Origin of the sequence: Tessaracoccus lacteus (assembly GCF_029917005.1) — a bacterium.
Classification (GTDB): domain Bacteria; phylum Actinomycetota; class Actinomycetes; order Propionibacteriales; family Propionibacteriaceae; genus Arachnia; species Arachnia lactea.
In genome coordinates, this window is the sequence record NZ_CP123967.1 from 2,283,962 (window position 1) to 2,338,974 (window position 55,013).

A 55,013-nucleotide genomic window follows, 5' to 3' on the forward strand; every position below is an offset into this window, starting at 1 on the left:
ACGGGCTCACAGGCGCCGCAGTCGACACACTCCTCCGGGTGGATGTAGAGCATGCGGTTGCCTTCGTAGATGCAGTCCACGGGGCATTCCTCGACGCAGGCGCGGTCCTTCACGTCGACGCAGGGCAGGCCGATGATGTACGTCACTTTATTTGACTCCTTGGAGAGGCGCTGACGCCTGACAGCTTAGCGCCTGTTCGTTGCTAAATTCGCGGTCGCCCTACTCGCAGACGATCTGGTCGCCCGCACTGTAGGTCCATGTGAAGGGCTCGCGGCGAACGACCTTCCCGTCCATGTAGAACAGCCGCGAGTAGTTGACGGTGAATCCCTGGATGGCCGCCTGGGGGCTGCAGTTGGCCGCCGTGACGGTGCGTTTGGTACCCGAGTAGAAGTTCGACTTCTTCAGCTCGGAGGACTCGACCTTGTCCCAGGTCCGCTTGGACCAGATCCTGAACGTGATGGAGCCTCGGCTGCTGCCGCTGGACTTGTTGATGTAGCCCTGGATGATCGAGGGGTACTCCGTGTCGTTCTGGAAGCGCATGTCGAGGCTGCCGTAGTAGACGGTGGCCTCCCGGCCGGCCGGGTAGCGGTCGAAGTACAGGGAGTGCGGCTTGTGCTCGATGTCCTTGTAGCCCGCGAAGAAGGCGGCGTTGAAGAGCGTCGTCGCCGACTGGGAGATGCCGCCGCCGGACTCCTTCACCAGGCGGCCGCCGTTGATGACGTAGCCGTCGACGTAGCCGTTGGCCGGGGTGCGCTCCCCGAGGGTGTCGTTGAGCGAGAAGATGTCGCCGGGCATCAGCACGGTGCCGTTGACGCTGCTGGCGGCCCGGCCGAGGTTGGTGTTGCGGTAGTCGGCGTGCGGGTAGTACGTCGTAAACTCGCCGATGACCTCGAAATCCTTGACGTCCGCCTGGGCCTCCTTGGTCGTATAGTCTGGCTCCTCCTTGGTGGCCGTGACCTCGGCGGTGCGCGCGTCGCCCGTGGCGGTCGCCGTCTTCTCGACCGCCTCCATGAAGGAGTCCTGGTCGAGGGACTGGCCCGTCTTCGCCTTTACGACGACGACCTCGCCGCCGGAGAACTTGAAGCTCGCGTCCTTGGCGGACGTCAGCTTCAGGGAGCGCTGCGCCTCCCTGGTGTCCTTGAACAGCTTGGCCCCGTCGAGGGAACCGACCAGCTTGCCGTCCTTGACCGCGAAGGAGGCGACTGCGGCGAGCGAGCCGGGTGCGATCTCCATGGAGTCGTCGCCGAGCGTCAGGGTGACGGGCCCGCTGACGAGCGGGTGGGCGAAGTTGTCGACGGCCTCGGCCACCATGGCGTCTGTGACCGCCGGTGCGGTGGCGGTGACGGGGGCCTGGACCGTGTTCCGGCCGGCCTCCCATGCCTGACTCGTGGCGTCGACGGCGGCGTCGACATCGAGCACGGTCGCGTCGACCGCCCCGGTCGTGACGACCTTGCCCTCCTTGAACGAGATGCTCGCGTCGGTGCCCTTGACCTCGAACTCGTCGGCCGTGGCTGCGACGGCCGCGCTCAGCTTGTCTTCGTCGACAGTGCGGACCAGGTCGATCTCGTGGCCGCCGGTGAAGGTCGTGACGATCTCGAGGGGGTTCCAGCTGAACCCTCCCCCGGCCTCGCGTACCGTGGCGTCGTAGTCGACGCCGAGCCCGGCGTCAGCGGGGTCCAGGGTGGCGGAGTGGGAGCCGTCGACGAGTGAGACGGGCTTGGCGACACTGTCGCTCAGCTCGGATTCGAGGGTCTGCCTCGCCTGCTCCGGCGACATGCCGCCGATGGCGACGCCCGACACGGATGCCCTGGCCGGAAGCTGGTTGCCCGCGACGAAGTAGGACGCGACGTATGCGCCGCCCACCACGGCGACGAGCCCGATGCCGATCCCGATGCCGACCTTTGCAGACTTCTTCACAAGACTCTCCTCAGCGACCTCGGCGGTCGCACCAGTCCAACATCGTACGGAACGCGACTGTGTGACTCAAAGAGCCGTCTGCGGATCACTTCAGGCGGAAGGCCCACGGGGTGCTGAGCACGCCGGGCGCGACGATTCCCACACGGCCGAGCAGGGTCGTGACCATCGACTCGATGCCGCCGAGGTTCGCCCCGGAGCCCGTGTGCTCGCTGGATCTGGCGGGTCGGAGCAGTTGTGCGAGGCCGTTCTCCCCTAGATGCGTCACGCGAGCCTTCGACTCGTCGATGCCGGCGAGTGCGCAGGCCCGCTCGATGGCGCGCCGCCGACCGCCGATATGGTCCACCAGGCCCCGGGTGCGGGCGTCCTCGCCGGTCCAGACCCGGCCGCGCGCAAGCTTCTCCAGGTCGTCGTAGTCCATGCCCCGGTCCCGTGCCGCGAAGGTCGTGAAGTCCAGGTAGACGCGGTCGAGCCAGCGGTCGAGCCGCTCCCAGTCGGCGTCGCTGAACGGGGTCGCAGGAGAGAAGGTGCCGGCGGCCTCGCTGAACGGCAGGGTCTCGCGGACCAGTCCGAGCCTCTCGTAGAGGCCCTGCGTGACGACCTTGCCGCCAAGGACGCCGATGGAACCGGTCAGGGTGGCGGCCTGTGCGACGATCTCGTTGCTCGCCATCGAGACGTAGTAGCCGCCGGAGGCCGCCATGGTGCCCATGTGCGCGACGACCGGCTTGCCCGCCTGCCTCAGCCTCAGAACCGAGCGACGGATGAAGTCGGAGGCCACGGCAGACCCCCCGGGCGAGTCGACGGCGAACACGACGGCGCGGACCTCGTCGTCGCGCAGGGCGTGGCGCAGCTGCTCGTCGACCACGTCCGCGCCGGCGGACTGGCCACCGGTCAACGAGCGGGTTCCGCGGCCGGTGACGATGGCACCGCGCAGCGTGACGACGGCGACCTTCGGCTGCGAACGGCGCAGCTTCGCGAGCCTGGCTGCGGGCGTCGTGTGCCGGTGCGCGAACACCAGGGCCTCGGGTGCGGCGCCCCATTCCTCGAGCGCGGCGGCGTAGGCCTCGTCGCGGTAGCCGATGCGGTCGATGAGTCCGAGCTCGAGCGCCCGCTCCGGGTCGACCGGCGACGCATCCATCGCCGAGCGGACGATCGTCTCGTCGACCGAGCGGCGGCGGGCGATCGCCGCCACGAGCCCGTCGGTGATGGACTCGCCGATCCGCTGCATCATCTCCCGGTGCGGTCCGGTGACGGTCTCCGCGGAGTAGGTGTTGGCCGCCGTCTTGTACTCGTGGCGCTGGCCGAACTGGGGGGTCAGGCCTGCCTTCTCGAAGAGTCCGCGCAGCAGTGTGATCTCAAGCTGGAGTCCTTCGATGCTTAGCATCCCCGTTGGCTGGACCCAGACGCGGTGCGCTGCGGCGGCGACGGCGTACGCGACGAGGCCGCCGCTGAGTTCGCCGAACGACTCGGCCCAGGCCATGGTCGGCCGATGCCTGCCGAAGGTCTCGATGAGCTCGGCGACCTCCTCGGCGTGCGCCAGGTCGAGGCCCGGCACGGCGTGCACGATGAGGCCGCGCACGTGCTCGTCGGTCGCGGCGTCGGCGAGGTGGTCGCGCAGGCCCTGCAGGGTGGGGCTGTTGATCAGCTGGATCGCTTCGAGCGGATTGTCCGGCCGGGCGGTCAGCACCCCGCGCGCCAGGTCCAGCTCGAGGACCACCTGCCTGTCACGTCCGAGGACATCGAAGACTGCCATGCGTCCCAGCTTACGGAAGGGCGGAAACGCGACGCGGGCCCTCCCAGAGGGGAAGGGCCCGCATCTGGCAGCGGCTGATCAGCCGAGCAGCGAGGTGGCGGTGGCGGCCACGTTGTCGGCGGTGATGCCGAACTCCTCGAAGCACTTCGCACCCGACGCGGAGGCGCCGAAGTGCTCAATGCTCACCGAGGCGCCGGCCGGGCCGACGTACTTGGCCCAGCCCATGGCGATGCCGGCCTCGACGCTGACGCGCGCGGTGACGGCAGCGGGGAGCACGGACTCCTTGTACTCGGTGCTCTGCTCGTCGAACCACTCCTGGCAGGGCATGGACACGACGCGGGTCGGCACGCCGGCGGCCTGCAGCTTCTCCTGCGCGGCCAGCGCGACGGGGACCTCGGAGCCGGTGGCGATGAGGATGACCTTGAGGTCACCCTCTTCCTCGCTCAGGACGTACGCGCCCTTCGCGACGCCCTCCGCGGAGGCGTAGCGCTCACCGCGGGCGACGATCGGGAGGTCCTGACGCGACAGGATGAGGCCGGCGGGGCGGTCGTTGCGGCGCAGGATCTCGCCCCACGCGACCGAGGTCTCGTTGGCGTCGGCGGGACGCACGATGTCGAGGCCGGGGATGGCGCGCAACGCGGCCAGGTGCTCGATCGGCTGGTGCGTCGGGCCGTCCTCGCCGACGCCGACGGAGTCGTGCGACCAGACGAAGATCGACGGGACCTTCATGAGCGCGGCGAGCCGGACGGCGGGGCGCATGTAGTCCGCGAAGACGAGGAACGTGCCGCCGTAGGGGCGGGTCAGGCCGGACACGGCGATGCCGTTGAGGATGCCGCCCATGGCGTGCTCGCGGATGCCGAAGTGCAGCGTGCGGCCGTACTCGTTGCCCGACCATTCCTTGGTGGTGCGGTGTGCGGGCAGGAAGGACGGCTCGCCCTTCATGGTGGTGTTGTTCGAGCCTGCCAGGTCGGCGGAGCCGCCCCAGAGCTCGGGCAGCTGGTCTGCCAGCGCGGAGAGGACCTCGCCGGAGGCGGCGCGGGTGGACTTCTTGCCCTCCTCGAACACCGGCAGGCTCAGCGTCTCGGGCAGCTTCCCGGCCTGGACGCGCTGCAGCAACGCGACCTTCTCGGGGTTGGCCTTGGTCCAGGCCTCGAACTTCTCGTCCCACGCGGTGCGGGCGGCCTTGCCGCGGGCCGCGACGTTGGCGCGGGCAGCGTCGACGGCGTCCTGGTCGACGGCGAAGGGCTTCTGCTCGAAGCCGAGCACCTCCTTGAGGGCGGCGATCTCGTCGGAGCCGATCTTGGAGCCGTGCACAGCGTGGTTGCCCTGCTTGTTCGGCAGCGGCCAGCCGATGACGGTGGTCAGCTTGATGAAGCTGGGCTTGTCGGTGACGGCCTTGGCGGCCTCGATGGCGTTGTAGAGCGCCTCGACGTCCTCGCGGTACTCGGTGCCGCCGTTCGTCCAGTCGACGTGCTGCACGTGCCACCCGTAGGCGGCGTAGCGGGCCTCGACGTCCTCGGTGAACGAGATGTCGGTCTCGCCCTCGATCGTGATGCGGTTGTCGTCGTAGATCAGGACGAGGTTGCCGAGTTCCTGCGTCGCGGCGAGTGACGAGGCCTCGGAGGAGACGCCCTCCTGCAGGCAGCCGTCGCCGGCGATCGTGTAGACGTAGTGGTCGAACAGGGACTCGCCGGCCGGCGCGTCGGGCTCGAACAGGCCGCGCTCACGGCGGGCGGCCATGGCCATGCCGACGGCGTTGCTGATGCCGGCGCCCAGCGGGCCGGTGGTGGTCTCGACGAAGGCGGTGTGCCCGTACTCGGGGTGGCCGGGCGTCTTCGCGCCCCAGGTGCGCAGCGACTCGAGGTCGCCGAGCTCGAGGCCCAGGCCGCCGAGGTACAGCTGGGTGTACTGGGTCAGGGACGCGTGGCCCGCAGACAGCACGAACCGGTCGCGACCGATCCACTTGTCGTCAGTCGGGTCGGTGTTCATGACCTTCTGGTACAGCAGGTACGCCACGGGCGCCAGGGAGATCGGGGTGCCGGGGTGGCCGTTGCCGACCTTCTCCACGGCGTCGGCCGCCAGGATGCGCGCCGTGTCAACGGCTCGGGCGTCCTTGTCCGTCCACTCAAAAGTCACAGTTGGTCCTTACCTAGGGGTGCTTCTCTGCGCAACAAATCCTATCGTGCGGGCTCTCGGTGGACCCAACGGCATCTGCTCAGTCCTGGGGGAACGGCCACGAAACCGTGTCGAGATCGACCGCGTCGATTGTCGGGGTCGGATCCTCCACCTGCCCTGCCTCGGCCGGCTCGGAGGGAAGGCCGGGGTCGACCGGGCGGATGGTCTCGCCGAGCGCCTCGCGGACGAGCTTCTGGATCCCCTCGGCGGAGGATCCATCGAACATGCGGGTCTCCGGCATGGCTCAGGCCTCCTTCGTGACGGGGGGCTCCGCCGACCACGGGAAGACGATCCACTCGTCGGTGGCGCACCACACGTAGTCGGGCTGGATCAACGTGCGGGACTTGGAGTAGAGGACCGCGGAGCGGACCTCCCCGCCGAAGCCGCGCAGCAGCTTGATGACCAGGCCGAGGGTGCGGCCGGAGTCGGCGACATCGTCGACCACGAGGATCTTCTTGCCGACGATGGAGTCGGTGTCGAGCATCGGGGCGAGCAGCACCGGGTCGGGCAGGGTCTGGTTGACGTCCGTGTAGAACTCGACGTTGATCGCGTCGCACAGCTTGACGCCCAGCGCGTAGGTCAGCGCTCCGGCCAGGGGCAGGCCGCCGCGGGCGACGCCGATGATCACCTCCGGTTCGAAGCCCGAGTAGGCGATGTCCTGCGCGAGTTCGCGCGACGCGGACCCGAACCCGTCCCAGGTCAGGATCTCTTTTGTCATCAGTTCATTGGAGTCCGCGTGGTAAGCCATGGACGTATGGTAGTCGGGCGGATTTTCCGGCCGGCGGGAGGTCCACGTCAGGCGAGGGGTCGCCCCCACCGTCGAGGATCAGGGTCATGAACACCACCGTGCGCCACTGACCGAACTTGAGCCCGACCTCCGGGAGTCTGCCGGTCTCCTCGAAGCCGAGCCTGCGGTGGAACTCGATGGAGGCTTCGTTGGTTGCGTCGATGACGCCGACCATGACGTGCACGTTGCGGCCCAGCGCGTGGTCGATCAGCGCATTCATCAGCATCCGGCCGCCGCCGACCGCACGCCGCCCCTCGGCGATGTAGACGCTGTGCTCGACCGTGTGGACGTAGCCGGCGAGGCTCCTGAAGGGTCCATAGGCTGCGTACCCGACGACCTCACCGTCGTCCTCGAGCACCAGCACCGGCTGCTCGGCGACCACATGCGCCTCGAGCCATGCACGGCGGTCCTCGACCGAGACGGGATCCAGTGCGTACGAGGCGGTCGTGCCGACGCCGGCCGTGTTGTAGATCTCCGTGATGGTGTCGATGTCGCGCGCGGACGCGGGCCTGATGGTGAGCATGTCCGCGATCCTAAGTGAGTCACCGGCGGCCCCGGTACGGTTGTCCCATGCCCGCGACCGTCTCAGCCGATGTCCATCGACTCAGCGGCCGGTGGGGCCGTCTCGACATGCACGCACTCGGCGCGACGGTGACGTCGTGGGCACCGGGGGGAGTCGAGCAGATCTTCACCTGTGAGGACGCCGAACCCTCGCCCGGCCGGATGTGGCACGGCGGCATCCCCATCTGCGCCCCATGGTTCGGCAGCGGCATGGGGCTCGACTGGGAGGTGCCGTTCCGCCACGGTCTCGTCTCGCGCGTCGCATGGCAGGTGGTGCACAGCACGTCCGGCGACGACGGCGCCACGATCGTGCTGCGCACGGACGCGAGATCGACGCGCCACCTCGCCGGATCGGACAGATTCCCCGCGGACCTCGGCTACGAGCTGCGGGCGGAGGCGGACGCGCGCGAGCTGGCGCTGAGCCTGACGATCACGAGCCCGACCCAGCCAACCCGGATCGAGGCCATGTTCCACCCGTACCTTGCCGTCGACGTGCCGACCGCCCGCCTCGCCGGGCTCGGCGGCATCGAGTACCGCGACTTCAGCGACGGGACGGAGGGTGTCGAGGTGGCGAGCCTGCGCGTGGACGGGGCGCTGGACCGCGTCTACGCCGCGGCCGCCCCGGCCACGGTCACCGACGCGTCGGGCAGCCTCGAGGTCGTCCCGGAGGGGGCGGCCACTGCCGTGGTGTGGAACCCGGGCATCGTCGACGGCCGCTTCGCCGCGGGCGAGGGGCAGCGCTTCCTGTGCATGGAGTTCGGCAACGCCGCCGCCGGCGCCGTCGACCTGCCGGCCGGCGGATCCCACCGCCTGGGGATCCGCCTGACCCGCGCCTGACCTCAGCGGCCGAGGGCATCCGCCTCGGCGCCGATGGTCGTGTCGTCACCGTGGCCCGTGTGCACGACCGTGGCGTCGGGCAGCCCGAACAGCCGTGCCCTGATCGACTCCTCGATGGTGTCGCGGCTGCTGAAGGAGCGCCCGGTGGCGCCGGGCCCGCCGTTGAAGAGCGTGTCGCCGGTGAAGACGCAGCCGAGTTCCGGCGCGTAGAGGCACACGGCTCCGGGCGCGTGGCCGGGCGTGTGGATCACCTGCAGCGTCACTGACCCGACCGTGAACTCCTGCCCGTCGAACAGGTCGTGGTCCCAGTGCCGGTCCGGGTGCGTCAGGCTCCACACAGGCTCGTCGGCTGGGTGCAGCCAGATGGGGGCGCCGGTGGCATCGGCCAGCTCGGGGGCCACGCGGACGTGGTCATCGTGCGCGTGCGTGCAGACGATGGCCTGGACGCGTCGACCGTCGACGGCCTTCAAGATGGCGTCGACGTCGTGAGGGGCGTCGATGACGATGACCTCGTCCTCGTCGCCGACCAGCCACAGGTTGTTGTCGACGTCGAAGGTCTGGCCGTCGAGGGAGAAGGTGCCGCTGGTGACGGCGTGCGTGATGCTCACAGGACCACCACCGAGCGCAGGACCTCGCCGCGGTGCATCTTCTCGAAGGCCTCCTCGATGTCGCCGATGCCGATCTCCTCGGAGACGAACGCATCCAGGTCGAGCCTGCCCTGCCGGTACAGGTCCACGAGCATCGGGAAGTCCCTCGACGGGAGACAGTCGCCGTACCAGGAGGACTTGAGCGAGCCACCGCGGCCGAACACGTCGAGCAGCGGGATGTCGGGGACCGTCATGTCGGGGCGCGGGACGCCGACCAGGACGACCGTTCCGGCAAGGTCGCGGGCGTAGAACGCCTGCTTCCAGGTCTGGGGAACGCCCACGGCGTCGATCACGACGTCGGCCCCGAACCCTCCGGTGAGTTCCCGGATTGCCTCGACCGGGTCCTGGCCGGCGGAGTTGACGGCATGCGTCGCGCCAAGGGAGGTTGCGCGCGCCAGCTTGGTGTCGTCGATGTCGACGGCGATGATCGTGCCCGCACCGGCGAGCGCGGAGCCGGCGATGGCTGCGCAGCCGACGCCGCCGCAGCCGATGACCGCAACCGACTTCCCGCGGGTGACGCCTCCGGTGTTGATGGCCGCGCCGATGCCGGCCATGATGCCGCAGCCCAGCAGCCCGACCGCCGCCGGGCGCGCGTCCGGGTCGACCTTGGTGCACTGCCCCGCCGCGACGAGAGTCTTCTCGGCGAAGGCGCCGATGCCCAGCGCGGGGGTCAGCTCCGTACCGTCGGCGAGCGTCATCTTCTGCGTCGCGTTGAAGGTGGCGAAGCAGTACTGCGGCTCGCCGCGACGGCACGCGCGGCAGTCGCCGCAGACGGCGCGCCAGTTCAGGATGACGAAGTCGCCGGGCGCGACGGAGGTCACGCCCGCGCCGACGGACTCGACGATGCCGGCGGCCTCGTGGCCGAGCAGGAACGGGAAGTCGTCGTTGATCCCGCCCTCACGGTAATGGAGGTCCGTGTGGCACACGCCACAGGCCTGGATCCGCACGACCGCCTCGCCGGGGCCGGGGTCGGGGATGACGATGGTTTCGAGGGTGACCGGGGCGCCCTTGGCGCGGGCGACTACGCCTTTGACCTGCTGCATGGGCCGCAGCCTAGCTAGCTTCGGCTCAACTGCGGCGCGATCTGCCCGGTGAACAGCGGGGCCAGATCCGCATCGCGCGCGGTCGTCGCCACCCATCGGACCTCCTCGATCTCGGCGGCCGGCATCGGCGTCGCGACCGGATCGGGCCACTGGAACACCCGGGCGAGGACCAGGTGCCCGGACTCGTTGGCGGCCCGGGCCAGGTGCTCGCCGAGGTCTATGAGACGGGCAGCGTCGAGCTCAAGGCCCAGTTCCTCGCGCACCTCGCGGACAGCGCAGTCCTCGGCACTCTCCCCCGGCTCGGGCTTGCCACCGGGGTTCATCCACATCGTGGTGCCGTGCTTGCGGACCAGGAGAACCCTGCCAGCCTTGTCGCGTAGGACGACGGCGGACACAACGATCACGGGTTCCATGACCCAGCAGGCTAGCGGCCCCGGCGCCTGGATCCACCCACGCCACCGCACGGGCCACGTAGAGTGGCCGCAACCGAGGGAAGGGTGATGTCATGACCAGGGCTCTCATCGTGGTGGACGTGCAGGTGGACTTCTGCGAGGGCGGCGCGCTCGGCGTCGACGGCGGTAACGCCGTCGCCGAGCAGGTGGCCGCGTTCCTGGCGCTGCAGCCGGGCTATGCGCAGGTCGTCGCGACCCGCGACCACCACATCGATCCCGGCCCCCACTTCTCGGACACGCCCGACTTCATCGACAGCTGGCCGCCGCACTGCGTCGTCGGCACGCCCGGACAGGAGCTCCACCCCGACCTGCGCGGTGTGGCGTTCGGCGCGATCTTCGACAAGGGCAGCCACGAGGCGGCCTACTCGGGCTTCGAGGGATCCGTCGGCGGCGGCGCCGACGGCGACCGCCTCGCGCCCTGGCTCCGCGACCACGGCATCACCGAGGTCGACGTCGTCGGGATCGCCACGGACTTCTGCGTGAGAGCCACGGCCCTCGACGCCGCCCGCGAGGGCTTCGCGACCCGCGTCCTCGGCGGCCTCACCGCCGCGGTCCACCCCGGCGGCGTCCCCGCCGTCGTCGAGGAACTGGCCGCCGCCGACGTGGAGTGGGTCTCCCCGGAGCGCTGACCGTCCCCCGGACGCCACCCTCACCGACCGACGCCACCCTTACCGACGGACGCCACCCTCACCGACCGACGCCACCCTCACCGACCGACGCCACCCTTACCGACGGACGCCACCCTTACCGACGGACGCCACCCTTCTTCGCACATGCCACCGCCATGGCGGTGGCATGTGTCGAGACGGGTAGCGTCTGCGCATAAGGGTGGCGTCTGCGCTCTTCGCTCGGCCGGTCAGAAGCTGCAGGTCACCGCGTCGGAGAAGGCGCCGTCCCGAGCCGCCTGCCGATCCTGCTCGTCGACGGCATCGGCCGGCGCGACCGCGATCTCGATGGTGGAACTCTGCTCGAGCGACTCCGCGTCGGAGCACGCCGCGAGAACCGTCCATCGCGACGAGCCGAACTGATCCTGGGTGTACGTGGGCTCGAGCCCGAACTCCACCGATACGCCCTGGATGAGGAGAGCCGCGCTGTCCGGCAGCACGCCTTCCACCTCAGAAAAGCTGCCGCCGACGATCGACGCCGGCGCGTGGGCGGGCGCCTGCGTGCAGGCGACGACGCCAGGCATCAGCGCCAACGCCACGACTCCAAGCCCAGCCCGCACGAGTGCGCCACGCGGGGAATCCGCCGGCGTCACCCGACGGTCCCCAGGAACAGGTCCAGCCACGGAAGCGCGCTGCCCGCCACGAGCACCACTCCACACAGCGCTGCGGCGATGCGCCGGAGGGAGGGCCAGTGCCCGGAGGTGAGGGCCGCTGCGCACAGGAAGATGCCCAGCGCCGCGAGGGTGAGCCAGAACCAGCCTGATGCCGTCAGGAACAGGGCGACGGCAGCCAGCACCCCTCCCGCCGCGATTGCGGCGACAACTCGATCCTTCGACACCTGCGTCATGCCTCCACAATGCCCGCTTCGGAAGCGGAGTGCGAGGGCCGTCGACGGCGACCGGTACGAAAGCTCCACCGCGGCGCTGGCGAGCGTCATGAGTGTCGAGGCACCGAGGCACCCTTCGCAAGCTCAGGGCCCTTCGACAAGCTCAGGGAACCGGCGGGCTCAGGGAACCGGCGGGCTCAGGGAACCGGCGGGCTCAGCGAACCGGCGGGCTCAGCGAACCGGCGGGCTCAGCGAACCGGCGGGCTCAGCGAACCGGCGGGCTCAGAGAACCGGCGGGTCCTTGCGCATCGCCTGGATCGAGCGCGCGACGGTGAAGCCGAGCGACGTGTAGAGCCGGTCGGCGCCGGTGGGGCTCTCGGAGTCGACGCTCAGCTCGACGACGGTGAACCTCCCGTCGCGGCGCGCCAGGTCGAGCGTCCGGGACAGCGCGACCCGGGCGAGTCCCCTCCCGCGGGCCTCGCGGACCGTCCCGACCAGCGCGATGTACAGCTCGTGGGGTGAGTACTGCTGCGCCAGCGCGTGCGCGAGCACCGACCCGTCCTCGCCCTTGACCAGCGTCGAGAACTCCGGCCGTGCAGGGCGGCCGCGGAAGAGGTCGCGCCAGCGGTCGACGTCGTGGGGCGCGAAGCCGTAGTGGTCGGCGAACGCAGCGTTGTGGGCCAGTCGCACCGCCTCCTCGTCGTCGAGGGTCGGCGAGACGACCACGATGCCCGAGCTCCCCTGCCCGGCCGTCGCCGAGCCACGGCCCGACTGCTCGGACGAGCTCCTGACGGTCGACCCGGTGGCGACGGCCGGGACCGGCCCAAGCGCCGCTGCTCCGGGGAGGTCCGGCCCGGGCAGCGGGCGTTCCATGTCGGTGAACCATCGCACGACCCGGTATCCCGAGCGCGTCAGGAGCCGCGACGCCGACGAACCCTCCAGCCCGCCGGAGGCACGCAGGTGGAACGGCAGCCCGGGATTGCGGTGGGCGCTCAGTTCGGCCGCCCTGGCCTCCATCCGGCCGAGCAGGTCGCGGCCGATGCCCCTGCCCCGGAACTCCGGATGCACTCCCCCGTCGAGCTGGCAGCGCACGGAGCCGTCCTCCTGCGGACCCGACCCGACTCTCAGCTGGCCGTAGGCGACGAGCGCGGCGTCGTCCCACACCGCCCAGCTGTCGAGGACGGGATCGAAGCCCGTCTCCGTGAGCTCCTCGGCCAGGTCCTCGGCCTCGTAGTACTCGTTCGTGCCGTCGGCCTCCGCGAGGGCGTTGGTCAGCACCGCCCAGGCGGGCACGGAGGACTCATCGAGCCAGGTCCAGGTGAGCACCCGGTCGACTCTGCCAGACTCGAGGGTCAGCCGTGGAGATAGCTCACGAGGTGGTCGGTCTCGGACTGCAGCTGGTCGATCCGGTGCTTGACGATGTCGCCGATCGACACGATGGCGGCGAGTCGCCCGTCGACGATGACGGGCACGTGCCGGGTTCGGAGCTCGGTCATCGACTCGGCGACCTGGACGAGGTCGTCGTTGAGCCCACAGGTGTGCACCGGGGCGTCGAGGAGTTGCCCGATCGGCAGCTCAAGGGCCGCGGCGCCGTGCGCGCCGAGGGCCCGCACCACGTCCCGCTCCCCGACGACGCCGACCACGTGCGCCTCAGCGTCGGTGATGACGACCGCGCCGATGCGGTGCTCGTTGAGCAGTTCAATCAGGTGGGCGACGGTGTCGTCCGCGCCTGCGGTGACCACCGAGGCGCCCTTGGCTTGGATGATGTCGTTGATCCGCATGAGGGGAGGGTAACCCCGCCGCAGGGCACGTGATCGGTCACATCAGCAGCGTGTCGAGCAGGCTCCCCTGCTGGTCGCGCAGCCACTCCTCGCGGCGGTGGATGGCGTCGCCGACGCCGTCGTCCCACATCCGCTGCCAGCCTCCGCCCAGGCGTTCGGCGCGGTCCTTCATCGAGAACCAGGAGCGCTCCGCGATTGACAGCGAGACCCGCGGGACCCACTCCCGCGCGGCGCGGTCGAGGCCGTAGGCGTCGACCAGTTCCCTACCCCGTTCCGCGACGTCGACGTCCGCGAAGACCGGGTCGCGGTCGGCCGGGTGCTGCCAGCCTGCCCACCACAGCAGCAGGTTTGCCACGGTCACGGCGCGCGAGGTGGGCCGGGCGAGGTCGAAGTCGATAAAGGCGTGGGCGACGCCGTCGCGGAAGACCGTGTTCTCGGGCGTGACGTCGCAGTGGCTGACGAAGGTGTCCGGCGGGCCGACCGGCGCGGGCGAGCCGACGGGGCGGGCGCCCGGCGCGGCGGCCTCGGGGACACCGAACGGCTGCATGGCGTCGTCGAGCCGGCGCAGCAGGCGGGCGACGCTGATCCCGCGCTCGCGGTCGGCGACCCAGCCGGGCCACGGCCGGCCGGCCACCTCGCCGTCGACGAAGTCGAGAATCTCGCGACTCTTGGCGTCGAGGCCGAGGAACCGGGGAGCGCCGTCGAAGCCGACGTGCTCGAGGTGCTTCAGGACCGTGTGGATGAACGGGCTGCGCGATGTGACGGGCCGCCGGACGGTGTCACCCACACGGACGACCCCGTCGGTGACGTCACCCCCGAGCAGCGGGATCTCGTCGGGCTCGCCGGTCAGATGCACGGGTCGAAGCTGTCGTCGTTCAGGCTCTGGTCCATGTCGAAGGCGGGCAGCGAGCTGGCGGGCACGTTGACGACCTTGGCGGGCACGCCCGCGACGGTGGTGTGGTCGGGAACGTCGCGCAGCACGACCGACCCGGCCCCGATCTTGGCGCCGGTGCCGACCCTGATGTTGCCGAGTACCTTCGCGCCGGCGCCGATCAGCACGCCGCGGCCGATCTTCGGGTGGCGGTCGCCGCCCTCCTTGCCGGACCCGCCGAGGGTGACCTCGTGCAGCATCGAGAAGTCGTCCTCGACGACGGCCGTCTCGCCGATGACCACCGAGGTGGCGTGGTCGAACATGATGCCCTTGCCGATGCGGGCGGCGGGGTGGATGTCGACGGCGAACACCTCGGAGATGCGCGACTGCAGGTACCAGGCCAGCGGCTTGCGGCCGAGGTTCCAGTAGGCGTGCGCGACGCGGTACGCCTGGATGGACTGGAAGCCCTTGAAGTAGAGCAGCGGGTTGGAGTAGCCGGGGCAGGCCGGATCGCGGCTGACGACGGCCTGCAGGTCGGCGCGGATCGAGCGCTGCACGCACTCGTCCTCCTCGAGGACCTGCTGGAAGATGTCGCGCAGGCCCAGCGCGGGCAGCGTCGAGTTGTCGAGCTTGCTGGCCAGCAGGTAGCTCAGCGACTCCTCGATGTCCGCCTTGCTCAGCACGGTGGCGTGCAGGAAGCCCGCGAGGAGGGGCTCGTTGGCCGCCGCCCGGGCGCACTCCTCCTTGATGGCGTCCCAGATCTGGTCGTCGGGGACGATCTTCGACGGGTCCATGACTCTCCTCTGCGGTGGTGCGGGCCCCAGGCTACCGATGCGGGGCACGCCGGACGCGGGTCTTCTCTACTGGCGATCCGCGGACCCGCGGCCGCCGGCCGCGTCGTGCGCGCGGAGCACCCGCTGAGCGCGGGTCCGCGGCATGTCCGTCCACGACGGGGTCGAGGCGATCCACGCCGGGTCGGTGAGCATGCGGGCCAGGGCCAGCCCCGCGGCCAGCGCGACGATCACGCCCATGGCGACCGACGCGTTCGCCAGCGCGTTCAGCGGGTCGTTGTTGATCATGTAGACCAGCGCCCGGTAGCTGCTCGCGCCGGGGACCATGATCAGCACGGCCGGCACCGACAGGATGATCCGCGGCGCGAGGAGGAGCTGGCTGACCGACGCCGCAAGCAGCCCGATGACGGCGCTCGCCAGCGCTGCGCCGATGAGCTGGTTGAGTCCGTACTCGAGCGCGACGAGCCGTCCGACGTTGGCGAGCATGCCGATGACCGCGGTGACCAGCGCCACGCGCGGCGGGGTCTGGAACGTCCACGCGAAGCCCAGCACGCCCGCGAAACTCGTGACCGCCCACAGCAGCACCAGCAGCCAGGGCGCCAGGTCGGGTCGGCTGATCTCCCCGGGCGTCAGCCGGAAGGCCCACGCCACCAGCCAGGCCCCCATCGACGCGGAGAACAGGATCAGCCCGGCGAAGAGCAGCCGCGCGACGCCCGACGTGAAGTCGAACCGCGTGAGGTCCAGCGCCGCGGTCATGAGAGGGAAGCCGGGCACCAGGAAGAGGATCGCCGAGGTGAAGGCCGCCTCGTGCATGGCCAGCCCCTCCCAGGGCAGCAGGTGCTCGATCGCCAGCGCGATCAGCAGGTACACGGAACAGGCGACGGTGGCGGACACCGCGACGATCGCGAGCAGGTTGATCCGCACCCGGTGGTGCAGGGCCAGCTGCACGCCCTTGCCGATGGCGGCAGCGAGCCCTGCTGCCAGGCACTCCTGCCAGCGGCCGTTGTTCAGGAACGCGAAGGCCGCGCACGCCAACGCGGCTCCCAGCACGACGACCCACCAGCGGTACCGGTTGCCCGTCGCCTCGACCCTGTCGAGCTCACGGTGCAGGTCGGCGGCGCTCCACCCGGGCCTCGCACGCAACGACACGTTCAGGAGCCGGGAGATCCGGTCCGCGTTCACCGACGGCGCGGGGACCTCGACCACCTGCGTCCGGAAGACCCCGCGGGCTCTGGTCGTGACGACGATCTCGTTCAGGCTCACCTGCGCCTCGAGCTGCTCGACGCCCAGCGCCGACGCGACCCTGCCCATGGCCGCCTTGACGCGGAAGGACCCGGTGCCGGAGCTCAGCATCAGCGAGCCCATCCGACACACGGCGTCGGACACCTCCGCCAGATGCTCGTCCCTACCTGCCACGGCCATCAGCCAACCTCCTGGCAGCTAACCCTAGTGAGGGCTAGTTTCAGGTCACGACCGACCGACCGGAAGCAGGATCATGGCCACCACGACGACGACAGCGAACCTGATGGCGGGGGCCCTCGCGCTCATGGGGACGCTCCACTTCGCTCGCCCGGCCCCGTTCGATGGCCTCGTCCCCGACGAGTTGCCCGGGTCGGCCAGGACGTGGACGTACGCGTCGGGCGTCGCCGAGCTGGCCGTCGCGGCCGGGCTGGCCGTGCCCGCGACGCGCAGGGCCGCAGGCTGGGCGGCCGCAGGGCTGTTCGTCGCCGTGTTCCCCGGCAACCTCAACATGGTGCGGCTGTGGTGGGACCGGCCCCTGGGCTACCGGCTCATCGCGATCGCCCGGCTGCCCCTGCAGTGGCCGATGATCCGCTCGGCGCTGCGCGTCGCCCGCGCCGCGGAGGTTCCCTGAGCCTCTCGAAGGGCCCTGAGCCTGTCGAAGGGCGTTACGGGCGGTTCCCTGAGCTTGTCGAAGGGCTCACGAACCGGGTCAGTCGTGCCCGGCGTGCTCCCCACCGCGGAAGGCTGTGGTCTCCAGCTGGAAGGTCGTGTGCTCCACCTCGAAGTGCGTCTCGACACAGTCGCGGACCGCGTCGAGAATCTCCAAGGCGTGACCGTTCTGGAAGCACTTCTCACCCACGACCAGGTGCGCGGTCAGCACCGGCAGCCCTGTCGCGACCGTAGAGGCGTGCAGGTCGTGGACCTCGCGGACGTGCTCGACGTCGAGCAGGTGGCTGCGGACCTCGTCGAGGTCGAGTCTATCGGGGGTGAACTCCATCAGCACCCGGGCGGTGCCCCGCATGATGACGACGGCGCGCGGCACGATGAGTGCGGCGATGAACAGCGCGGCCAGCGCGTCGGCCTGCTGGAAGCCTGTGGTCGAGATGACGATCGCCGCGACAATCACGCCGAGCGAGCCGAGCGCGTCGTTGACCACCTCCAGGAACGCGGCCTTCATGTTGAAGTTCGCGGAGCGGCCCGAGTACAGGATCAGCATCGAGGCGACGTTCGCCATCAGGCCGACGATGCCGAAGATCAGCAGTTCGGTCGCCGGGACCTCGGGGGGCTCGAACAGGCGCCGGACACCCTCGATGGCGGCGAAGAGGCCGACCCCTAGGAGCAGCATCGCCTGCCCGAGCGCAGCGATGATCTCGACGCGGCGGAAGCCCCAGGTGCGTCGGGGGTCTGCGGGGCGCAGCATCAGCGTCGCCGCGGTCAGCGCGACGACGAGGCCGCCGACGTCGGTCGCGGCGTGCACCGTGTCGGTCAGCAGCGCCAGCGAGCCGGTGATGGCGGCGCCGACGACCTGGGCAAGCAGCACCACCGAGGTGAGGCAGACGACGACGAGCAGGCGGCGACGGTGCGACGGCGCCGCCAGATCCGCGGTCCCCGGGCCATGGCTGTGTCCGGCGTGGTCGTGGGCCATGGTCACTGCCTTCCCATCAGCTGCGTGCAGAGCCGCACACGCGACCCGGTCGCCTCGAGCAGGTGCCCCGAAGCCTGCAGCAGGCCCGCCAGGTCGTCGGCATCAGCCAGCGCGTACCAGGACGCCCTCCCCTCCGCACGCACCACGACAAGGCCGCACTCGCGCAGGCAGCGCAGGTGGGCGCTCACCGTCGACTGCGCGAAGCCGAGATGGTCGACGAGGTCACGCACGCGGTGCTCGCCCCCGGCCAGGTGCTGGAGGATCGCGAGCCGGTTGGCATCGGAGAGCGCGTGGAAGAGCCTGGCGAACGTGGCGGTCGAGTCGGGATCAATCACGACCTCCGCAGGTTGCATCGTCATGATGCGATCCTATCGCTGCACGGCGATGCCGACCACCTGGCCGCAGCCATCGTGGCAGGTCGGGGATAGAATCACCCGTGATGACTGAGACGACCGCGCCCCCCGGAACCCTCTCCAGGCTGCATGCCTGGGTGACCCGCGAGACATCGGGCGGCATCCTGCTGCTCGTCGCCGCTGCGGTCGCCCTCATCTGGGCGAACTCCCCGTGGCGGGAGACCTACCACGCGCTCGCCGCCTTCGAGTTCGGCCCGGAGGCGCTGCACCTGCGCCTCAACTCCGCCGAGTGGGCCGCCGACGGCCTGCTCGCCATCTTCTTCTTCGTGGTGGGCGTGGAGCTCAAACACGAGATCGTGGCCGGCAGCCTCAGCAAGCCTAAGGAGGCGGCCGTCCCGGTGCTCGCCGCGGTGGGCGGCATGATCATGCCCGCCGTGATCTTCGTTGCGGTCACCGCGTCGCTCGACCCCTCGGCTCTGCACGGCTGGGCGATCCCGACCGCCACAGACATCGCCTTCGCGCTGGCCGTCCTGGCCATCTTCGGCAAGGGCCTGCCGCGCGCGCTCCGGGTGTTCCTCCTGACGCTCGCCGTCGTCGACGACCTGCTCGCGATCATCGTCATCGCCGTGTTCTACACCGAGGGGCTGCACCTCGGACTGCTGGCGCTGTCGCTGCTGTGCGTTGCCGCGTTCGCGTTCGCGGCGCGCATGAAGCGCACCCACTGGTGGCTGCTCACCCCGCTCGTCATCGTGGCCTGGGCCCTGATGCACGCCTCCGGGGTGCACGCGACCATCGCCGCCGTGCTGTGCGGCCTCACCGTCGCGGCCCGCCCCATCCACGGCGAGGCCGACTCGCGCACACACCGCTTCGAAGCGCTGGTGAAGCCCTGGTCCGCGGGCCTGGCGCTGCCCGTCTTCGCGTTCTTCTCCGCCGGCGTCACGATCATCGACGGCGAGGGTCCCGCCGCCGTGATCGGCCAGCCCGTGGTGCTCGCGATCGTCGGCGGCCTGGTTGTCGGCAAGATCGTCGGCGTCCTCGGCACCACCGCGCTGGTCACCCGGCTGACGCCGCTGCGACTGCCCGACGCCATCGGCCTGCGGGACCTGATCCCCGTCGGCATGCTTTGCGGCATCGGATTCACCGTCGCGCTGCTCATCGCCGAACTGTCCTTCCCCGACTCCGAGCACACGGCCGGCGCGAAGCTGGCCGTGCTGATGGGCTCCTCCATCGCCGCCGTCCTCGGGGCCCTGATGCTGCGCCGCGACGCACGCCTCGCCCGCAACTCCGACATGAACGAGGACGGCATCCCCGACACCAACATTTCGCCGATCTGATCCGGGGCCGTGGGCGCGTCGACGGGGAGCCTGCCCGTCATGGCAAGCTGGTGCACCTGTCGACGTCCCCAGGAGTGAGCCCATGTCCGAGCACGCATTCCAGCTGCTGGCCATTGTCGTGTACTTCGCGGCGATGCTCGGCATCGGCTACTACGCCTTCCGACGCACGTCCACCATCGACGGCTACATGCTGGCCGAGCGGAACCTCCGACCTGGGGTGGCCGCACTGTCGGCGAACGCGTCGGACATGTCCGGCTGGCTGCTCATGGGCCTGCCCGGAGCGATCTACCTGTCGGGACTGGTCGAGGCGTGGATCGCGATCGGGCTCACGCTCGGCGCCTGGGTGAACTGGAAGGTCGTCGCGCCACGGCTGCGGGCCTACACCGAGATCGCCGAGAACGCCATCACCATCCCGAGCTTCTTCGGCAAGCGGCTGCCCGGCGAGACGCGCCCCGTCCGGATCGCGGCCGCCGCGGTGATCCTCGTCTTCTTCACCTTCTACGTCTCCAGCGGCATGGTGGCCGCTGGCAAGTTCTTCGCCAGCACCTTCGGCTGGCACTACCTCGCGGGCATGGCGCTCGTCGCGACCATCACGGTGCTGTACACGTTCATCGGCGGCTTCCTGGGCGCGACGCTGACCGACGTCGCGCAGGGCGTCCTGATGCTGACAGCCCTGATCGTGGTGCCGGTCGTCGCGATCGTGTCGATCGGCGGCTGGGACGCGGCGACGGCACAGATCACGGCGCAGAACGCCGACGCGTTCAACCTGTTCGCCGGCATCGACGACAAGGGCGCCTTCCTGTGGACCGTGGGGATCATCTCCACCGCCGCCTGGGGGCTCGGTTACTTCGGGCAGCCGCACATCATCGTCCGGTTCATGGCGCTGCGCACGGCGCGCGAGGCGAAGACCGCCCGCCGCATCAGCCTCGGCTGGATGATCCTGACCTGCGGTGGCGCGATCCTGACCGCCCTCATCGGCGTCGGCTACTTCGCCGGGGACCCCGCCAAGAAGCTGGAGGATCGCGAGACGGTGTTCCTCCTGCTCAGCCAGATCTTCTTCCACCCCTTCGTCGCCGGTCTGGTGCTCGCCGCGGTGCTGGCGGCCATCATGTCGACGATGTCGAGCCAGCTCGTGGTGTGCTCGTCGGCGCTGGTGGAGGACCTCTACAACCTGGCCGGGAGGCGCAGCAACCCGCGCGTGGAGTTGCTGCTCGGCCGGGTCGGCGTTCTGATCATCGCGGTGGTGGCTGCGCTGCTCGCGCTCGACCAGGACTCCGCGATACTCGAACTGGTGTCCTTCGCGTGGGCCGGGTTCGGCGCTGCCTTCGGCCCCGTCGTGCTGATGTGCCTCTACTGGCGTCGGTACACGGCCGCCGGCGCGCTGGCGGGCATGGTCACCGGCGGCGTGGTTGTACTCATCTGGGGGAACATCCCGGCGCTGCACTCTGCGATGTACGAGATCGTGCCCGGCTTCCTGCTGAACCTGCTCATCGGATACGTCGTCTCCCGCCTGACCTGGAAGGGCGACGAGCCGAAGGTCGACGAGGAGTTCGACGCGATGTCGAGGATCCTCGCCGCGGACTGAACCGGCCTCAGGACGGGCCGTGGGTCCAGCGGCCGTCGACCATGGTCGCGGCGACCGGCATGGCCCGCAGTGCCGCGGCGTCGGCGCCGACGGGATCCCCGTCGAGGATCGCGAGGTCGGCCGGGGAACCAGGCGCGGTCGCGCCGTCGACGCTTGCCGCGACCGCCTCGTCGAGTGTGATCCGCTGTTCCGGGTGCCAGGGCGCGCGCTCGTCACGCGTGCGGAACACAGCTGCGCTGATGGCCTGCCAGGGGTCGAGCGGCGCGACGGGTGCGTCGGACCCGAACGCGAGCGTGGCGCCGGCGTCGAGCAGTGTGCGCAGCGGGAATGCGCGGCCGGTGCGGGCGGGCCAGAGCGCCTCCGCAGCGTCGCGGTCGTCCATCGCGTGCTCAGGCTGGACGCTGGCGACGATGCCGAGGTCCGCGAACCGGGGGGCGTCGGCATGCCGGAGTAGCTGCGCGTGCTCGATGGAGCCACCGGCCCGGCTGATCGCGAAAGCGTCGAGCGCCAGTCGGTTGGCCTCGTCGCCGATGGCGTGCACCGCGACGTGCAGCCCGTGGCCGCGGGCGGTGGCGAGGAGGTCGGTGAGCTGAAGGGGGTTGACGTTGAGGACGCCCCGGTCGGCCGTGCCGGGGTACGGGTCGACGCAGCAGGCCGTGCGGGTCGTCAGGGAACCGTCGGAGATGATCTTCAGCGATCCGACGCGCAGCAGCCCGGCGATCTCCCGCCCCGTGGTGAGGCCCTCGTCCAGGGCGCGGGCGAGGTCCTGTGGGTAGATGCCGAAGTCGACGCGGGCCGCCAGCGGTCTGGTCGCGACGCGTCGGGTCCAGCTCTCGAGGTTCCAGGCCATCTCGAAGTCGACGATCCGGGTGATCCCGCGCGCGGCTGCCCGCCGCAGCGCCTCGTCGACCCAGGCGTCCGAGGTCTCGACAGGAACGGTGTCGAGGGCCCTCAGGACCGCGAACGCCTCATCCTCTGTGAGCGGGGAGTCGACGTCGGCCGGGTCGTAACCGAAACGGTGCAGCGCCGCGGAGTTCAGCCACACGCTGTGCAGGTCGGCTGAGGCCAGCACGACGGGGCGGGCGCCGGTCGCCGCGTCGAGGCCGGCGACTGTCGGGCGATCGGTCCAGAGCGGGGCCCTGAAGCCGAACCCGACGAACAGCTCGTCCGTGTTGCCGGACAGCGCGGCCGCGACCCTGGCCGTCGCGTCCGAGGCAGACGCCGAGGCGCTCAGATCGAGGCGCCGGGACAGCGTCGCCCACTGCGTGACGTGCACGTGGTGGTCGACGAGGCCAGGCATGACGCGACGCCCGTCGAAATCGCGAACCTCCTCGGCTGCCCCGGGCGTGAGGTTCCCGACGTCGACAATCACCCCGTCGCGGACGCGCACGTCGACGGGGCTGTCGGCGCGAAGGGGCCGCAGGCGACGCAGCAGCAGAGAGGTCATCGCACCATTGTGGGACCATGGCGCCCTCCCCGGACGTAGGCTTCCGGCATGCGACGCCACCTCCTCTGCCTGATCCCACTCGCCGCGCTCGCGGTCGCGGGCTGCTCCGGCTCACCCGAGCCCTCCACGCCGTCCCCGACGCCCACCGCGTCCGCGACGTCCTCCTCCCCCGCGGCGACCCCCGAGGAGAGCACCCCGATGCCCGCCTCGCCCTCACCGGACGACCCTGACAAGGTTCTCGACCTGAACGGCGACTGGAAGCAGACCAACGCCGAGTCCCCCGATGCCTGGCAGGCCGCAACGATCGCGGACGGCATGATCACCATCCTGTGGGTCAGCGACGGCGGCGACACCACCACGCTCTACTGGGCCGGCAGCTTCGACGCGCCCACCGAGAAGGGCGGCACCTACTCCTGGACGTCGAAGAACGACCACGGCCAGACCGACGGCGCGGCGCAGGGCTCCAAGGAAGACACCAAGAAGTTCTCCTACGCCGACGGCGTGCTCAGCTACTCCGTCACCGTCGACGACGAGGCGAGCACCGTCGAGCTCGGCCGCATGGGTTGAGCCCTGGCTGCGGGGCGGATGTGGGAGCGGTCGGCCGAACTCGTCGGTTGGCGGTCGGGTTCAGCCCTCGGTGAGGCTGGCGCCTGTATCCGGGCAGGGTGGATGTCCGATGCCCCGACGCTGACACGGGCCCAGTGGCTCACGTCGATCACGTTGATCGTCGGTGGCCTCGCGCCGATCTTCGACTCGACGATCGTCAACGTCGCTCTCACGTCGCTGGCCGCGGACCTCGGCGTGCAGATCGCGACGATCCAGTGGGTGTCGACGGCATACCTGCTGCCGGTCATTTCTCGCGAGGCGCGAGGCTGACCGAGAAGTTCGTGAGTTGCACGCCTCTGATCACGGGGTGGTGCTCGGCGACGACGCGGAAGCCGCGGGCCTCGAAGAACTGCCGGGCGGTGAGGCTCGCGTGGGCGGTGACGGTCACCGTCGGATCCACAAGGCTGATCGCGGCCTGCAGCAACGCCGTCGCCACTCCGCTACCCGCGAAGCGAGGGTCCACGAACATCATGTTGAGGTAGGCGTCGCCGTCGATCTCTGTGAATCCGGCTGGCTCGTCCCCGATGCGGGCGACAAGGCAGTGCGACTTCATCCGGTTGTCGTTCCACGGCCCGAGGTCGTCCACGCGTGACCACACCGCCACCTGCTCGGGCGTGTAGTCCCGTGAGGCGGTCCCGCGGATCGCTGCCTGGAACAGGTCACGCGTGAGTGCCGCATCCCGTGGACGGTAGTCTGTGATCTCGATCGTCACGCGACAATCATCCCCTAGTCGGCCACCCGCCCTCGTCGCCGGCCCTGGTGCGAATAGGTGAGGCCATATGCTCGCCTCCATGGGAGACATCGAGCTGCCAGACCATGATCTTCCGGCGGCGGCCGAACTCGTGGAGCTCTACAGAAGCGTCGGGTGGAACATGTACACCCGGGAGCCGTCGAGGCTGCAGGACGCGCTGCGCCGGTCGCTCCGGGTCGTCTGCGCGCGCGAGGACGGCCGACTCGTGGGGCTGGCCCGCGTCGTCGGCGACGGACTGACGGTCGTGTTCCTGCAGGACATCCTGGTCGCACCCTCGCACCGCCACGCGGGTCTGGGGCGTGCCCTGTTCGAACGCGTCTTCGAGCCCTACGCGGGCGTGCGGCGGAAGGTGCTCCTCACCGATGAACGGTCCCGCCAGAGCGAATTCTACCAGCAGATGGGCTTCCGCGACATCGGCATCCTCGAGCACCCGCTGCGGGCGTTCCTGAAGTCCAGCTGACCGACCCAGTCCCACCCCCACCCTCGTCCCGGCCCGTCCCACCGTGCCGGGCGTCGGGGTGGGACGGGGCCCTGGTGTCAGAAGCTGCCGTCGGGGCCGAGGACGTCGACCGACGTCGGGGGCCGGTCGCGTCAGCGGGATCGGGGCGCCCCAGATGGGGTTCTCCTCCCTGTCGAACGGCAGGATCTGGGCACAGGCCTGACGGTTCGGCTCCCAGAGCGGGTTCCCGGCGAGTTCGGTGTAGGTGCGCGCGTGGTAGACGAGCACGGTCTGGCCGTCGGCGGTCTCGGAAACCACGACAGGCATGCACAGCTCGCCGTCCAGTATAGATCGACACTCCGCATTTTTGGCCGCCTCGACGAGGCAATCGCCGTGCTACAAGCCGCCCCGATGCACGCAACGACGGGCTCCGCGCCTCGTGTCGGGCTCTCTCTGGCTCTCCACAGTGCTGGACGCAAGGACGAAGCCCTCCGGGTCGCGATCGAGGCACAGATAGACACACTGCCGCGCTACCAGCGCTAGATGCACAACTACGCCGCCGCACTCACCGAGTCTGCAACGTCAGACGAATCGGCCAAACGTTGACGCGGAACTCCGCCGCATTCCGGTACGTACAGCCATCTGCCGCATTCCGGTACGTACAGCCATCTGTTGCCACCAGAGCCATTCGCTATGCATCCCTTCCCGCAGGACCTCCACGGCTCAGTAGAGCCCCCTAGAGTGGTGTAGCCCCCACAGTGGCCGTGGCCGTCGATGACGGCAGGGCGGTCACCGTGGGATCCTTCGAGTTCACCTACCAAAGCTCTCTCAAAGGAAATCAACCACGATGACCGCTCCTCACATTGTCGACCCCGCCCGCGTGCTGGGCAACCTGCTGACCGAAGCCTCTCCGGACATGATGCGCCAGCTGCTGCAGAACATGATCAACGCCCTCCTCTCGGCCGATGCCGACGCCGTGTGCGGCGCCGAATGGGGACAGCCCTCAACCGAGCGGGTCGCGCAGCGCAACGGCTACCGCCACCGTCCGCTGGACACCCGCGTCGGCACCATCGACGTGGCCGTCCCGAAGCTGCGCTCCGGCAGCTACTTTCCCGAGTGGCTGCTGGAGCGCCGCAAACGAGCCGAAGCGGCCCTGATCACGGTGATCGCTGACTGCTACCTCGCCGGCGTCAGTACTCGTCGGATGGACGAACTCGTCAAGACCCTGGGCATCGACGGCCTGTCGAAGTCACAGGTCTCACGCATGGCCGCCGACCTCGACGAACACGTAGCGCAGTTCCGGCACCGCCCCCTGGGCGAGGCCGGGCCGTTCACGTTTGTTGCAGCTGACGCGTTGACGATGAAGGTCCGCGAAGGCGGACGCGTGATCAACGCCGTGGTCCTCGTCGCCACCGGCGTCAACGGCGACGGACACCGCGAGGTCCTGGGCCTGCAGGTCGTCACCTCCGAGACCAAACCGGCGTGGAACACGTTCTTCGCCGATCTGGTGGCCCGCGGCCTTGCGGGGGTCCGACTGGTCACCAGCGATGCCCACGCCGGGCTGGTGGAGGCGATCGCGGCGAACCTGCCTGGCGCGTCCTGGCAGCGCTGCCGAACCCACTACGCCGCGAACCTGATGTCCGTGACCCCGAAGAGCATGTGGCCCGCGGTCAAAGCGATGCTCCATTCGGTCTATGACCAACCCGACAAAAAGTCGGTCCAGGCGCAGTTCGACCGTCTGCTCGACTACACCGCCGAGAAGCTACCCGAGGTTGCAGAGCACCTCGAAGCCGCCCGGGCAGACGTGCTCGCGTTCACCGGCTTCCCCAAGGACGTGTGGACCCAGATCTGGTCGAACAACCCCGCCGAACGCCTGAACCGTGAGATCCGCCGCCGCACCGACGCGGTCGGGATCTTCCCCAACCGGGAAGCGATCATCCGCCTCGTCGGCGCTGTCTTGGCCGAGCAGACCGATGAGTGGGCAGAAGGGCGCCGCTACCTGGGCCTCGACGTCCTCGCACGATGCCGACTCAGCACCATCACCAACGCCGTTGAGGAGGTGACCGAACCCCTCGCCCTCACCGCCTAGACGAAGGAACCGCTACACCACTCCACTGGACTTGACCCACGGCTCTCCGCCCTTCATCAAGTCTCAGTATCCCGACTCGCTGTCCACCTCCGCGGCGCGCTTATTGTGGGGCCACGCCCCTCCGAGCCGATAGCGTGGGCGTCCATGTGCGCGATCAATCTCTGGGCGGTGAACGCCGCGGCCTTCACCACCGAGTTCCAGCGATTCACCACGGAACGGCTCGGCGTCGCGCCCGTCGCCGAAGAGATGAGCATCGGCTCGAGCCGTGTGCGCGGCTCTTCGCGCGTCTTCACCCTGACAACACGCATGTGCGACTGCGACTCGCTGATCGGCCGGCGGGCCGATCCTGCGTGCGAGGATGAGATCAGCGCGGAACGCTGGCTCGGCTGGCTTCGCGAACTACCCGATCATGGCCCGCACGTCTCCCGCATCGCCGTGCTCCGCGCGTGGAGCCCCGGAAACGATGTCATCACCCCGCAGCGATCGCGCGGCATCCAGATCGGCGAACTCGACGAGACGATCCTGCGCGCCATCCGCGACGACATGCTGCTGACGCTCGACTACCCACGAACCCGGTAGAAGACGAACGCCCCGGCCGTCATCGACGACCGGGGCGATGCACGCAGAAGCGGCAGGTCACACGTTGAAGCGGAACTCGACGACGTGGCCTGAGGACCTATGAGCGGCTGTCAAACGGGTCATCAGTGGGTCATCAGCGAGTGTTTCCGCAGGTCAATTGGCCAATCGTTCAGATGTTGAACCGGAACTCACCAGCCGGATTGACAGCGTCACGGCGCACCGGCCCGAGGCCGCTACGGGAGTATCCATCCCACGATGATGGACCCCCACACTGCTCACGACTGACTCCTGGAATGCGCTCGTGGAACGCCGGACTCATCGACGATGCCCGAACCCTGCACAGCAGCAGTCGCTCGCCCGGTAATCCGTGATCAGTGACCCGGAGCAGCTGGTGACGATGACCTGCCTCAACTCAGAGTGAAGAAGACCACGTTGCCGCGGAGCTGACCTTGACAGTGCTTCACCTCCGCCTCGATTTCTGTGAGTGCGGTGTAGAACCCCTCCCCAGAATTGCGATTCCTCGCACTGGACTTCTCGCTGCCTACCGTCGTGGGCCCGACCTTTTTCCTCGGCCGTCAGCGTGCACGACTATCGGGGCGGGCCGACCCAGCACGAGAGCCTCCATCGATGGCCGGGGCTCCCACCAAGGGGGCGTGTGTGCACACGTGGACGGCGGCAGCGCTAAGGAGTGCCAAGCGCCTCGGCGATGATGGGCAAGTAGCGGCGCACCTGGTCCTTGTCACTCTCCTTCTCCGCCTCCGACAGGTCGGCATATGGTGTTGCGATCTGGTGCTCCCAACGGTCAACAAGGTGTGTCGGTATGACCAAGGAACCGTCCTCGCGTCGCTCACACTGGTCGTGGACGTAGCGCTGCCAGTGCGCCCACCGCTCGTGCTCGGCGCCCGCGAGGCGATCAAGGAGGTCGGGGTCCCGGAGGGCGGCGAGTACCTGCGAATCAGTAGGCATCAGATGAGGTCCTTGTCCACGAGGTTCCAGTAGTGCTGGCCGAGCACCGTCAGCTCGCAGGCCTTGGACTGCATCGCCGCGTGCCACATGTGGGGTGCGTCAACGGGCCGCACGAGGTTGACCTTCATCAGGTCTTGCAGCACTGCGAAGTCGGCGTTCTTTGCCGGGTCTGGAGGTGGCGTCCCCTCGGGTTCAGCTCCGCTCCGTTCCGGTTCGTAGGAAGGGTCAAGGCGAAGCTGGGTCGACGGGTACTCAAACAGCGACGTCAGCTTCTGGAGGTCGGGGAGCTGGATCGGTGCGTCCGCCTTCCTCAACGAGACGAACCTCTCGACATTCGTCTTAAAGACGGGTCGCTGGTTCCATGGCCCCAGGGACTGGTCGACGTGGGCGTAGACGCTGCCGGGCGTGATGTCGCCGACGAGGTTGGCCGCTGCCCCGTTCAGCGCATCCACCAGCAGGTTGGTGAACACGCCTGATCCGCCGGACTCCATTGCGTACTGGTCGGCAGTGGACGCCGTCAGAATCGTCACTCCGTCCTTGATCTCGGCCATCGAGGGCGAGGTCGAACTGTCGCCTGCTACGCCGCCGTGGCAGCAGTCCAAGATGATGATCTTGTTCTTGGCGGGGGAATTGCTGGCGAACGCCATGATCTCGCTGAGTGCGAGGCCGTCGTGGCCGCTCGCGCAGTCACTGGCGCACAGGAAGCCGCCGGCGCTGTCGATGTAGCCGTGACCTGAGAAGTAGAAGAGCGAGATGTCCGCGTTGTCACGGAACAGTTCCTCCACCGCCCCCCGGAGTTCTGTGCGGGAGATGGCGGTCTCGTTCCCCGCGGCCGCCATCAACTTGGGCTGCATGAAGTTCACCGTGCCGTCCGCGTGGCGTGCGAGGACGCTCTTGACGCTGTGGGCATCGTTGACCGCGCCCGACAGCGAGCCGATCGTGTCGTAGTAGTCGATCCCGACGATGAGGGCTTTGCGCATGGTCACAGGGAGTCGATGAACCCGGCGATGTTCGCGTCAGTCCAGGGGTACGTGGTGACGCCCGGCAGGTTGGTGCGATCGCTGCTGTAGGCCCAGATGCCGCGGATCGGCTTGCCCTCTTCCTTGGCGCACTGGATCTCCCACTTCTGCCCGCTGGACGTGAGCGAGTTCTTGCTGACCAGGACGATCACGCCGTGCGATCGCTTGATGCGCGTGCGTACTTTCTCCTTCCACTCGGACTGGTACGGCTCCTTGACGGACATGTCGATGAATTCGTACGGCGACCGCGGGTGGAGGGACTGGCCCTTGAGGAAGTCGCGCTGGCGCTCGTCCTCGATGGCGAAAGCGATGAAGATGGTCTTGGTCACGGTGCACCTCTTGGCGTTGAACTGGCCGCTTGTCGGCCTTGCGTCAAGGGTATAGAGGGCCACTGACAGTTGGGACACCAACAGAGACGAGAGGACCTCACGACCTGAAGGATGTCGACGGACGGAGTGTCGGTCCTACGCCGCGTCGCCGAGCTGGTCGCCGAAGGAGATGTCGATGTCGACGCTCTCGATAAGCCTCGGGTTGACGCGCTTCTCTCCATCGATCACGGGGTTGACTTCGAGCCGCGCGGCGAGGATATCAGGCGCGGTGGCCAGCGGCTCGACGGTGGCGCGCCGGGTATTCAGGGTCGCTGTCGAGGAACGCCTCGGCGGGCTCCTCAGCGGCCAGCACGGGCACGTTGAATCGGCCTGACCTTCGCTCCGACTTCAGCAAGGACGGGCTTGATGAACAGGAAGCACTCGTAGGAGATACATGTGCGGGCGTCGCGGATGCGGCGTCGGCCGTCGGCTGCGCGACGATCTCCTCGTGCTGGAGGTCGCCCGGCTGCATGCGGGGAACTACGGCGTCTGCGTCGCTCAGGTGTTGGACCCTAGAGCCACCAGACGCTCACTCGCTGCCTGGGAGACCGCCCGCAGCTGCGGGTGCTCTCGCACGATCTGGCGCTGCCGCTCTGCCGGCAATCCAAGCTCGTGCAAGACGTTGAGGATCACGACGGCGGTCGTGGTCTCAACGATGGCGATCAGCTCGTCGATGGAATGGTTAGGCGTCCGGCCCTCGTGTGCGAGGTCATTACGGGCCCGCGTCGTCCGCCTCGCCCAATGGTTGAGGTCCGGCACAAGCTGCGCAATGGCTTCCTTATCGGGTCGAGCGGCGAGGGCGTGAAGCCGGTCCCGGAGCGTCGGATCGTTTCTGATCGCCCCCTTGAACCTGTCTCGGTGCTCCTCGGGCACCTGCCCAAGCATCGCGTCGCGCATCGCCGTGAACACCGCCTTGGGGAACGGCTTCTCATCTATTCGGAGGCCGCGGTGCAGAACCTCGGCAGCGCCCACTGCCGTCAGGAGGTTATTCTCGATGAAGCGCGCCGGCGCATAGCGCAGACCCAGGATCATGTTGGTCGCTGCCTGCAGTCGGCCATGCGCCTCGCACCACCGGGGCACGACGTCCTCGAACGGGAGCGACTCACACGTGAAGAACACGCGGCGAGGGTCAACAGCCTTCGCGTCGTGCTTGCCGAGCGCTACGGGCGAGTAGAGCACGTCGGCGCGCCGGCGCGGCAAAGGCTGACCGTTCGCCAGGACCGACTCGGTCCCGGCAACCTCCAGCTGGAGCCAAACCACGCCAGCGGCGCGGTGCGTTGCCAAGGCAATCAGGTCCTGTATCAGGCTCGCCGCCTTCAGCGCGGCACTCAGGGTGAACGGTTCGGCCCGGCAGACACGGACGGAGGCCGTGTCCCGCATGCGCCCGACGGTTCCGCTCTTGCGCTGGTCAAAGAACGGCAGGGTGTGAGTGTGCACGAGGCGATACTCTGTGCCATCGACTATCACCGACTGCGCCTCGACCGGCTTCACGGAGATGGTCCCGGTCCCGTCGATCTTGCCTTCGGAAGCGCCGAGGAAGCCCTCGAACACGGACGATGCAGCCCAGAGCCCCAAGTCCTCGACCGAAACCTCGGCCACCGAGAACGCCGCCTCCTCTTCACCGCTGACGTGAGCCCCGATGATCGCAATCGTAGCCGTCACGGTCTGTGTGTCGGGGCTCTTCACTCTCGCGAAAATGGTCCGTTTCCCGCTGCTGGGGACGCAGCCTAGGAGTGTGACCTCACGTTGCCCGGCCACGCCGTGGATGACGTCCCACGTCCTGCCGCCCTCGTGGTAGGCCGTTACCCCAGGGGCAGGATTGGAGGTGATGCGGTCCTCGAATGCACCGATCAGAGCGAGCGAGAGGCTGCCCTCACCGTCGTACCGCAGGATGCCTGGGATCTGCTTGCCAGGGTCGTCCGGCAGCCACCACAGGCCAGCCCACTCGCCTGCCTCATCGAGATTCAGAGGATCGTTAGTCATCGCTCTCTCCCGTGGCGACTAGTTCTTCCCACCAGACGTTAGTCCGCTACGGAACTCCACACCCGCAATGCACGCCGTCGATGACATCCCACATCCTGGTGTCCTGGTGGTACGTCGTCACCTCGGGAGCGGGGTCGAGGTGAAGTGGTCATTGGGAACACCGATCGTTCACAGCGAGGGGCTACCTTCGGCGTTGTCCCAGCGGATGCCTGGGACTTGACCGTCGGGGTCGTCCGGCAGCAATCACAGGCCAGCCCGCTCGCCAGCTTCGTCGAGGCTGAGTGGATTGTCGGTCACCACCCTCTTTCAGGTACGGTCCTGCTGCTGCCCGGAAAGCTCAACCGCGACGTCAGAGGGCCAAGTCATGTCAACAACAAAGGACCTTGCGACCGACTGCAAATCGTCGTGCGGCAGTGTCCGAAGGTCTCTTCCGTTGCCGAGTTCCCAGACGGAGTACCCGTCCTTGCCGTCAGGCGTGCCGTCGGTCTTCCAGGTCCCTTCGGTGACAAACTTGACCTCCATCGTCGTCGGGACGTCCTTGTGGGGCTGGATCGCAAGGAGCTTGCGACGGGCATCGCCCTCCACGATGTGGTTGCCTTTGGTGTCGATGCACAGCACGGTGTCGCCGGCCCAGATGAGGAAGTCCGGGAAGAACCAGACCGTCTGCCCAAGGGAGATCAGCGGAATCTTGTAGCCCGTCTGTGAACGGTTGCGCGCCCACGTCAGCCCCGTCTCGTCGAGCGCACGCGCGAACCGCAGCTCGAATGGCCGCAAATCGTCGTACCCCTCGTGAAGTGCGTTCTTGAACATCTCCATCGAGCCGCGGCGTACCAGCGTGCTGCCGATCACGTATGGCTTCGGCTTGAGTTGCTTGATTACGGCGTACCGGAGGTACTCATCGACCGCGTCCGCCGCACTGTCTCGCAGCCCCTCGTAGGCATTGCTGCCGACGCCGACCTTCGCGTCGAACTTCTGGGTGTCCGTGTTCATGACCATCAGGGCCGGGCGGTAGCGGCGCGCGACTTCGCGACGGAAGGCCCATCGAGCGTTGACACGGTTCGACTGCTCGAAGTCGACCCATTCCGATTCCACCGCCTCGCCTGCGCCGATGGTCTGCTGCACGGTGCGGCGGCGTCCCACGCCCCGAGTGTTCACAGAATCGTGCGAGTAGTCGTGCACCTTGGCGAGCACCTTCTCAACCGGCTCTAGGGTCGGAACGTTGTCAATCGCCGTGCGCGGCACAGTCAGATGCTCCTTCGGAGCGATGCTCACGGGCTCCTCCGTCCCGGGCGGGGAGGTGAGGATGCGGACCTCCGGTGCGTCTCCGCCAAGTCCGCGGCGCACCTCTTCGACCACCTGGGCGAATGAGTCGTTCCGGTCCACACGCACGTAGAAGTGCGCAGTATTCAGCCGGTCCGACTGGTAGTGCGTCGCGCCGGGCTGGCGCAGCACGCGCCCGACCACCTGCGTGATCTGCACCGAGGATTCCATCGTCCGGTCGACGTAGGCGAAGTAGACGCTGGGGTCGTCCCACCCCTCCTGCAGCGTCTGGTTGAAGATGATGTGCCGGTAGTCGCCCTCGACGAAGTCCTCGTAGTCGCGCTCTCCCCCGCTGTAGAGCGTGAAGTCGGCCGGCAGGGGGAAGTCCTTATGCGTCTTGAGGTCGGCGTACACCGCGACCTCTTCTGCCGGGACTCCGCACTGCTCCGTGAGATAGCGCCAGATGAGGATCGGCGGTGCCTGCCGCTGGTCGAAGGGCTGCTTCGGATCGTCGGTCTGGCTGGCGTCATGCGCGAGAATATTGGTGTTGCAGACGTAGATCGCCTTCGGTGAGAAGTTCAGCCCCTCGGCCCGTGCGTCGGCCTCCGCCTCCCGCATGTCGGAAAGCATCTCTCCGACGGTCTCCTCCATCGGCGCGTTGAGGCCGTCGAGTGAGATCATCCCCTTGACCAGCCCGGACGCGACCACCGTGGAGGACTTCACAGAGGTGATCAGGTCCTCGTCGCGGTACTCGCCCTGCTGCCTCAGGGGCTGAATGACCTCAGCGTCGAACTGCGCGGGGAACCGGAGGGTCGCGCTCGCGAGCAAGAACACAGCGGGCTGTTGCTCGAGCAGCAGCAACGTCTGCTGATCGCTGAGGTTCTGCGCCTCGTCGTAGACGACCACGAGCGGCCGCTTTCTGCCGTCCGCGGTCTCGCGGACCTTAAGGGCTTCCCAACGCGTGGACTCGATGTCGTCGGTGTCGAGCGCGAAGATCCGGAGGTTGCTGTTCTCGCGGTCGCGCTGGTTGAAGGTGCCGACCGTCGCGAAATAGAGCAGCGCTTCCGTCGAGTTGGCGACGTCGTCCGGCGCGTAGTCGCTTAGCAGACGCACCGTGATGTCGGGGAGGAGGTGGTTGTACTTGCCGCCGTCCGCGAGGTTTGCGTAGCTTTGCTGGACTACGACCTTGCCTTTGGACAGCCACAGGACGACTGGTGGGATCTCAGACAGCGCCGCGATCTCGCTGACCGCCTGCGCCAGGATCGCTGTCTTCCCGGAGCCCGTGATCGATGAGAGCGCCTGGTAGAACGGCACGTCCCGGCGCTTGGCCCCGCGGCCGTACGGAATCGGCTCGGCGCTGTACTCGGCGTAGCGGTCGGCCATCTGCGAGGCCGCGTCCTGCTGGAACTGGAAGAGCTCGATCACCAATGGTCACCCCTCCTCGGTGAAGGATTCGGTGCGGATGTCGAGGCCGAAGTCCGACAGGATCCGGTCGGGGATCTGGTACCAGATCACGTCGTCGGTAACGATGAGATTTCGGCGGCTGTAGACGTGGTAGACGTCGGCGAGCTTGGCAGACTCGGCCTCCTCGGCGATCTCCTCATACGCCTCTTCGGTCAAGTCGGTATTCGATCCCGCCCCGGACCAGACGAGGAAGATGCCTTCGTTGCTGGCGTTCTTCGCGACGAGGTACTTGTACGGCTCATCGTCGTCCCCGAGCGGGATGAGCACCGCGTTGCGCCGGCTGCCGGTGCTGGAGTGCGAGGCGATCACGGTATCGATCATCTCGTCGCGCTCCATCAGTAGGAGCGTCTTGGCGTCGACCTTCTTCTCAAGTGTCTTGAAGGTGAACCCGCCGCCCAGCGGTGCGTGCTTCTTCTTCGCCCATCCTCCGTCGATGACCCGTCGGAGCCGGTCGACGGTCAGAGTCTTCGCGTACGAGTCCCCGCTCTCCGGCCGCCCCTGCTCGATCAGGATGAAGCGACGGCCGGATCCCTGGTCGTGGTTGAGCTTGAGCGCGGCGTGGGCGGTCGTGCCAGAGCCTGCGAAGGGGTCGAGGACGGTGCCGGTCGGCGGACACCAGATCTGGATGAGCTTCGTCATGAGCTTCATCGGCTTTACGGTCTCGAAACCGTGGCCTGCACCAACGATCGCCGTCAGCTCATTGACTCCGGCCTGGCTGTGACCGGATTCCTCGTGGTCCCACGAGACGTCGCCGAGCACGTCGGGCTCGGCGACGTCGTCGTCGGCCCAGTACGTCATGGGCACGCGGCCCTGCTTTACGTCTTCGAGGTACTTCTTCTGCTGCGGACGACCCTGGCCGTCCAGACCGAAGACGAGCCTTGGCCAGTGGCCGGACTCCCGACGCTCCTCGGCCGCCTGCCTGGCGTCATCGAGGTCCGACTTGATCATCACGGCCCGGACTTTGCGGACGTCGCCGGCAGCGACTCCGATGATCGCTGCTCGGGTCGCCGCATCGTCCACCTCGCGGAGCTCGTACTCAACGCCCCATTCGGAGAGCCAGCGCAGCGCGTCCGACTGCGGCGCGCGCCAGCACTTGCCTGCCGGCGGGTAGTGGACCTCGCCGGTGAACGGGGACTGGATACCGTAGACCATGCCCTGGTGGGTGAAGGCCTTGGGCCCGGAGAAGTTCTCGCCCTTCCATACGCGGTCGTCGCCGTCCGGGTTGCGGTAGCGTGCGTCCATGGTCGCTGTGCGCGGCTGCAGCCCTGTCTTCGCGAGCCGCTCGTCCTTGGCGTAGACCAGGACGTACTCGGTCGCAGTCGACACGTGGCGGTTGTCGGAGCGCGGGGAGTAGGACTTCTGCCAGTTGATGATTGCTAGGCGATTTTCCTCACCGAACAGCTCGTCGAGCATCTGGCCGAGGTGAAACAGCTCGCGGCTGTCGATGCAGATTGCGAGGACACCGGAGTGCTTGAGCATCGCCCGCATCATTTGGAGTCGCGGGTACATGAACTTCATCCACTTGGTGTGCTTCGCGGGGTCGTCGCTCCCCACGAACTCGCCCATGTCGGGGTCGTTGGGGTCCTTGTCCCACTTGTCGTTGTAGCGGAAGTCGCCACCCGTGTTGTAAGGCGGATCGGTCAGGATCATGTCGATCTGGCCGCGCTCCCGGTACAGCGACGCCAGCGCCTGGAGGTTGTCGCCCTCGATGATCAGGTTCCGCGATCGCCCATGCTCATCACCGGCGCTCAACGACTTGACCGTGCGCTGGTTCCGAGGACGGACACGACGGCCGAGCTGGCGTGCCAGCACCTTGCCGGGGAAGGAAAGGTTGACGCCCGCACCGGTTTTCTCGCGGATCATCTCGATCAGCTGCTCGATGGGCAGAGATTGGAGTTCTGTCACGTCGTCCACGGCATGCTCCCTGTTGGTTCAAAGCGGTGGGTGAGCACGGCAGAGCACGCGGCATTCCGCCGCCCCGTTGAGGCACCGCGAAAAGTGAAGCAGCGACCACCGACATTGGGGGCCGCGCAGAAGCGGGCGGTCATTTCTTACTAGCGCCAGAAGTTAATCCAGTACGGAACTCCACCACGTCGCCGTCGGCCATGACGTAGTCCTTGCCCTCGAGGCGGACCTTGCCCGCGGACTTGGCGGCGGCCATCGAGCCGGCCGCGACGAGATCCTCGAAGCCGACGACCTCGGCCTTGATGAAGCCCTTCTGGAAGTCCGTGTGGATGACGCCGGCGGCCTCGGGCGCGGTGGCGCCCTTCCTGATGGTCCAGCCACGCGCCTCCTTGGGGCCGGCGGTCAGGTAGCTCTGCAGGCCGAGCGTGTCGTAGCCGACGCGGGCCAGCACGTCCAGACCGGGCTCCTCGACGCCCATCTCGGCCAGGAAGTCGCGGGCCTCGTCCTCATCCATCTCGACGAGCTCGGACTCGAACTTCGCGTCGAGGAAGATCGCCTCGTTGGGCGCGACGAGATCGCGCATCCTGGCCTTCAGGTCCTCGTCGGCCAGCTCGTCCTGGTCGCAGTTGAAGACGTACAGGTAGGGCTTCGCGGTGAGTAGGTGCAGCTCGTAGAGGGGCTCGAGGTCGAGGCCGGCGGCGCGGACGCCCTTGCCGGACTCGAGGACGTCCTTCGCCTCCTTGAAGGCCTCGGCCTTGGGCTGCGACTCCTTCTTGATCCGCGCCTCCTTCTCGATGCGCGGCAGCGCCTTCTCGACGGTGGCGAGGTCGGCGAGGATCAGCTCGGTGGTGATGGTGTCGATGTCGCTCGCGGGGTCGACCTTGCCGTCGACGTGGGTGACGTCCTCGTCGTCGAACACGCGGGTGACCTGGCAGATGGCGTCGGCCTCGCGGATGTTGGCGAGGAAGGCGTTGCCCATGCCCTCGCCCTGCGAGGCGCCCTTCACGATGCCGGCGATGTCGACGAAGCTCACGGTCGCGGGCACGATGCGCTCGGAGTTGAAGACCTTCGCGAGTGCGGGGAGGCGCTCGTCGGGGACGCCGACGACGCCGACGTTCGGCTCGATCGTCGCGAACGGGTAGTTCGCCGCGAGGACGTCGTTGCGGGTCAGCGCGTTGAACAGGGTCGACTTGCCGGCGTTGGGGAGGCCGACGATTCCGATAGTGAGTGCCACGAGGGGACAGCTTACCGTCCGTGGACACGGAACCGGCCATGCCGGGTCGGTGGACCCGGCATGGCCGGTGGCGCGGGGCGAGGGGTCAGTCGTCGGAGACGGTGACGTTGACCTCGATGTTGCCGCGGGTCGCGTTGGAGTAGGGGCACACCTGGTGGGCGGCGTCGGCCAGCGCCTGGGCCTGCTCCCTGGGCAGGTCGGGGATGACGACCTCGAGGTCGACGGCGAGCTGGAAGCCGCCCTGGCCGTTGGAGCCGATGCCGACGCGGGCGCCGACGGAGGTGTCATGAATCGCGACCTTCTGCGCGCGGGCGACGGCCTGCAGCGCGCTGTGGAAGCAGGCGGCGTAGCCGGCGGCGAACAGCATCTCGGGGTTCGGGGCGCCGCCCGTGCCGCCCATCTCCTTGGGGACACGCACGTCGGTGTTGACCAGCCCGTCGGTGGATGCGACGTGGCCGTTGCGCCCGTCGCCGGTGGCGAGGGCCTCGATGGTGTAAATGGCCTGCATGGTGGTCACCTTTCGTTCGACGGAGCCGCGGTCTGCAGTTCCGATGAGTCGTTGGTCGTGGCGGTTGCGAGCCTGTCAGTGAGCTCGTGGAGTCGTCCGACGAGGTCGGCGATCCCGTCGGAGGTCACGCCGGTGCAGCGGATGAGTTCAGTCGGGACGACGAGCATCTCGGTGCGGAGCTCCTCGGCACGCGGGGTGGGTGCGACGACGACAATCCGGTTGTCGTCGGTTCGGCGGGTCCGCGTCACGAACCCGGCGGCCTCCATCCGCTTGAGCAGCGGCGAGAGGGTCCCCGAGTCGAGGCCGAGGTCGTCGCCCAGCTCACGGACCGACAGTTCCCCGCGGTCCCAGAGCTCGACGAGCACCAAGTACTGCGGGTACGTCAGCCCCCAAGGCTCGAGCAGGCGACGGTACGCCTGGGTCGTCGCGCGACTCGCGGAGTAGAGCGCGAAGCAGAGCATCTGGTCAACTGTTGCCACATCAGAAGTATTGCACACAATTCAGTTGTGCACAATCGTTCTCGCCGCGTGGTCTCCCCCACGCGCATCCCACCCCTCCCGCGGACGCCAACGAAGTAGACAGACGCCAACGGTATTCGCGTGTATACCGTTGGCGTCTGTCTACTTCGTTGGCGTCTGGAGGGGATGGCCACGGCAGGCTCCGACCGCCGACCGCCGACCGCCGAGGGTCAGCCCGCCCAGTAGGCCTCCATGGCGCGCGCGGTGAACCACGGGTCCTCGACGCCACACATCTCGCGGGCAGAGTGCATGCTCAGCAGCCCGGCGCCGACGTCGACGGTCCTGATGCCGAGCCTGGTCGCCGTGATGGGGCCGATCGTCGACCCACAGGGGACGTCGTTGTTGGAGACGAAGGGCTGCGTCGGCACCCCGGCCTTCTCACACGCGTTGACCCAGATGGCCGTGCCGATGGCGTCGGTGGCGTAGCGCTGGCTGGCGTTGATCTTCAGCAGCGGTCCACTGTTGGGAAGCGGCTGGTTCACCGGATCATGCTTGCCCGCGTAGTTCGGGTGGACGACGTGTCCGCAGTCGGCGGAGACGCAGGAGGACCGCGCGTACATGGCGCGGGTCTCGTCGAGGCCGAGCCCGTAACCCGCGGCAATGCGTTCGAGCACGTCACCGAGAATCGGCCCGGCCGCGCCGGTCGCCGTCGCGGAGCCGACCTCCTCGTGGTCGAAGGCTGCGAATACCGCCACGTCATCGGTGGCTGTCAGCGACTCCATGGCGGTCAGGGCCGCATGCGTCGACAACAGGTTGTCCAGTCGCGCCGAGGCGAAGAACTCGCGCTCGACGCCGATGACCGACGGCCGCTGGGTGTCGAAGGTGAACAAATCGGTCGCGACGGCGTCCTCCACCGCCACGCCGGCGAGCGCGCACAGCGTCTCGAGCAGCGGCTGCTTGAGGTCGAGGGCGACGATCGGCTGCGTGTGGGCCTGGCGGTCGAGCTTCAGCCCGTCGTTGGCGCTGCGGTCGAGATGGATGGCGAGCTGCGGAATGCGCGCGATCGGGCCGGTCCGCACGAGGTGCGCCTGCCCGTCGCGGGTGACGATGCGCCCAGCGAGGCCGAGGTCCCTGTCGAGCCACGAGTTGATGAGCGGCCCGCCGTAGATCTCGACCCCGATTCCCGTCCACCCCGCCGAGCGCAGCAGCGGCCCTGGCTTGACCTTGAAGGCGGGGGAATCGGTGTGGGTGCCGACAATGCGGAACCCCGTCTCTGCGCTCAGCGTCTCGGGGGCCAGCCAGGCAATGACGGCGCCCTCACGCAGGACGAAGCGTCGGCCGGTCACGTTGGCGAAGGGGCGGGTCGGGTCGACCTCTTCGAAACCTGCGAGCCGCAGCCTCACGGCAATCTGATCGGCTGCGTGGTAGCTGGTGGGCGAGACCGACACGAAGTCGGCAAGGTCGTCGATGTGATCGAGGGCAGTTCCGAGCATGGCCCCAAGGCTAGACCCCCGCCGGCTGGCACCCCTCCTCCGCGGTGTGCCGTTCAGGAATTGTCGGACGGGCCTGCAAAGCTGAGAGACATGGACGCACTGACCATCGTGATCGCGCTGCTCACCCTCATCATCGGCGCCGTGGGCGGATTCCTGTTCGGCCGGCGGGGGCAGTCGGGCACCGCCGCCGAGCCGGATGCTCGGGCGCTGACCGACGCGCGCCAGGACGCGGCCACCGCCCGCGCCGAGGCAAGCCGCGCACGCGAGGAGTCGGCCATTGTCAAAGCCGAGATCGCGCAGCACCTGGCAGACAAGGCTGATCTCAGGACACTGGCGGAGGAGGCCCGGCGGCTCGTGGCGGAGGCGCACGCCGAGACCTCGCGCGTCGCGGCAAAAGTCGCCGCGCTGACGGCGGAGCGGGACGCGGCCCGCGAGAAGGCCGCCGAGCAGGCCGCCGACCGCGAGACGCTCCTGAACCAGTTCAAGGTGCTGTCCGCCGAGTCGCTGGAGCGCCAGGGCAAGCAGGCCGACGCGGCCGCAGAGCAGCGACTGAAGGCCACCGAGCAGCTCGTCGCCCCGCTGACCGACGGGCTCAGGCAGATGCAGGAGAAGCTGCAGACTGTGGAGACCACCCGCGCCCGCATGGCGGCGGAGCTGGGCGAGCAGGTGAAGGTCGTGCGCGAGTCCGGCGAGGCCATCCGCCGGGAGACCACGACGCTGAGCAACGCGCTCCGCACGCCGCAGGTCCGCGGCGCGTGGGGCGAGCAGTCGCTCCGCAGGATCGTCGAGATCTCGGGGCTGTCGGAACGCTGCGACTTCGACACGCAGACCACCTACCAGTCCGAGGAGGGGCCGTTCCGCCCCGATCTCCGCGTCAACCTGCCCAGCGACAAGGTCATCTTCGTCGATTCCAAGGCTCCCCTGCAGGCAGCCCTCGATGCCTACAACACTGCCGACGAGGCCGAACAGCGCGAACATTTCGCGCGCTTCGCCCGCCACGTTCGCACCCACATCGACCAGCTCTCCGCCAAGGGCTACTGGCAGCTGGACCTGGGGTCGCCCGAGTTCGTCGTGCTGTATCTGCCGTCTGACGAGATCTACCGCCTGGCGCTCGAACAGCTGCCCGACCTCCACGAGTACGCCACGCGCAAACACATCGTGCTGTCGAGCCCCGGCCTGCTGATCCCGATGTTGCAGGTGGTCGCCAACGGCTGGAAGCAGGTGGCGCTAGCCACGACGGCTCAGGAGATCTCCGCGCTGGGGCGCGAGCTCTACAAGAGGCTGGCCACGCTCGGCTCCCATTTCGACAAGCTCGGCCGCTCGCTCACCGCGACGGTGAAGAGCTACAACAGCGCAGTGGCTACCCTCGAGACCCGCGTGATGGTCCAGGCCAGGCGATTCCGTGACCTCCAGGTGACCGACGAGGAACTCGGCGAGCTCGATCCCATCACGGAGTCGACGCGTCAGCTGGCCGTCACCGAGATGATCAACTACGCGGAGGAACGGGAACGAGAGCGCGGACTGCTCAATGCCGACGATTCGGACCTGGATGTGCGCGCCCCGCAGCAGCTGCGCGGCATCGAACAGGCCGGGGCCTGATCGTCGAGAGGTGGCGCGGCGCCCAGGCAGCGGCAAGAATGACGTCCCATGAGCCTCCTCATCGATCTCGCCGCGCAGATCCCCGACGCCCTCACGCGGCTGGCGGCTGTCACCCGGCCCACCCCGGTGCACCTTGACCCGCGCCTGACGAAGGCGACGGGGTCGCAGATCTGGCTCAAGCGTGAAGACCTCCAACCCGTGCGGTCGTACAAGCTGCGCGGCGCCTACAACCTCATGGCGCAGCTCAGCCCCGAGGAGAAGGCGGCCGGTGTCGTCTGCGCATCCGCGGGCAACCACGCACAGGGCGTCGCGTACTCCGCTGCCGCCCTCGGGGTCCGGGCCACCATCGTCGTTCCCTTGACGACGCCCCGCCAGAAGCGCGACCGTATCCTCGATCTCGGCGACGGCTTCATCAACCTCGTCTACCACGGAGCCACCTACGACGCCGCCTCCGAGGAGGCCACCCGCCTCGCCGTCGAGGAGGGCATGGCTCCCGTACCGGCGTTCAACGATCCCCGCACGGCCGCCGGCCAGGGCACCATCATCGTGGAGGCCATCGAACAGCTGGGCTTCGTCCCCGACGTGGTGGTCCTCCCCATCGGCGGCGGCGGGCTGGTCGCCGGGGTCAGCGCCTGGCTCAGAACCCATCATCCCGAGGTCCGCATCGTCGGCGTCGAGCCCGAGGGCGCCCCCTGCATGGCGGCCGCCATCTCCGCCGGTCACCCGGTGACGCTCAAGGAGATCGACACCTTTGTCGACGGCGCCGCCGTCCGAAGGGCCGGCGACTTCACGTTCGAGGTCGTGCGCGAGGCGGGCATCGAACTCACCCGGGTCCCTGAGGGCCAGATCTGCACCGAGATGCTCGCGATGTACCAGACCGACGGCATCATCGCGGAGCCGGCCGGTGCCTTGGCCGCTGCCGCGCTGCCCACGGGCGGAGTCGGGCCGCGGGTGGCGATCACGCCGGGTTCGCGGGTGCTTGTGCTGGTCTCGGGCGGCAACAACGACGTGTCGCGCTACGGCGAGATCGTCGAGCGGTCGTTGATCCATGAGGGCCGGAAGCGCTACTTCCTGATCGAGTTCCCTCAGCAGCCGGGCGCGCTGCGGTCCTTCCTCGACTCCGTGCTCGGGCCGGAAGACGACATCACGTTCTTCGAGTACATCAAGCGCAACAACCGCGACACCGGCCCCGCCCTGGTGGGCGTCGAGCTGGGCAATCCCAGCGACTACCGGTTCCTGGTGGAACGCATCGAGGCTTCGGGCATGGAGGCGCACGAGGTGGCCTATGACAGCCCGTACTTCCAGTTCCTCGTGTGATCAGCCACCGACGGGGATGTTGACCGACTGCAGCTCGACCACCTCGTAGGCCTGCTCGCGGCGCAGATCCAGCGGGATCGTCCCCGACTGGCCTCCCCCTGTCCACTCAACCACCCAGTGGGCCGTCGCCGTCACCGTGTAGTCGCCCCGCGACTCGTACATGTAGCCGCAGTCGGGGGAAGCGATGTTCTGCCCACCGTTCGTGCGGGCCTCCGACCAGACGGCGCCCTTCCCGCATCTCACCGTGTCCCCATTGCCCATGTCCCACTCGACGCTGCCGACACGTGCTGACAGCGTCACCGTGACGCCGCCCTCAGAATCCGATGCCGAAATCGGCCCCCACTGCCGCTCGGACTCAGGCTCCACCCACATCCACATCTTCCAGCCAGTGACCCCTGACAACGGCCACTCCCCACCGCGGGGATGAAGAGCCATCTCGGGAGCTTGCAGTTCCAGCCGGGCCAGAATCCGCTGCGCGAGTTCCTCCGGATCGACAGACTGCTCCTCTGTGTCAGGAAGCCACCGCAGAGTGGTCATAGCGAGGTCCGGCGTCCCGTCGAAAGCTGGCCGCGTGCATCGAAAGATCGCGCCATCCTCGTTCCCTCCCCATGCGGGGTCGTCCTTGGGTGGCTGTGTCCCGAGTCTCTGGCACCACGATTGCGCTAGGTCGCTCCACCACCCCAACGCGGTGGTGCACGCAATGCGGAGCCCGTTGAACGAGCAGGACCGCTCGGGAGCATCCGAGATCACCTGGTCGTTCCCCGTGGAGGAACCGCGATCGGATTCCCCCGTGCTGTCTGCGAGAGCGCAATCTGACGTGTACCGGTTCTGCTTCACGCATGGATCATCCGCGCGTGCGTCCGAGTTGTTGTACGCACAGATCATCAGCGCACAGACCATCAGCACAACGCCCCATCTCAACACGAGGCTGCCTCGTTTCGGATCTTCGCGACGCGCCAAGTGCCGTCCTTTCCCTCCCGCATGGTGGCCGTCTCTCGATAGCTATCAGCCACATCGGGTTGATACGGCTCATCGGACTCGACGTATCGGACATCCATCTGCGTCGTATCCGCGCAGTACACAACCTCAGCGACACCTTCTTCGAGAACCTCGATACTGACGTCTCTGAATACGCTGCCTCCAACCATCCGCACTCCGCGTTCACGCATGCTGGAGATGGACTCCAGAATGCCGACGCTCTCCTCGTCTGTCGTCACATACTGGGTCTCGGTGAAGTCCGTGAACCCGTTCGGATCTGCCGCGAACTTCTCGAAGACCCGCCAGTACTCCTGCCAGCCGGCGATGATTGCCGCTTCCTCTGCCGACTCCGTTGGCAGATCGCTCGGGTACGTCGGTATCACTGTGGGCGACGGGCTGGTGGTCGGAGTCGGCGATGCAACAGGGCTCGACGTCGTCACGGCCGTCGGCTCCGGTGACTCCGACGCCCCACCCCCACCGTCGCCAGCGCACCCGACGAGCAGCACAACTGCAATCAGCATCACTGGAGCCCGCATGCGTCTGTCCTCTCCGTCGAGTGCGGTGAATCTAGCGACCGGACGGGTCACCTGACAGACATCACGGCGACCTGTGGACAAACCGTGACGGGGCGCAACCAGACATCGATCTGCAGAGGCAGCGGGCGGCGCAGGCACAGTGAGCAAATCCACCTGCTCAACTCCCGAAAACCGTTCAAACCGCCCACGCGGCGCGACGACAAGTGTGTCGTGCTCATCGCGGCCCAGGGTGACCCGGCGACCGACACGGAGGCGAGCGGCGGGGTCAGTGCGCCGGGGCAGGCAGGGGCCGCGCTGGGGCGACCTGGGGTCAGTGCTTGACGGCGCGGCGGAGATCCTTGCGGAGCTCCGGCGGCAGCGCGAAGGTGAGGGTCTCCTCCGTCAGGCGCTCCTCGACGGCGGCCGGGTAGCCGCGCTCCTGGAGGAAGGTCAGCACGCCCTGGACCAGGTCGTCGGGGACCGACGCGCCGCTCGTGACGCCGACGGTGTCCACGCCCTCGAGCCACGCGGGGTCGATCTCACCGGCGTTGTCGACGCGGTAGGAGGCCTTCGCCCCCGCCTCGAGCGCCACCTCGACCAGCCGGACCGAGTTCGACGAGTTCTGCGAGCCGACGACGATCATCAGATCGCAGCCCGCGCTCGCGATCTGCTTGACGGCCAGCTGGCGGTTCTGCGTGGCGTAGCAGATGTCGTCCGACGGCGGATCCATCAGCAGCGGGAACTTCTCCCGCAGCCGGGTCACGGTCTCCATCGTCTCGTCGACCGACAGGGTCGTCTGGCTCAGCCACGCGACGTTCGTGCCCTCGGGGATCTCGACGTGCTCGACGTCGGCGGGCGACTGCACCAGCGTCGTGCTCTCCGGCGCCTCACCCATGGTGCCCTCGACCTCCTCGTGACCGCCGTGGCCGATGAGCAGGATCTGCGTGTTCTCCTTGGCGAATCGCTTCGCCTCGTGGTGCACCTTCGTCACCAGCGGGCAGGTGGCGTCGATGGTCTTGAGGTGCCGCTCGGCCGCCTCGGCGTGCACGGCGGGAGACACGCCGTGAGCGGAGAAGACGACGGTCGCGCCCTCGGGAACCTCGTCGAGCTCCTCGACGAAGACCGCGCCGCGATGCTCGAGGGTCTCGACGACGTGCTTGTTGTGCACGATCTGCTTACGCACGTAGACCGGCGGGCCGTACAGGTCCAGCGCCTTCTCGACGGTGACGACGGCCCTGTCGACGCCCGCGCAGTACCCGCGGGGGGCCGCGACGACGACGCGCTTGCTGGTCTCACTGGTGCTGGTCATATGGTCCAGTCTAAGTGCTGCGCGCCGGAACCCCGCTTCGCGTCTGGCGCACTGCGGCTCCGGCGAGGCCCTCAACCCGACCGCCCAGCCCGCGCGACCCGGACCCCGCATCCGGCGCCGCCCGCGGCTCGTCGGAGGGCGTCGGTACCCTAGCCGCATGGAATCGCCGCAGCTCCACTCCCTTGGATTCGACGCCGAAGACCTCGAAAGCCTCACGTCGGCCGCCTTCAGCGCCGGCGTGCGGGGTATCGACCAGGTGCCAGGCTTCGCCCTGATCGGCACCTACACCGACCCGAGCGGCGCCCGGCTGGCCTTCGTACAGCGCGACGGGCATCCCATCGACACCGCCGCGACGCTGAAGTCGGATGTCTCCTACCGCGCCCAAGTGCTGCGCTTCAGCGACCACATGGCCCGTGTCACGCTCTACGCGAACGACGCCGAGGGCGAGCAGCTTGCGCAGTACCTCGCCCTGGTCGACGACCCGGTCTGCTACGAGCAGCACGACCCGAGCGCCGACGGCCACGACTCCCTGATCGACGCTCTGCAGGTGGGCATGCTGGCCCTCGACGTTGCCGTCTTCGACGACGAGGAGACCTTCCTCGCCTCCGACGAGGCCCGCATCGGCAACGTGCTGCTCGACACCCACGCCCTCATGTCGCCCAGCCTGATGGCGCTGTTCGCCGGCTCCATCTCGCCGGACGAGGCCACGCCCAACGTGCTGATGTCCGCTGTGGTCGACGCCGTGGAGGTCCGCCGAAACGCGCTCACCGGCATCGACTTCCAGTACGCGACGGTGACCAGCGAGGCCACCTTCGGTGTCGCCCTCCCCCTCGACACTCCCGTCGAGGCGGGCAACATCATCTTCGGCACCTTCCAGGCCGGTGCGTCGAGCGGCCTCTGGGACGCCTGATGGCGCTGGAGAACTCCCGCGAGCGGCCGCAGCCGCTGGGCCGCGTCATCGGCGCGGTCAAGGGCTGGGTCGGGCGCTGCGGAGAGATCTGGGTCGACGCTCAGGTCGTCGAGATCAAACGGCGCAGCGGCGCGACGCAGTACCTGACCTTCCGCGACCGGACCGCGGACATGTCCGCCCGGGTGACCGTGTCCGCCTTCGTGCTCGACGCCGCGGGCCCCCTGCCGGAGGGATCACGTGTAACGGCCCGGGTCCGACCCCGTGTCTGGGAGCGTAGCGCCTCCCTCACCTTCGAATGCCTCGAGCTGCACGTGGCCGGCGAGGGCAGGCTCCTGGCCCAGCTGGAGCAGCGCCGCCGCAAGCTCCAGGCCGAGGGGCTATTCGACGACTATCGAAAGAAGCGTCTCCCGGCCCTCCCCCGCGTCATCGGCCTGGTCACGGGCAAGGACTCCGATGCCGAGCGCGACGTCGTGACCAACGTCGCCCGACGGTGGCCCGCGGCCCAGCTCCGCGTCCGGCACGCCCTCGTCCAGGGCCCCTCCTCCGCGGAGTCGGTCATGACAGCGCTGGCCGCGCTCGACGCCGATCCGGAGGTCGACGTCATCATCATCGCCCGCGGCGGCGGCTCGCTCGAGGACCTGCTCTCGTTCTCGGACGAGGGCCTCGTGCGCGCCGTCGCGGCCGCCCGCACGCCCGTGGTCAGCGCCATCGGGCACGAGGCCGACGTCCCGCTGCTCGACTACGTCGCCGATGTGCGCGCCTCGACGCCCACCGACGCGGCCAAGCGTGTCGTCCCCGACCGCGACGACGAGCTGATGCACCTCGGGCAGGCCAGGCTGCGGCTGGCCCGGGCGCTGGAGCACCGCCTCACCCGCGAGCAGTCCTGGCTCGACCAGCAACGGTCGCGCCCCGTGATGCTGGACCCCACCAGCGCGTTCGCTGCCCACTACGCCCGCCTGGACCACCTGCGGCACCGCCTGGACAGCGCGCTCGAACGCCTGCTCGGCTCCCAGGAGGCCGACCTCCGCGCGGCCGTCTCGACCATCCGGGCCCTCTCCCCGAAACGGACGCTGGAGCGCGGCTACGCCGTGCTGGTCGACGCCTCGGGCGGGTCGGTCTCCAGCACCGCCGACGCCTCCGCGGGCGCGCGCATCGAGGCCTACCTCTCCGACGGAACGCTCACGCTCGACGTCGTCGCCACCACCACGAAGGAGCAGCATGCCTGAGGAAGAACTCACCTACGAACAGGCCCGCGACGAGCTGATGCAGGTCGTCGCGAAGCTGGAGTCCGGGGGCGCCTCCCTGGCGGACTCCATGGCGCTGTGGCAACGTGGGGAGAAGCTGGCGGACATCTGCCAGGGGTTCCTCGACGGCGCCAGGGAACAGGTGGCGAAGCGCCAGGCGGAGGACGCGGACGACTCCGACTAGTCCGCGGTCGACGCGACCTCGACCAGCATCGCCGCGAAGGCCTCTAGCGAGACGAAGTCCGTGTCGGCGCTGACGATCGACGTCACGTCCCCATCGGTCGACACCAGGCTGCGGGTCCGCTCGTCCTTGCTCTCGTAGCGCTCCCAGGTCAGCCCGGCGATCTCGACCTGCTCACCCACCAGGGATCCCTCCCGGGTCGTGGTGCCGATGAACTCCGCACGCGACTCGTCGCGCTGCTGGACGCCGTAGTACACATCGTCTGGCGATAGGTAGCCCACCTGCCACGAGTCGCCGACCGCCGGCTCGGATGTGATCCACGGCTGACCGGAGAGCGCCCACGCGACGCGGGTCGGGATCCAGTCCTCCTCGAGCCCGTCCGCCACCAGCAGCGGATACGGCGACTGCTCCTGCGCGACGGCAAGGGTGGCGGCCACGTCGACCCGCTCAGCCCCCTCGTCCGCGGGCATGGTGAAGATCCACATGATCAGCAGGACCGGGATGACGATGACCGCCATCGAGATGACCATGTCGCGTGTGCGGGCGTTCTTGTTGGGTCCTGCCATGCGGGCATCCTAGAGCGCGCCGCCAAGGTTCGCGGCCTCGCAACGGCGGGCCCTCACTTGCCGAAGCGACGCTCGCGCTGCGTGTAGGAGCGCAGGGCGCGCACAAAGTCGACGCGCCGGAAGTCCGGCCACAGCGCCTCGCAGAAGTAGAACTCGCTGTGCGCCGACTGCCACAGCAGGAACCCGGACAGCCGCTGCTCGCCGGAGGTTCGGATGATCAGATCCGGATCGGGCTGGCCCTTGGTATAGAGGTGCTGCGAGATCTCGTCGATGTCGACCGTGACCGCGACCTCCTCGAGCGTCTTGCCCTCGGCCGCCTTCTCCAGCAGCAGCGAGCGGACGGCGTCGCGCAACTCCATGCGACCTCCGTAGGCCACCGCAACGTTGACCTGCATCCCGTCGACGCCCGCCGTCGAGTCCGACGAGGTCTGCAGCGAGGAGGCCATATCGTCGGGCAGCAGCTCGAGCGCCCCGACGGCGCGTACCCGCCACCGCTTCGTGGCCGCGAGGTCCGCCACAAGCTGCTCGATGACGCCGAGGAGGTCGCCCAGCTCGTCCGCCTGGGAGCGCTGCAGGTTCTCGGTGCTCAACACCCATAAGGTGATGACCTGCAGATCGGCGTCGTCGCACCACTCGACGAACTCCTCGAGCCGCTCCGCGCCGGCCCGGTAGCCCGCGACCAGCGGCTGGCCGGGGGCGTTCATGCGGGCCCACCGACGATTGCCGTCGGCGAGCACGGCGACGTGGCGCGGGAGCGCACTACGGTCGAGGTGCCCGAGCACGCTTCGTTCGTAGGTGGCGTACAGCCATCGCGGCGGCCACCACCGGTTCGCGAGGCTCGCATACCAGGACATGCGTGAAAGACTAGCGCGACAGTTGGATTTCCAGCCCCGACGGGTTAACCTACGGTTGCGTAAGTTACGGAAGCGTAGGTATCGAGCATGAGCGCTGCACCAGCGGTCACTACAGGCGGTCTCACCATGGACATCACCCTCCCTAGCCTGCCGGCCAAGCCGAAGCTGCGTGGCTGGCTGCACCTCGGCATGGCCCCGCTGGTCTTCATCACGGGGCTGGTCTTCACCATCTTCGCGCCCACGCTCGACGCCAGGATCGGCTGCGGCGTCTACACACTGGCCGCCGTCCAGCTGTTCGGCACCAGCGCCGTCTACCACCGCGGCAACTGGTCGGTCCGCGCGCTCGGCATCTTACGACGCGTCGACCACTCGAACATCTTCATCTTCATCGCGGGTACCTACACGCCGCTCGCCCTGACGATGCTGACCGGCCCGTCGCGCTGGAGCCTGCTCATCCTGATCTGGTCCATCGCGCTGCTCGGCGTCGCGTTCCGCATCGTCTGGCTCAGCGCCCCACGCTGGCTCTACACCATGCTGTACGTCGCGATGGGGTGGGCGGCGCTGGGTTGGTTGCATCAGTTCTGGGCAGCGGGCGGCCCGGCCGTCGTCGTTCTGCTGCTGGCGGGCGGGCTCGTATACTCCCTGGGCGCCGTCGCGTACGCCACCAAGAGACCGGCCCTGTCCCCGACCTGGTTCGGGTTCCACGAGGTCTTCCACTCCTGCACCATCGTCGCCGCCGTCCTCCACGCCGTGGCGATCGGGCTGGCAGTCTTCGGCTGAGCCCGGGCCACCTGCGGAGACGTTGCTGCCCTTGTGTACGGTTGGTCATCGCGTCACCCGTGACGCCCTCCCGCCGCCCACACGGAACTGACTGCGCATGATCAACGGCCTTGGATTCGAACTGCACCGCCTCGTCTGGACCATCGAGATGAAGGCGAACGCGCTGCTCCAGCCGTACGGTCTGACGTACACCCAGTTCCGGATCCTCCGGACGATCGCGACGAAGGGGCCCATCGCCGGCAAAGACCTCGCCAGCGCGCTGCTGGTGACGCCGTCGTCGATGTCGAAGTCCGTCAGCCGCCTCACCGCTGCGGGCTACGTCGAGGACACCCAGCCGGCAGGTGTGGGCAACATCCAGCGTCTCGAGCTGACCGACGAGGGCCGTGACATCCTGGAGCCCCTCGCGGAGGCCCTCGACGACACGCTGGAGGACGTGTGCCGCGTCGTCGGCCTCGACCCGGCGACGATCGGCGCCTCGATGGCGAGCATGGTCAAGGAGATCCGCCGCCGCGGCTGAGGGCCAAGGCGACAATCAAGTTACAACCGTGCAATTCCCTCTTCCGATGCGCGCCCGGCGGGGTTAGTCTCCCTGCATGGAGAGACGCTCCATCCCAGCCACCACGACCCCCTGACCCACTTGTTCGGGGGCTGTGCGAGAGCCGCCCCCGCGAAGGGAGCGAAAGTGCTCAACGTGTCCGATCAGGCTTCTTCCCCAGCCGTCATCCCCGCCGACCAGGCCATCCGCACCTACGTCGTCGACACCTCGGTCCTGCTGTCAGATCCGCGCGCGATGCTCCGCTTTGCCGAGCACAACGTGGTGCTGCCAATCGTGGTGATCACGGAGCTGGAGGCCAAGCGGCACCACCCGGAGCTGGGCTTCTTCGCCCGGTCGGCGCTGCGCCTGCTCGACGACCTGCGCGTCGAGCACGGGAGGCTCGACACCCCGCTCCCCATCAACGACCAGGGCGGCAACCTGCGGGTGGAGCTCAACCACAGCGACCAGTCCTCGCTCCCCGTCGGCTTCCGGCTCGGTGACAACGACACCCGCATCCTCGCCGTCGCGCTCAACTATGCGAACGAGGGACACGACGTCGTGCTCGTCTCGAAGGACGTGCCGCTGCGCGTCAAGGCCGCCGCCGTCGGACTCGCCGCCGAGGAGTACCGCAACGAGCTCCCCGCCCACGCGGGCTACACGGGCATGGCCGAGGTGGACGTCGCCGCCGACGATGTGGAAGCCCTCTACTCGGGCGAGACCGTCACGCTCGACCAGCAGATCACCGTCAACTCCGGGGTCGTGCTCCGCGCCCCCGCCTCCAGCGCACTCGGCCGCCGGCACGCCGACGGCACGGTCCACGCCATCCGCCAGGATCGCGAGGTCTTCGGGCTGCGGGGCCGCTCAGCCGAGCAGCGCGTGGCGCTCGACGTCCTGATGGACGACTCAGTCGGCATCGTCTCGCTCGGCGGCCGCGCGGGCACCGGCAAGTCTGCGCTCGCGCTGTGCGCCGGCCTAGAGGCCACGCTCGAGCAGCACAAGTACACCAAGGTGATGGTGTTCCGCCCGCTCTACCCCGTCGGCGGCCAGGACCTCGGCTTCCTGCCCGGCAGCGCGGACGAGAAGATGATGCCGTGGGGCGAGGCGGTCTTCGACACGTTGTCGGCCGTGACCAACAAGTACGTCATCGATGAGTTGGTCGCCCAGGACATGATCGAGGTGCTCCCGCTGACTCACATCCGCGGGCGCTCGCTGCACGACGCGTTCGTGATCGTCGACGAGGCCCAGTCGCTCGAGCGCAACGTGCTGCTGACGGTGCTCTCCCGGATCGGGCAGAACTCGCGCGTCGTCCTGACGCACGACGTCGCCCAGCGCGACAACCTTCGCGTCGGCCGGCATGACGGCATCGTCGCCGTGATCGAGAAGCTGAAGGGCAACCCGCTGTTCGCGCACGTCACGCTCACGAGGTCCGAGCGCTCCCCCATCGCGGCACTTGTCACCGACCTGCTCGAGGAGGTCTGACCCCGTTGCGCGTCAGACGCGTGACCAGAGCGGGGTTTTGAGTTCGTTGTAGTCGTCGACGGGGTCGAAGCAGACCGTGCCGCGGCACACGTAGACGAGGCCGTCGACGCGGCCCTCCAGGTGTGTGCCGAAGCCCGCGGTGCCCTCAGCGGCCGTCAGGACGGCCGACCCCGCGGGCACCAGCCGCCACGACGCGCGCGCCAGCTCGGCGAACGGGTCGGCGGAGACGACGACCGCGACGGCCGGCTTCAGCCCGCGGCGGGCCTCGTCGGTGATGAACAGGTCGGCCAGCGCCGCACCGGCGAAGCGCGGCGTCTCGGCGACGACAGCCCACGTGGTGCGGGCCGCCACGTCGGCGCGGGCCGCGAGGTCCGGGCGCTCCGCCAGCAGCGCGACCGACCGCAGCGCAGCGATGAGTGCGGACGTGCCCGACGGTGTGACGTTGTCCGTGAGCGAGCGCGGGCGGTCGAACAGTCCGGTGTCGACGGCGTCGTAGAACCCGCCGTCGGGGTGAGAGAAGATCTCGACGGCGCGGTCGACGAGGGCCTCGGCGCGGCGCAGCCACTGCGGGTCCCCCGTGGCGGACGCGAGCCCGGCGAAGGCCTCTGCGACGGCCCCGAAGTCCTCGGCTCCACCCAGGGTCGAGTCGGCGACGCCCTCGTGCGACGAGCGGCGCAGGTCGCCGTCGACGAGGTGGACCGCGACGAGGTGCTCGGCGGCGCGCAGCGCAAGCTCGAGCCAGCCGGGCTCGTTGAAGACCAGGGCGCCCTGCACGAGCGAGCTGATCGCCCAGCCGTTCCAGGCGGAGACGACGAGCTGGTCGGCGGCGGGGCGGAAGCGGGTCTCGCGCTCGGCGAGCAGGGTCTCGGTGACCTGCTGCAGCTTGGCGAAGTCGGGACGGCCGCGCAGCTGCAGCGTCGACAGGCCGTCGTCGAACGTGCCGCCGGCGGTCACGTGGAAGGCCGTGGCGGCCCAGTCGCCGAGCTCTTTGCCGAGCGCGTCGTCGAGCAGCTCGGGGTTCCACAGGTAGAAGATGCCCTCGTGCACGGCGCCGCGGATGTCGCACGAGTCGGCGTCGAGGCCTGCGATGAAGGCGCCCTCCTCGCTGACCATCTCGCGCTCCAGCCACTCGACGATGCCGTAGGCGGTGCGCTCGAGAAGCGCCCGCAGGCCGGAGTCGTGGTCGGCCGTGCGACGCCAGCCACGCACGTAGGTGCCGAGCAGGAGGGCGTTGTCGTAGAGCATCTTCTCGAAGTGCGGCACCACCCAGCCGGCGTCGACGGCGTAGCGGTGGAACCCTCCGCCAACCTGGTCGTAGATCCCGCCGCGGGCCATGTGCTCCAGCGTCCGCTGGGCCAGCTCGAGCGTGCGGGGGTCGCCCTTGACGAGCAGCGCGTCGAGCAGCGTCGGCGCGGGGAACTTCGGCGAGGTGCCGAACCCGCCGTGGATGAGGTCGAAGGTCGCCTCGACAGAGTCGACGGCGACGCGCAGGTCGGGGGCCTGCTCGGCGTGGGCGGTCGCGCTGGAGGTGATGGCAGCCACGACGGCGTCGGCCGTCTCTGCCAGAGAGTCGCGCTGGGTCGCCCAGGCGCCAGCCAGCGCCTCCAGCACATCGCGGAACGCCGGCAGGCCGTCGGAGGCGGTCGGCGGGAAGTAGGTGCCGGTGAAGAACGGGCGGCCGTCGGGCGTGAGGAAGGCGGTCATGGGCCAGCCGCCGGCGCCGTTGTTCATCGCCTGCGTTGCCGTCATGAACACCGCGTCCAGGTCGGGGCGCTGCTGACGGTCGACCTTGATGGCCACGTAGTTCTCGTTGATGTACTGCGCGATCGCGTAGTCGTCGAAGGACTCGGCGCTCATCACGTGGCACCAGTGGCACGACGCGTAGCCGACGCTGAGCAGGATCGGACGGTCCAGCTCGACGGCGCTGGCGAGCGCCTCGTCAGACCACTCCCACCAGTCGATGGCCTGGCTCGCGTGCTGGCGAAGGTAGTCGCTGGTGGAGGCGCTGAGGCGATTGGTCATGAGAGACAGCCTAATCCGGCGCCGCGACGCGACCACATCCGGCCCGTTGACTTGCTCGGGCACACTGGATCCATGAGCTACAGCCGTGCGTACGATCTGCCGGACTCCCGCGCGAAGCAGCGCCCGACGATCAGGCAGGCGATCCTGGTCGTCGGAGGGCTGCTGGCCGTCATGTGGGTCCTCGAGGGGATCGACTCTGTCGCGCTCAACGCACTCGACTCCTACGGAATCGAGCCGCGCAAGCTCTCCGACCTGCCCAACATCCTGTGGTCCCCCTTCCTGCACTTCGGCTGGGCGCACCTGATCTCGAACTCGGTGCCGTTCCTGGTGCTCGGAGTCCTGACATATCTGTCAGGACGGGCGAACTTCTGGGCCGTCTCGTTCATCGCGACGGTGGCATCCGGCCTGACGGCGTGGTTCCTGTCCCCCGTGGGGTCCATCACCGCCGGCGCGTCGGGCGTCATCTTCGGCTACCTGACGTACCTGCTTGCCAGAGGCTTCTTCGCACGCAGCATCGTGCAGATCATGATCGCCGTGATCGTGTTCGTCGCCTACGGCAGCGTGCTGCTCGGCGTGATCCCCGGCGCCGAGGGCATCAGCTGGCAGGCGCACCTCGGCGGCGCCGTCGGCGGCGTCGTGGCCGCCTGGTGGTTGCACGGCCGGGAGCGGCGTCGCCGCTAGATCATGAACTCCGGGACCAACGCGTCGGGGCGCAGCCCGGAGAAGAGGTCGTCCTCAGGAATCATGGTGGGCACCTTCGAGACCACGAGCTGGAAGTCCTCCGTCGGCCAGCCCGCCTGCTGGATCGCCAGCGGCACCGCGAACCACGGCCCGTCCGGATCCACCTGCGTCGCGTGCGCCCGCAGCGCGTCGTTGCGGACCTCGAAGTACTC

At 68.6% G+C, this 55,013-nt stretch carries 58 protein-coding genes (2 of these 58 running past the window's edge); 20 read left to right on the forward strand and 38 right to left on the reverse strand.

Annotated elements, in window-relative coordinates; translation table 11 throughout:
- The 7 genes from fdxA to QH948_RS10675 all read right to left on the reverse strand — a co-directional run.
- A protein-coding gene (gene fdxA / locus QH948_RS10645; protein WP_219083474.1) for a ferredoxin crosses the window boundary here: on the reverse strand, nucleotides 1-146 show its start. The gene continues 175 nt to the left of window position 1, outside the view; only the first 146 of its 321 coding nucleotides appear in the window; its start codon is at nucleotides 144-146; its stop codon lies off the left edge, out of view.
- Nucleotides 147-219: 73 nt separating this feature from the next.
- The gene (locus tag QH948_RS10650) at nucleotides 220-1,917 is read right to left on the reverse strand and encodes a VanW family protein (RefSeq protein ID WP_281144362.1); all 1,698 of its coding nucleotides are present in this window, start codon (nucleotides 1,915-1,917) and stop codon (nucleotides 220-222) included.
- 85 nt (nucleotides 1,918-2,002) lie between these two features.
- Nucleotides 2,003-3,667 carry a S49 family peptidase gene (locus QH948_RS10655; RefSeq protein ID WP_281144363.1) on the reverse strand — a complete coding sequence of 555 codons (1,665 nt, stop codon included), beginning with the start codon at nucleotides 3,665-3,667 and terminating at the stop codon, nucleotides 2,003-2,005.
- A gap of 78 nt (nucleotides 3,668-3,745) precedes the next feature.
- Nucleotides 3,746-5,803: a transketolase gene (gene tkt / locus QH948_RS10660; protein WP_281144364.1), complete on the reverse strand. Its 2,058-nt coding sequence runs from the start codon at nucleotides 5,801-5,803 to the stop codon at nucleotides 3,746-3,748.
- 79 nt (nucleotides 5,804-5,882) lie between these two features.
- Nucleotides 5,883-6,083: a hypothetical protein gene (locus QH948_RS10665; protein WP_281144365.1), complete on the reverse strand. Its 201-nt coding sequence runs from the start codon at nucleotides 6,081-6,083 to the stop codon at nucleotides 5,883-5,885.
- Between the two features lie 3 nt (nucleotides 6,084-6,086).
- The gene (locus QH948_RS10670; RefSeq protein WP_281144366.1) at nucleotides 6,087-6,590 is read right to left on the reverse strand and encodes a phosphoribosyltransferase; all 504 of its coding nucleotides are present in this window, start codon (nucleotides 6,588-6,590) and stop codon (nucleotides 6,087-6,089) included.
- The gene (locus QH948_RS10675) at nucleotides 6,565-7,152 is read right to left on the reverse strand and encodes a GNAT family N-acetyltransferase (protein ID WP_281144367.1); all 588 of its coding nucleotides are present in this window, start codon (nucleotides 7,150-7,152) and stop codon (nucleotides 6,565-6,567) included. The genes QH948_RS10670 and QH948_RS10675 overlap by 26 nt, the downstream gene beginning before the upstream one ends.
- A 47-nt stretch (nucleotides 7,153-7,199) precedes the next feature.
- Between QH948_RS10675 and QH948_RS10680 the strand changes: the two genes are divergently transcribed.
- Nucleotides 7,200-8,027: an aldose epimerase family protein gene (locus QH948_RS10680; protein WP_281144368.1), complete on the forward strand. Its 828-nt coding sequence runs from the start codon at nucleotides 7,200-7,202 to the stop codon at nucleotides 8,025-8,027.
- A 2-nt stretch (nucleotides 8,028-8,029) separates the two neighbouring features.
- Here the strand turns inward: QH948_RS10680 and QH948_RS10685 are convergent, their stop codons facing one another.
- The 3 genes from QH948_RS10685 to QH948_RS10695 are packed head-to-tail and all read right to left on the reverse strand — an operon-like array spanning nucleotide 8,030 to nucleotide 10,130.
- A complete protein-coding gene (locus QH948_RS10685; protein WP_281144369.1) occupies nucleotides 8,030-8,635 on the reverse strand; it encodes an MBL fold metallo-hydrolase in 606 nt (201 codons plus the stop codon).
- Entirely contained in the window at nucleotides 8,632-9,717 is a 1,086-nt protein-coding gene (locus QH948_RS10690) for an S-(hydroxymethyl)mycothiol dehydrogenase (protein WP_281144370.1), read from the reverse strand. Before QH948_RS10690 ends, QH948_RS10685 begins: the two co-directional genes overlap by 4 nt.
- Nucleotides 9,718-9,731: 14 nt before the next feature.
- Nucleotides 9,732-10,130 carry an NUDIX hydrolase gene (locus QH948_RS10695; protein WP_281144371.1) on the reverse strand — a complete coding sequence of 133 codons (399 nt, stop codon included), beginning with the start codon at nucleotides 10,128-10,130 and terminating at the stop codon, nucleotides 9,732-9,734.
- A 92-nt stretch (nucleotides 10,131-10,222) separates the two neighbouring features.
- Here QH948_RS10695 and QH948_RS10700 point away from each other — a divergent pair, with 92 nt between their 5' ends.
- On the forward strand, nucleotides 10,223-10,798 hold the full coding sequence (locus QH948_RS10700; RefSeq protein ID WP_281144372.1) for an isochorismatase family protein: 576 nt from the start codon (nucleotides 10,223-10,225) through the stop codon (nucleotides 10,796-10,798).
- A 227-nt stretch (nucleotides 10,799-11,025) separates the two neighbouring features.
- Here QH948_RS10700 and QH948_RS10705 read toward each other — a convergent pair whose 3' ends face one another.
- The 7 genes from QH948_RS10705 to QH948_RS10735 form a co-directional block, all read right to left on the reverse strand.
- The gene (locus QH948_RS10705; RefSeq protein WP_281144373.1) at nucleotides 11,026-11,373 is read right to left on the reverse strand and encodes a hypothetical protein; all 348 of its coding nucleotides are present in this window, start codon (nucleotides 11,371-11,373) and stop codon (nucleotides 11,026-11,028) included.
- A 50-nt stretch (nucleotides 11,374-11,423) separates the two neighbouring features.
- Nucleotides 11,424-11,681, reverse strand: a complete 258-nt coding sequence (locus QH948_RS10710) for a hypothetical protein (protein ID WP_281144374.1) — start codon at nucleotides 11,679-11,681, stop codon at nucleotides 11,424-11,426.
- A 261-nt stretch (nucleotides 11,682-11,942) separates the two neighbouring features.
- Nucleotides 11,943-12,986: a GNAT family N-acetyltransferase gene (locus tag QH948_RS10715; RefSeq protein ID WP_281144375.1), complete on the reverse strand. Its 1,044-nt coding sequence runs from the start codon at nucleotides 12,984-12,986 to the stop codon at nucleotides 11,943-11,945.
- A 26-nt stretch (nucleotides 12,987-13,012) separates the two neighbouring features.
- On the reverse strand, nucleotides 13,013-13,441 hold the full coding sequence (locus QH948_RS10720; RefSeq protein ID WP_281144376.1) for a CBS domain-containing protein: 429 nt from the start codon (nucleotides 13,439-13,441) through the stop codon (nucleotides 13,013-13,015).
- 37 nt (nucleotides 13,442-13,478) lie between these two features.
- Nucleotides 13,479-14,297, reverse strand: coding sequence for an aminoglycoside phosphotransferase/kinase family protein (locus QH948_RS10725; protein WP_281144377.1), 819 nt, complete (start codon nucleotides 14,295-14,297; stop codon nucleotides 13,479-13,481).
- Nucleotides 14,288-15,106, reverse strand: a complete 819-nt coding sequence (gene cysE, locus QH948_RS10730) for a serine O-acetyltransferase (protein ID WP_281144378.1) — start codon at nucleotides 15,104-15,106, stop codon at nucleotides 14,288-14,290. The genes QH948_RS10725 and cysE overlap by 10 nt, the downstream gene beginning before the upstream one ends.
- A 66-nt stretch (nucleotides 15,107-15,172) precedes the next feature.
- On the reverse strand, nucleotides 15,173-16,525 hold the full coding sequence (locus tag QH948_RS10735; RefSeq protein ID WP_281144379.1) for a threonine/serine exporter family protein: 1,353 nt from the start codon (nucleotides 16,523-16,525) through the stop codon (nucleotides 15,173-15,175).
- A gap of 73 nt (nucleotides 16,526-16,598) precedes the next feature.
- Between QH948_RS10735 and QH948_RS10740 the strand changes: the two genes are divergently transcribed.
- A complete protein-coding gene (locus tag QH948_RS10740; protein WP_281144380.1) occupies nucleotides 16,599-16,976 on the forward strand; it encodes a DoxX family protein in 378 nt (125 codons plus the stop codon).
- A 78-nt stretch (nucleotides 16,977-17,054) separates the two neighbouring features.
- On the opposite strand, the gene QH948_RS10745 is transcribed toward QH948_RS10740, so the two are convergent.
- Together QH948_RS10745 and QH948_RS10750 are read right to left on the reverse strand one after the other, a co-directional pair.
- On the reverse strand, nucleotides 17,055-17,990 hold the full coding sequence (locus QH948_RS10745; protein ID WP_281144381.1) for a cation diffusion facilitator family transporter: 936 nt from the start codon (nucleotides 17,988-17,990) through the stop codon (nucleotides 17,055-17,057).
- Between the two features lie 2 nt (nucleotides 17,991-17,992).
- Nucleotides 17,993-18,349: an ArsR/SmtB family transcription factor gene (locus QH948_RS10750; protein WP_281144382.1), complete on the reverse strand. Its 357-nt coding sequence runs from the start codon at nucleotides 18,347-18,349 to the stop codon at nucleotides 17,993-17,995.
- Nucleotides 18,350-18,429: 80 nt separating this feature from the next.
- On the opposite strand from QH948_RS10750, the gene nhaA reads away from it, so the two are divergent.
- Nucleotides 18,430-19,677 carry a Na+/H+ antiporter NhaA gene (gene nhaA / locus QH948_RS10755; protein ID WP_281144383.1) on the forward strand — a complete coding sequence of 416 codons (1,248 nt, stop codon included), beginning with the start codon at nucleotides 18,430-18,432 and terminating at the stop codon, nucleotides 19,675-19,677.
- A gap of 82 nt (nucleotides 19,678-19,759) precedes the next feature.
- Nucleotides 19,760-21,262, forward strand: a complete 1,503-nt coding sequence (gene putP / locus QH948_RS10760) for a sodium/proline symporter PutP (protein WP_281144384.1) — start codon at nucleotides 19,760-19,762, stop codon at nucleotides 21,260-21,262.
- A 7-nt stretch (nucleotides 21,263-21,269) separates the two neighbouring features.
- Here the strand turns inward: putP and QH948_RS10765 are convergent, their stop codons facing one another.
- Nucleotides 21,270-22,709 carry an amidohydrolase gene (locus tag QH948_RS10765; protein WP_281144385.1) on the reverse strand — a complete coding sequence of 480 codons (1,440 nt, stop codon included), beginning with the start codon at nucleotides 22,707-22,709 and terminating at the stop codon, nucleotides 21,270-21,272.
- Between the two features lie 48 nt (nucleotides 22,710-22,757).
- Here QH948_RS10765 and QH948_RS10770 point away from each other — a divergent pair, with 48 nt between their 5' ends.
- Both QH948_RS10770 and QH948_RS10775 read left to right on the forward strand, forming a co-directional pair.
- A complete protein-coding gene (locus QH948_RS10770) occupies nucleotides 22,758-23,276 on the forward strand; it encodes a hypothetical protein (protein ID WP_281144386.1) in 519 nt (172 codons plus the stop codon).
- A 102-nt stretch (nucleotides 23,277-23,378) separates the two neighbouring features.
- Nucleotides 23,379-23,585, forward strand: coding sequence for a hypothetical protein (locus QH948_RS10775; RefSeq protein ID WP_281144387.1), 207 nt, complete (start codon nucleotides 23,379-23,381; stop codon nucleotides 23,583-23,585).
- On the opposite strand, the gene QH948_RS10780 is transcribed toward QH948_RS10775, so the two are convergent.
- A complete protein-coding gene (locus tag QH948_RS10780) occupies nucleotides 23,560-24,027 on the reverse strand; it encodes a GNAT family N-acetyltransferase (RefSeq protein WP_281144388.1) in 468 nt (155 codons plus the stop codon). The two genes, QH948_RS10775 and QH948_RS10780, sit on opposite strands and share 26 nt — an antisense overlap.
- A gap of 79 nt (nucleotides 24,028-24,106) precedes the next feature.
- On the opposite strand from QH948_RS10780, the gene QH948_RS10785 reads away from it, so the two are divergent.
- The 4 genes from QH948_RS10785 (at nucleotide 24,107) to QH948_RS10800 (ending at nucleotide 27,173) form a co-directional block, all read left to right on the forward strand.
- Nucleotides 24,107-24,526 carry a GNAT family N-acetyltransferase gene (locus QH948_RS10785; RefSeq protein WP_281144389.1) on the forward strand — a complete coding sequence of 140 codons (420 nt, stop codon included), beginning with the start codon at nucleotides 24,107-24,109 and terminating at the stop codon, nucleotides 24,524-24,526.
- A gap of 252 nt (nucleotides 24,527-24,778) precedes the next feature.
- The gene (locus QH948_RS10790) at nucleotides 24,779-25,048 is read left to right on the forward strand and encodes a tetratricopeptide repeat protein (RefSeq protein ID WP_281144390.1); all 270 of its coding nucleotides are present in this window, start codon (nucleotides 24,779-24,781) and stop codon (nucleotides 25,046-25,048) included.
- Nucleotides 25,049-25,352: 304 nt separating this feature from the next.
- Nucleotides 25,353-26,594, forward strand: a complete 1,242-nt coding sequence (locus QH948_RS10795; protein WP_281144391.1) for an IS256 family transposase — start codon at nucleotides 25,353-25,355, stop codon at nucleotides 26,592-26,594.
- Between the two features lie 144 nt (nucleotides 26,595-26,738).
- Entirely contained in the window at nucleotides 26,739-27,173 is a 435-nt protein-coding gene (locus tag QH948_RS10800; protein WP_281144392.1) for a hypothetical protein, read from the forward strand.
- 681 nt (nucleotides 27,174-27,854) lie between these two features.
- Here the strand turns inward: QH948_RS10800 and QH948_RS10805 are convergent.
- From QH948_RS10805 to QH948_RS10850, 10 genes are all read right to left on the reverse strand, one after another.
- On the reverse strand, nucleotides 27,855-28,139 hold the full coding sequence (locus tag QH948_RS10805) for a hypothetical protein (RefSeq protein WP_281144393.1): 285 nt from the start codon (nucleotides 28,137-28,139) through the stop codon (nucleotides 27,855-27,857).
- Nucleotides 28,139-29,119, reverse strand: coding sequence for a caspase family protein (locus tag QH948_RS10810; protein WP_281144394.1), 981 nt, complete (start codon nucleotides 29,117-29,119; stop codon nucleotides 28,139-28,141). The genes QH948_RS10805 and QH948_RS10810 overlap by 1 nt, the downstream gene beginning before the upstream one ends.
- Before the next feature lie 2 nt (nucleotides 29,120-29,121).
- On the reverse strand, nucleotides 29,122-29,487 hold the full coding sequence (locus QH948_RS10815) for a TIR domain-containing protein (RefSeq protein WP_281144395.1): 366 nt from the start codon (nucleotides 29,485-29,487) through the stop codon (nucleotides 29,122-29,124).
- Between the two features lie 537 nt (nucleotides 29,488-30,024).
- Entirely contained in the window at nucleotides 30,025-31,509 is a 1,485-nt protein-coding gene (locus QH948_RS10820; RefSeq protein WP_281144396.1) for an ApeA N-terminal domain 1-containing protein, read from the reverse strand.
- A 306-nt stretch (nucleotides 31,510-31,815) separates the two neighbouring features.
- Nucleotides 31,816-34,194, reverse strand: a complete 2,379-nt coding sequence (locus tag QH948_RS10825; protein WP_281144397.1) for a DEAD/DEAH box helicase — start codon at nucleotides 34,192-34,194, stop codon at nucleotides 31,816-31,818.
- 6 nt (nucleotides 34,195-34,200) lie between these two features.
- Entirely contained in the window at nucleotides 34,201-36,147 is a 1,947-nt protein-coding gene (locus QH948_RS10830; RefSeq protein ID WP_281144398.1) for a site-specific DNA-methyltransferase, read from the reverse strand.
- A 130-nt stretch (nucleotides 36,148-36,277) separates the two neighbouring features.
- Complete coding sequence (gene ychF, locus QH948_RS10835; protein WP_281144399.1) at nucleotides 36,278-37,372, reverse strand: redox-regulated ATPase YchF; 1,095 nt, start codon at nucleotides 37,370-37,372, stop codon at nucleotides 36,278-36,280.
- Nucleotides 37,373-37,457: 85 nt separating this feature from the next.
- Nucleotides 37,458-37,880 (reverse strand): organic hydroperoxide resistance protein, encoded by a 423-nt coding sequence (locus QH948_RS10840; RefSeq protein WP_438874093.1) that lies wholly within the window; start codon nucleotides 37,878-37,880, stop codon nucleotides 37,458-37,460.
- A gap of 5 nt (nucleotides 37,881-37,885) precedes the next feature.
- Nucleotides 37,886-38,359, reverse strand: a complete 474-nt coding sequence (locus QH948_RS14240) for a MarR family winged helix-turn-helix transcriptional regulator (protein ID WP_438874094.1) — start codon at nucleotides 38,357-38,359, stop codon at nucleotides 37,886-37,888.
- A gap of 209 nt (nucleotides 38,360-38,568) precedes the next feature.
- Entirely contained in the window at nucleotides 38,569-39,831 is a 1,263-nt protein-coding gene (locus QH948_RS10850; RefSeq protein ID WP_281144401.1) for a M18 family aminopeptidase, read from the reverse strand.
- 90 nt (nucleotides 39,832-39,921) lie between these two features.
- On the opposite strand from QH948_RS10850, the gene QH948_RS10855 reads away from it, so the two are divergent.
- A complete protein-coding gene (locus QH948_RS10855; RefSeq protein ID WP_281144402.1) occupies nucleotides 39,922-41,430 on the forward strand; it encodes a DNA recombination protein RmuC in 1,509 nt (502 codons plus the stop codon).
- A gap of 48 nt (nucleotides 41,431-41,478) precedes the next feature.
- Entirely contained in the window at nucleotides 41,479-42,747 is a 1,269-nt protein-coding gene (gene ilvA / locus QH948_RS10860; RefSeq protein WP_281144403.1) for a threonine ammonia-lyase IlvA, read from the forward strand.
- Here the strand turns inward: ilvA and QH948_RS10865 are convergent, their stop codons facing one another.
- From QH948_RS10865 to QH948_RS10875, 3 genes are all read right to left on the reverse strand, one after another.
- On the reverse strand, nucleotides 42,748-43,047 hold the full coding sequence (locus QH948_RS10865; RefSeq protein ID WP_281144404.1) for a hypothetical protein: 300 nt from the start codon (nucleotides 43,045-43,047) through the stop codon (nucleotides 42,748-42,750).
- Between the two features lie 617 nt (nucleotides 43,048-43,664).
- Nucleotides 43,665-44,246, reverse strand: a complete 582-nt coding sequence (locus QH948_RS10870) for a hypothetical protein (protein WP_281144405.1) — start codon at nucleotides 44,244-44,246, stop codon at nucleotides 43,665-43,667.
- 325 nt (nucleotides 44,247-44,571) lie between these two features.
- Entirely contained in the window at nucleotides 44,572-45,549 is a 978-nt protein-coding gene (locus QH948_RS10875) for a 4-hydroxy-3-methylbut-2-enyl diphosphate reductase (protein WP_281144406.1), read from the reverse strand.
- A gap of 157 nt (nucleotides 45,550-45,706) precedes the next feature.
- Here QH948_RS10875 and QH948_RS10880 point away from each other — a divergent pair, with 157 nt between their 5' ends.
- Genes QH948_RS10880 through QH948_RS10890 form a run of 3 tightly spaced genes read left to right on the forward strand, consistent with a single transcriptional unit; the run spans nucleotide 45,707 to nucleotide 47,887 of the window.
- Nucleotides 45,707-46,459, forward strand: coding sequence for a hypothetical protein (locus QH948_RS10880; protein ID WP_281144407.1), 753 nt, complete (start codon nucleotides 45,707-45,709; stop codon nucleotides 46,457-46,459).
- Nucleotides 46,459-47,685, forward strand: a complete 1,227-nt coding sequence (gene xseA / locus QH948_RS10885) for an exodeoxyribonuclease VII large subunit (protein WP_281144408.1) — start codon at nucleotides 46,459-46,461, stop codon at nucleotides 47,683-47,685. The genes QH948_RS10880 and xseA overlap by 1 nt, the downstream gene beginning before the upstream one ends.
- Complete coding sequence (locus tag QH948_RS10890; protein WP_281144409.1) at nucleotides 47,678-47,887, forward strand: exodeoxyribonuclease VII small subunit; 210 nt, start codon at nucleotides 47,678-47,680, stop codon at nucleotides 47,885-47,887. Before xseA ends, QH948_RS10890 begins: the two co-directional genes overlap by 8 nt.
- Here QH948_RS10890 and QH948_RS10895 read toward each other — a convergent pair.
- Nucleotides 47,884-48,450 carry a DUF4245 domain-containing protein gene (locus QH948_RS10895; RefSeq protein ID WP_281144410.1) on the reverse strand — a complete coding sequence of 189 codons (567 nt, stop codon included), beginning with the start codon at nucleotides 48,448-48,450 and terminating at the stop codon, nucleotides 47,884-47,886. The two genes, QH948_RS10890 and QH948_RS10895, sit on opposite strands and share 4 nt — an antisense overlap.
- A gap of 53 nt (nucleotides 48,451-48,503) precedes the next feature.
- Complete coding sequence (locus QH948_RS10900) at nucleotides 48,504-49,304, reverse strand: isoprenyl transferase (protein WP_281144411.1); 801 nt, start codon at nucleotides 49,302-49,304, stop codon at nucleotides 48,504-48,506.
- 126 nt (nucleotides 49,305-49,430) lie between these two features.
- Between QH948_RS10900 and trhA the strand changes: the two genes are divergently transcribed.
- The 3 genes from trhA to phoH2 all read left to right on the forward strand — a co-directional run bounded on the left by trhA (nucleotide 49,431) and on the right by phoH2 (nucleotide 52,098).
- The gene (gene trhA, locus QH948_RS10905; RefSeq protein WP_281146185.1) at nucleotides 49,431-50,084 is read left to right on the forward strand and encodes a PAQR family membrane homeostasis protein TrhA; all 654 of its coding nucleotides are present in this window, start codon (nucleotides 49,431-49,433) and stop codon (nucleotides 50,082-50,084) included.
- A 97-nt stretch (nucleotides 50,085-50,181) separates the two neighbouring features.
- Nucleotides 50,182-50,601 carry a MarR family winged helix-turn-helix transcriptional regulator gene (locus QH948_RS10910; protein ID WP_281144412.1) on the forward strand — a complete coding sequence of 140 codons (420 nt, stop codon included), beginning with the start codon at nucleotides 50,182-50,184 and terminating at the stop codon, nucleotides 50,599-50,601.
- A gap of 273 nt (nucleotides 50,602-50,874) precedes the next feature.
- Nucleotides 50,875-52,098 (forward strand): RNA 5'-3' helicase PhoH2, encoded by a 1,224-nt coding sequence (phoH2, locus tag QH948_RS10915; protein ID WP_281146186.1) that lies wholly within the window; start codon nucleotides 50,875-50,877, stop codon nucleotides 52,096-52,098.
- 12 nt (nucleotides 52,099-52,110) lie between these two features.
- Here the strand turns inward: phoH2 and QH948_RS10920 are convergent, their stop codons facing one another.
- Complete coding sequence (locus tag QH948_RS10920) at nucleotides 52,111-54,120, reverse strand: thioredoxin domain-containing protein (RefSeq protein ID WP_281144413.1); 2,010 nt, start codon at nucleotides 54,118-54,120, stop codon at nucleotides 52,111-52,113.
- A gap of 72 nt (nucleotides 54,121-54,192) precedes the next feature.
- Between QH948_RS10920 and QH948_RS10925 the strand changes: the two genes are divergently transcribed.
- A complete protein-coding gene (locus QH948_RS10925) occupies nucleotides 54,193-54,801 on the forward strand; it encodes a rhomboid family intramembrane serine protease (RefSeq protein ID WP_281144414.1) in 609 nt (202 codons plus the stop codon).
- On the opposite strand, the gene mca is transcribed toward QH948_RS10925, so the two are convergent.
- Nucleotides 54,798-55,013, reverse strand: the 3' portion of a protein-coding gene (gene mca, locus QH948_RS10930) for a mycothiol conjugate amidase Mca (protein ID WP_281144415.1). The gene runs 681 nt beyond the window's last position; the window shows 216 of its 897 coding nt (coding positions 682-897); its start codon lies off the right edge, out of view; it ends in the stop codon at nucleotides 54,798-54,800. The two genes, QH948_RS10925 and mca, sit on opposite strands and share 4 nt — an antisense overlap.

Excerpts from the sequence above, each read along its gene's own strand:
- QH948_RS10805 (WP_281144393.1), bottom strand. The coding sequence starts at position 28,139 with ATGCCTACTGATTCGCAGGTACTCGCCGCCCTCCGGGACCCCGACCTC.
- QH948_RS10850 (WP_281144401.1), bottom strand. The coding sequence starts at position 39,831 with ATGCTCGGAACTGCCCTCGATCACATCGACGACCTTGCCGACTTCGTG.
- QH948_RS10710 (WP_281144374.1), bottom strand. The coding sequence starts at position 11,681 with ATGACGCAGGTGTCGAAGGATCGAGTTGTCGCCGCAATCGCGGCGGGA.
- xseA (WP_281144408.1), top strand. The coding sequence starts at position 46,459 with ATGGCGCTGGAGAACTCCCGCGAGCGGCCGCAGCCGCTGGGCCGCGTC.
- QH948_RS10770 (WP_281144386.1), top strand. The coding sequence starts at position 22,758 with ATGCGACGCCACCTCCTCTGCCTGATCCCACTCGCCGCGCTCGCGGTC.
- QH948_RS10680 (WP_281144368.1), top strand. The coding sequence starts at position 7,200 with ATGCCCGCGACCGTCTCAGCCGATGTCCATCGACTCAGCGGCCGGTGG.
- QH948_RS10925 (WP_281144414.1), top strand. The coding sequence starts at position 54,193 with ATGAGCTACAGCCGTGCGTACGATCTGCCGGACTCCCGCGCGAAGCAG.
- QH948_RS10700 (WP_281144372.1), top strand. The coding sequence starts at position 10,223 with ATGACCAGGGCTCTCATCGTGGTGGACGTGCAGGTGGACTTCTGCGAG.
- trhA (WP_281146185.1), top strand. The coding sequence starts at position 49,431 with ATGGACATCACCCTCCCTAGCCTGCCGGCCAAGCCGAAGCTGCGTGGC.
- QH948_RS10910 (WP_281144412.1), top strand. The coding sequence starts at position 50,182 with ATGATCAACGGCCTTGGATTCGAACTGCACCGCCTCGTCTGGACCATC.
- QH948_RS10810 (WP_281144394.1), bottom strand. The coding sequence starts at position 29,119 with ATGCGCAAAGCCCTCATCGTCGGGATCGACTACTACGACACGATCGGC.
- QH948_RS10800 (WP_281144392.1), top strand. The coding sequence starts at position 26,739 with ATGTGCGCGATCAATCTCTGGGCGGTGAACGCCGCGGCCTTCACCACC.
- QH948_RS10745 (WP_281144381.1), bottom strand. The coding sequence starts at position 17,990 with ATGGCCCACGACCACGCCGGACACAGCCATGGCCCGGGGACCGCGGAT.
- QH948_RS10720 (WP_281144376.1), bottom strand. The coding sequence starts at position 13,441 with ATGCGGATCAACGACATCATCCAAGCCAAGGGCGCCTCGGTGGTCACC.
- QH948_RS10750 (WP_281144382.1), bottom strand. The coding sequence starts at position 18,349 with ATGACGATGCAACCTGCGGAGGTCGTGATTGATCCCGACTCGACCGCC.
- QH948_RS10785 (WP_281144389.1), top strand. The coding sequence starts at position 24,107 with ATGGGAGACATCGAGCTGCCAGACCATGATCTTCCGGCGGCGGCCGAA.
- QH948_RS10795 (WP_281144391.1), top strand. The coding sequence starts at position 25,353 with ATGACCGCTCCTCACATTGTCGACCCCGCCCGCGTGCTGGGCAACCTG.
- QH948_RS10820 (WP_281144396.1), bottom strand. The coding sequence starts at position 31,509 with ATGACTAACGATCCTCTGAATCTCGATGAGGCAGGCGAGTGGGCTGGC.
- QH948_RS10735 (WP_281144379.1), bottom strand. The coding sequence starts at position 16,525 with ATGGCCGTGGCAGGTAGGGACGAGCATCTGGCGGAGGTGTCCGACGCC.
- QH948_RS10695 (WP_281144371.1), bottom strand. The coding sequence starts at position 10,130 with ATGGAACCCGTGATCGTTGTGTCCGCCGTCGTCCTACGCGACAAGGCT.
- QH948_RS10765 (WP_281144385.1), bottom strand. The coding sequence starts at position 22,709 with ATGACCTCTCTGCTGCTGCGTCGCCTGCGGCCCCTTCGCGCCGACAGC.
- QH948_RS10840 (WP_438874093.1), bottom strand. The coding sequence starts at position 37,880 with ATGCAGGCCATTTACACCATCGAGGCCCTCGCCACCGGCGACGGGCGC.
- QH948_RS10665 (WP_281144365.1), bottom strand. The coding sequence starts at position 6,083 with ATGCCGGAGACCCGCATGTTCGATGGATCCTCCGCCGAGGGGATCCAG.
- cysE (WP_281144378.1), bottom strand. The coding sequence starts at position 15,106 with ATGGACCCGTCGAAGATCGTCCCCGACGACCAGATCTGGGACGCCATC.
- QH948_RS10775 (WP_281144387.1), top strand. The coding sequence starts at position 23,379 with ATGTCCGATGCCCCGACGCTGACACGGGCCCAGTGGCTCACGTCGATC.
- QH948_RS10890 (WP_281144409.1), top strand. The coding sequence starts at position 47,678 with ATGCCTGAGGAAGAACTCACCTACGAACAGGCCCGCGACGAGCTGATG.
- QH948_RS10690 (WP_281144370.1), bottom strand. The coding sequence starts at position 9,717 with ATGCAGCAGGTCAAAGGCGTAGTCGCCCGCGCCAAGGGCGCCCCGGTC.
- QH948_RS10855 (WP_281144402.1), top strand. The coding sequence starts at position 39,922 with ATGGACGCACTGACCATCGTGATCGCGCTGCTCACCCTCATCATCGGC.
- QH948_RS10900 (WP_281144411.1), bottom strand. The coding sequence starts at position 49,304 with ATGTCCTGGTATGCGAGCCTCGCGAACCGGTGGTGGCCGCCGCGATGG.
- putP (WP_281144384.1), top strand. The coding sequence starts at position 19,760 with ATGTCCGAGCACGCATTCCAGCTGCTGGCCATTGTCGTGTACTTCGCG.
- QH948_RS10675 (WP_281144367.1), bottom strand. The coding sequence starts at position 7,152 with ATGCTCACCATCAGGCCCGCGTCCGCGCGCGACATCGACACCATCACG.
- QH948_RS10880 (WP_281144407.1), top strand. The coding sequence starts at position 45,707 with ATGGAATCGCCGCAGCTCCACTCCCTTGGATTCGACGCCGAAGACCTC.
- QH948_RS10655 (WP_281144363.1), bottom strand. The coding sequence starts at position 3,667 with ATGGCAGTCTTCGATGTCCTCGGACGTGACAGGCAGGTGGTCCTCGAG.
- QH948_RS10740 (WP_281144380.1), top strand. The coding sequence starts at position 16,599 with ATGGCCACCACGACGACGACAGCGAACCTGATGGCGGGGGCCCTCGCG.
- QH948_RS10870 (WP_281144405.1), bottom strand. The coding sequence starts at position 44,246 with ATGCTGATTGCAGTTGTGCTGCTCGTCGGGTGCGCTGGCGACGGTGGG.
- QH948_RS10670 (WP_281144366.1), bottom strand. The coding sequence starts at position 6,590 with ATGGCTTACCACGCGGACTCCAATGAACTGATGACAAAAGAGATCCTG.
- nhaA (WP_281144383.1), top strand. The coding sequence starts at position 18,430 with ATGACTGAGACGACCGCGCCCCCCGGAACCCTCTCCAGGCTGCATGCC.
- phoH2 (WP_281146186.1), top strand. The coding sequence starts at position 50,875 with ATGCTCCGCTTTGCCGAGCACAACGTGGTGCTGCCAATCGTGGTGATC.
- QH948_RS10920 (WP_281144413.1), bottom strand. The coding sequence starts at position 54,120 with ATGACCAATCGCCTCAGCGCCTCCACCAGCGACTACCTTCGCCAGCAC.
- QH948_RS10875 (WP_281144406.1), bottom strand. The coding sequence starts at position 45,549 with ATGACCAGCACCAGTGAGACCAGCAAGCGCGTCGTCGTCGCGGCCCCC.
- QH948_RS10895 (WP_281144410.1), bottom strand. The coding sequence starts at position 48,450 with ATGGCAGGACCCAACAAGAACGCCCGCACACGCGACATGGTCATCTCG.
- ilvA (WP_281144403.1), top strand. The coding sequence starts at position 41,479 with ATGAGCCTCCTCATCGATCTCGCCGCGCAGATCCCCGACGCCCTCACG.